We start from the raw sequence: 57,671 nt of genomic DNA, 5'->3' as shown, positions 1-57,671 counted from the left end.
AGTAAAACAGCTAAAAGTATAAGGATAATGAAGTTTGCCGATTCTGCCCCTTGCTTGAGCGAAGCGGTAACGAGGGGAAGCAATAAGGCGGGCTTTTTCGTCCCTGCTTCCATCACTCCTTTCTACAGATCAATTAATTTCTCCTTTAATCCTTAGGTCTAATTCCCTGGAGCAGCCTAATGCTGCGCCAGGGAATATACCCCCGGCAGTAGTGCAGAGGCTTGCTGCTCGATCGAATCATAGATATTCTCGAAATCACAAGGTGTATTCCATCGGGAATATCAATGGTGCGACGTGGAATCATCCTTCTGACACGTCGAATCGGAGCTATGCCATAGAGCAGCAAGCCTATTCGCTAAGGAATAGTCGTAATTCCACATCGAATAATGACAAATACTGACTATCAGTGACAAATTTTTAACCACAGAGCGATACAGAGCAAAAACAACCGATAACTGACAGCTGAAAACAGTCTTCTCAACCGCAAAGGCTTGTTAAAGAATTAAGGAGAAAGGTCTAATAAAACGCTCCTTACGCTGGTGGTTGGATTTCCTTCTCTTCTCGAAGGGAAGGTGTCCCGGCACCCGGGACGGATGGGTTAAGAGAATCAAGGAGACAGGCAGAAGGCACGAGCACACGCACAATCAGACCATCCGAAAATCCGGCAAGCTCTGGTAAATCATCGAAATTCTCTTTCTTCGTTGTTCGTTCTCGAACCTTCCTGTCAGGCAGCTTGTTGGTATCATTGATTTAAACATAAACAAATATTAAAAGAATCACGTATGCCTTACCAACCATTAAAACCAGAAACACTTATGAAAATAATGCCAGTTCTTCTTTTGGGGGCAATGCTCGGTTTATTCTCCTGTACTTCGACCAAGCAACATCCGCCCATTTCAGAAAAAACCTATGCTGATCTAATGGCCAGGGGAGCCGCTATCTCCAATCAAACACAAGCTGTTTTACTCCAGCATGTTGGGCAGGCTATGCAGCAAGGAGGAAGCGAGTATGCGGTGTCCTTCTGCAACTTAAAGGCTTTTCCGCTGACTGACAGCCTAAGCCAGGTTAATCATTGCACGATCGAACGGATTACGGATCGACCACGCAACACAGGCAACAGTTTAAAGAACCAAACCGACAGCTTGATTTGGCAGTGGACCGCCGGGAATCATCAATCAGGACAGCCGAAAGACACCTTGGTTGCCCTGGGCAATCAGTTGCTGTATTACAAACCAATAAAAACGGGGCTGCCGGCTTGCTTGCAATGCCATGGAAGCACGAACGAAATTGCTCCTCAAACCGTTCAAAAGTTACAAGCTCTTTATCCTGATGATCAGGCGACCAACTACCAGTTAAATGAACTCAGAGGATTATGGAAAATCCAATTCCAGATGGCTAACGATTGATTTAAATCCGATCCAGCTTGGTTCTGAAAGACATGATCCGGTGAAAAGTTCGTACTGCTCAAATTGTGCAAGTATGGCTGCTGACAAGGTGCCCGAAACCGACCCGGTCAGGAGTTTTCTTTAGTCTTCAAAATTTTCAGAATACGATTATAGATGATCTCTGATAAAGTCCATTTGTCACCACCGCTTGTATTTACAAACTGGATGACTACCGTGTCAATATCTTTGTGGTATTTGGCAATGCTTTGATAGCCCGGCAGTAATCCGGTGTGGTGATAGCTGTAGATGGAGGAATAGATAGCCTGTTCATCCTCATTCAACAGCGAGCCATCATTTAATGCTCTTAAGAAAATACCAACATCTTCTGCCGTTGCAACCATTGAACCTCCAGGTTGAATAAAATCATTGCCCTTGATATCCGGTTCGTAACCGACGTAGTAGCCACTCATAACCTTGTCTGGTTCCACTTCGCGAAGCAAGCTGTAGGTGTTGTTCAGTTCAAGTGGTGCCAGAATTTCATTTTTAATGTATTGGTGATGGCTGTAGCCCAACGTTCGGTCAAGTATTTCCCCAATCAGCAGGTAATTGGTGTTGGAATAACTGTATTTTTCGTTTGGTTGAAAGTCAGCTGGCTGATCCAGTACCAGTTGGTAGGTTTCTTGGGTGCTCTTGTAGGGATTCGTCCAGGGGTAATCAGGATGATCGGTGTAGTTCGGGATGCCACTCCGGTGCTGTACCATCATTCTCAAGGTAATTTGATCCGCATGTTCAATTCTTTCGGCAAATTCCGGTAAATAGGCAGCAAGCGTTTGGTCCAGGTTCAGACGTTTGTCGTGAACCAATTGGGCCGTAGCAACGGCAATATACAATTTGCTGATGCTTGCAATCTTGAACAGGGCATGTGGGTCTGCCGGAATCTGGTTTGCTCTGTTTTTCCAGCCAGCGCTGTAAAAGGCTGGTTCTTTTTCCGCCTGATCCACATAGACAATTATGCCGTCCAATCCATACCCAATGGCGTCGTTTAGCTGTTCCTGAACGCTGTCGGGCAGCGGTGCCAGCCATGCTCTAAGCAGCATCCATGGAACGAATACCAAGGTGCAGATCAGGGCAGTACTGGGCATGACAATTCGAAGAATTCGTATGAGGTGCTTCTTTTTCATGATGTCCGGTTTTTCAGAGTTAATCTCATTTAGCTCCTGAGTTGATGGGCTTTTAAAACGGCCTGTTGAAAATAGCGATAAAAATTGGTTTGGCTGGCAGGAGGGGGCAATGTTTGATTTTGATAGCCCAAAGAGGCAGGGGAATTCACTGGCCCGCTGCTGTTTTCGGCTTTAGAATTCACCCTTGGGTGTTTGACAGCAAGCTTACACTGGCTGAAATTTTTTTAAGGGCGGTTGACAGTTACATGGCTGTTAAACCGCCGTCGACGATAAACTCCGAGCCGGTGGAATATTTCGATTCATCGGATGCCAGAAAAAGAACCAGGTTGGTTACTTCCTCGGGTTGGGCAACCCGGCCTAAGGGGATGTGCTTGGCAAATTTCTCGATGGCTTCTTTGGTATCATCCTGCGAAAGCATTGGAGTAGCAATTACCCCCGGATGAACAGAGTTAACCCGAATGTCATACCGGGCACATTCCAACGCAGCGGCTTTGGTTAAGCCTCGAACGGCAAATTTTGTATCCGTGTATCCGACAGCGCCACCCACCAAGCCATTGATTGATGAAATATTGATGATGGAACCATCCTGGGCTTTTTGCATGGACGGAAGTACGGCTTTTAGGCCTAAGAATACAGCTACCTGGTTGATCTCGACAATCCTTCGGTAGTCTTCCTCGGTCGTTTCCAGAATCGACTTCCTCATGGTGATACCGGCATTGTTTACCAGGATATTGACGGATCCGAAAGTTTTCTCGGTAGCCTCAATGACATGCTGCCAGTCGGTAGCCTGGGTTACATTCTGCTTTATAAACAGGCAGTTTTCTCCTAATTCTTTGGCCAAGGCCGTCCCTTTTTCTTCATTCAAATCGGTGATGACAACTTTGGCTCCTTCCTGAATGAAGCGTTTGGCATGAGTTGCTCCCATGCCCTGAGCGCCACCGGTAATAATTGCTACTTTGTTTTCTAATTGATTCATCGCTGTAATTCGTTAATGGTTAACTCTTTTTGTTCGATACTTTATATCTCTTACGAAACAGTTTCTGTCGTGTTTTAGTTGAGATTAACCGGCGAGTGTGGATTGTGAACCATTTACGCAGCTCATATCAAAAAACGGAAAGAAGTCTCTCGTTCATGGTCTCGTTGTAAATGCAAACGATGTGCGGGCAGCATGAAACGTTCGCTGAAAGGAGGAGCCGTTTGTTTTTGGGGTTGATTGATATAGAGGTGTTTTGCATTTCTAAGGCTGAATGGAGGAATTTTTTAGTTGGGGATTCATGAATAGAATGACTTTGATAAATCCATTTATTCTGATCTTTTTTTAAGTTTGTGGGATCAAATTTCCCGAATGCATATAGAATTTAATCAGGATAAGGTGTTGAAGAAGCTTGCAGATAATAACCAGCAGGCTTTGGAAGAATTATTCAATCATTATTATCCGCGACTCTATAAGTTTTCAAAGTCTTGGTTCAGTTACCAAAAGGTAAGTGGGAAACTCCCTCCGGCAAGATTGTAAAAGGAGGGAAAAGCCTGGAGTTTGATGTAGCACTGGATGAACTGTTGTATTTTAAGTTGAAATAAATAGACAATTCATCACAGAGTTTTTTTTGTGATTTTCTTTAGCAAGCTTGTCACTAATATCTGTTTGATAAGATGATGGATTTAATATTAAAAAGTACAGATGAATAATTTACATATAAGTTTGATTCTACTGGGAGGAGCTTTGATACTTTCATGTGAGAACCAGCAGAAAGTTCCAGACAAAAAGCCCAATATCCTTTTTCTTTTAGCTGATGATATGGGCTATGGAGAACTGGGAAGTTATGGGCAGCAACAAATAAAAACCCCCGTACTGGATAGTCTGGCTCAACAAGGAGTCCGATTTACCAGTTTTTATGCGGGGTCTTCTGTATGCTCTCCTTCCCGTGCTGTATTAATGACTGGGAAACATGCGGGGCATGCTAGTATCCGTGGAAACAGCGGGATTTATGATAATGATATTTGGAAAAGAGTGCCCTTAAAGAAAGATGAGCTAACCCTGGGGGAAATGATGAAAGGAGCAGGTTATCAAACTGCGTTTATTGGCAAGTGGCATTTGGATGATCCGAATGATGAATCAACCTGGGCGATGAACCGGGGATTTGATTATGCGATACAGGAGCAATGGTCTTCCCGGTTTGGTGGGAAAAGCTATGATGAACTGGTACATTGGATCAACATAGACCATGATTCCATTCTTTATGATCAGGAAGAATACGACTGTATCGATGAGTTTCGTACCAATTTTGTCTTGGATTACCTGGATCAAAAAGAAGAGAATAAACCTTTTTTTATAACCATGTCATATCGGATTCCTCATGGGCATGAGCGTTATACCCGAAATAAGGAATTGTATGCAGATCAGGAGTGGCCGGAAACCGAGCGACGACATGCAGCTCGTATTACTTTACTCGATAAACAAATAGGACGACTATTAAAAAGATTGGAGGAGACAGGCGAATTGGATAATACCGTGGTTTTCTTCACCAGCGATAATGGAGGACATCGGGAAGGTGGGCATGACCACCGTTTTTTTAATAGCTGTGGAGGATTGAAAGGGTATAAGCGAGACATGTATGAAGGGGGAATTCGTATACCTCTGATTGCTTATTGGAAAGATAAAATCGAACAAGGTACGGTGTCTGAACATGTGGGATCGTTCCAAGACTTTATGCCAACCTTGGCTGCAATTGCCGGAATTGATGCTCCCCAACAAACAGATGGAATTTCGTTTTTACCTGAATTGACCGGAAAGGAGCAGCCCAAGCACGAATATTTGTATTGGGAGCTACAAATTGATGGCTGGGGAACTAAGCTTCCGGATGGTGGTTTTAGGCAAGCTGTACGTATTGGTAAATGGAAAGGAGTGAGGTATGGCGTTGAATCTCCCATTGAACTCTATAACCTGGAAGAGGACTTGTTTGAGACAACAAATGTGGCAAGTGATCATCCCGAACTTATTGAACAGATAAAAAAGCTGTTTAAAGAGAGTAGAATAGATACTGAAGGATTTCCTTTTGGTGGTAAAATTCAGAATTATGTGGCAGCAAAAAAGTATAAGGAGCGAACTGCTAAAAAATAGTATCAATGAAAAAAGTAAGTTATTGGACCATTATTTGTATTCTGAAATGCCTGTTTGCCTGCTAAGGATTTATCAGTTAATACGAAAGCATCAGAATCATTAACAGGAGTCTGTGCTAAAGCCGCCATCGATTTTATTCAACGAAATAAAAGTGTATGGAAAGATGGAGTGAATGCCGACAAGCATGCAGCCGACTTTGCACAGGAAAGCCAGGACGTTAATTCTGCTTCAAAAGTCAATGTTAAAATGGCTCCCGGAGGTGGATGGACAGCTATTATTAAAAAGAAATAGCTCAAAATAATTGCAGCTTACAACTAAGTCAAATTCGAAAAGCGTTTGACAAAAGTTTAAAAGCCAATCTTTATAGCACAACGGAGGTCATTCCTGTAAAAACGGAATCTTTCCTTTGAAAGCTATAGGGATTGGCTTTTGTTTTAGTACTTTGCAGTTAGCTTTAACCCAAATCGCTTACCATGCATATACGAAGGTCTACTGTTTTTTTTACCTTGCTTGTTGCTTTGTTTGGCTGTCGTCAGAATGATGAAAAGCCGAACGTAATTGTCTTTTTTACAGATGATCAAGGCTACTCGGATCTGGGATGTTTCGGAGCAACCGGGTTTGAAACGCCTCATTTGGATGCTTTAGCCGAGAGCGGCATTCGATTTACCAGCTTGTATGCACCGGCTACGGTGTGCACACCATCGCGAGCAGGCCTGTTAACAGGCTTGTATCCTAAAAGGTCCAATTTGCATGAAGCCGTGATCTTTCCTTATTCAACGCATGGATTGTCGCCAGAAAGTTATACGCTGGCCGAATTGTTTAAAGACAATGGTTATTCAACAGCTTGCATTGGGAAATGGCATCTTGGACATCAGCCTGAGTTTATGCCTAATCGTCAAGGATTCGATTATTTTTATGGTGTCCCTTATTCCAACGATATGGACGGGCATTTTTATCGACACAATAATTTTCAATCTCCACCTTTGCCGGTATACCGCAATGAAGATATCATAGAAGAAGGGCCGGATCAGCGTTACCTGACCAAGAGGTACACCGAAGAAAGTATTCAGCTGATCAAGAATCGGGGGGAAGAGCCATTTTTTATTTATTTGGCCCATAACATGCCACACACGCCACTCCATGTTAGTGAGCAATTTGACGGAAAAAGCAAGCTGGGCTTGTATGGTGATGTCATCATGGAACTGGACTGGAGCATGGGCGAAATCATCCGCACATTGAAAGAGGAGCATATTTACGAAAATACAATTGTTGTGTTTTCTTCGGATAATGGCCCGATATCCAATCGTTCAGCAAGGCCGTTGCGAGGCACAAAAGCAACGACTTGGGAAGGAGGGCAACGTGTTCCCGGATTGATTGCATGGCCACAGGAAATTCCAGCGAATAAAGTGTCTGATGAGATGGTTACGTTGATGGACTTGTTTCCAACCTTTGTTGATATTCTTGAAGATGCTGGCTCGCAAAAAAGACGTTTTGATGGGATTAGCCTTCTCGAACTTTTGAAAAATCCGGAAGAAACAAAACTGGCACCAAGGCCTTTTCTTTATTATGCGCGCAACGGACAGCCAGAAGCTATACGCGAAGGAGAGTGGAAGTTGCATGTTCAGAAGAGCCGGGGATGGAGTAAGGATAGCGTAGCTTTTTCACCTCAATTGTATCAGCTTGGAATAGACCTCGGAGAACACAAAAATGTGATTGATGAGCATCCTGATATTTTCAAGCAGATGCAGGAAGACCTGGAAAAGGAAGATCAATTGATTCAATAGTTGCGTAGCGGTCTTTTTTAAGTATGAATGGAAAGGTGATTGGTAAAACACACTTAATGAGCATCTAGAGATTTGTTTGTGATTTTAGAAACTTATTTTCTGAGATTTACTTTTTACGGCTGATTCATTTTTTATTTCTTTATAGCTTTAAAACTACTAACTATTGAAAACTTTCATTCGGGATATTGACTCGGAACTACTGCTTTCACTGCAAAAAGGAGATCATTCCGCTTTTGAAAAACTTTTTTTGAAGTATGGACAGAAACTGTTTGTGTTTGCTGTGTCCTATTTGAAACAGGAAAGTGAGGCGGAAGAGATCGTGCAGGAAGTTTTTATGAAAGTTTGGAAAAACCGCGAAAGGCTAAAAACAGATACTTCTTTTCAATCATATTTATTTACCATTGCCTATAATTCCATCAAAAAATCATTTAATCGGAAAGCTCAGGTTGACCAGTTCAAAGAGGAGCTGATTGATCAGTTGGATAGTGGGCGCGATCCGATCGATTTTGAAAACAACTATCAGCTGGTTATTCAGCGGCTGGATCAATTTATAGCAGAGATGCCTGAACGAAGAAAAAACGTGTTCGTTCAGCGCAAAAAGCATGGGAAATCGTTGGTTGAAATTGCGAATGAATTAGGCATTTCAGTAAAAACCGTTGAAAATCAGATCACCGAAGCCATGAAGTATTTAAAGCGTCGGTTTGCCGAAGACTTTCCCGGAGACCTTTTGTTTTTCTCTTTATTCTTGAGGAGTCGAATTCATAAGTTGTAGGCTTTGTTCTTCTCTTTACCCCTTGTGCTTAGCCTTATGCATTAGTGATTTAGCATCCACCCATCTTCTATTTCCTGTCTCCCTTCGCCGTTTTTCTTTATACTTGAAATAAAAAAATATCCAATCAGAATAGGGGTTTTCAAAAAGTGAGGATATAACGAGTGAATAGTTTGAATTAATTTCACTAAAATTCATGTCAGAGAAGCCAATAGATAAAGAAAGATTAGGACGGTTTGTTCGCGGGAGCTATTCCCGAACGGATTACAAACACGTGAAGAAGCAATTTCAATCGGAGGAGGATGCTGATCTTCTTGGAGAAATGCAGGCGCATTGGGAAAGTCTGCCTGCCAACCAGCCACTCGGTGCGGGCTTACAGGTTATGTTGGAACGCTTCCAAAGCACTCCTCTTAAAAAGAAAGAATCCACAGGAAGGTCGATTTTTAAATACTATCAGCGTGTTGCAGCAGTCTTGTTTATTCCTTTTTTGCTGGCTGCAGCCCTTTGGATGTTGCATGCCCCAAAAATCGCAACGGATGTAATGGCAACCATCCATTCTCCGGCAGGATCAAGAACCGAATTTGTGTTGCCTGACGGGTCAACAGGTTGGTTGAATGGCGGGTCGAAGTTAAGCTATCCGGTGGTGTTTTCAGAAAATCGTGATGTTGAACTTGAAGGGGAAGCTTATTTTGAAGTTGTCCATCAAGCGAACCAACCTTTTCGGGTCAAAACAGATGCACTGACGGTGCAGGTGCTCGGGACTTCTTTCAACGTAGCAGCTTATGCTGATGAAACGGCAGTCAATGTAGTACTACAGCAAGGGAAGGTGCAGATTCTTGACAGGAATGATCAGCTGACCTATACGATGAAACCCGATGAGAAATTTGAACTTGACTTGTTAGGAAATAAAGCAACAGTAAGTCAGGTTGATGCGAGCGTGCATACAAGCTGGACCAAGGGACTTTTGCGATTTGATGGAGAACCCTTGTCAGAGGTTGTAAAGAAACTGGCTCGTTGGTACAATGTCGATTTTGAGATTCGGGATGAACAACTACAGGCTTACAACTTTAGAGCCACGTTTAAGGATGAACAATTGGATGAAATCCTTCGGATGATTTCGTTAACAACCCCCATGAAATATCGAATGGAAGAACGTAAACTAAATAAAGATGGAACATATATGAAAAAGAAAATCATTATCGAAAGGCGATAATTAAAAGCAAATCAGGAAAGTGCTACCAACACTTCCCTGACAAATTGCAGAGTCACTACAGCAAATTTATTAACAACTCTACAACCGTAAATTTATGAAAAAATTACAAAGAAGTGGGGCACTCTATTGGTGTGCCCTAAAAAAAACATTTAGGATTATGCGTTTAATCGTTTTATTTCTATTGACTGGCATATTACAGGTTTCGGCACTAAACAGTTTCTCGCAGCAGGCCCGTATGTCAATGAATCTAAAAAATGTGCGTTTGGTTGATGTGTTAAATGAAATTGAAAACCAGTCGGACTATTATTTTCTCTACAACCAGGATCTGATCAATGTTGATCGGAAGGTCAACCTGGAGGTCAAACAGCAAAAAGTAGAAGCAATTTTGGATGAGCTGTTTGACCAAACAAATACCCGGTTTCTGATTAGAGAGAGACAGATTATTTTAACCAATCTGAACTCGGAGTCAGTTGTTCAGCAAGCACAAGCAGTATCCGGGAAAATAACCGATTCTTCAGGCCAACCACTTCCCGGCGTAACTGTGATTGTTAAAGGAACTACTCAGGGAACCATTTCTGATTTTGACGGAAACTATACGATTAAAGATGTTCCGGCAGATGCCATTTTGGTTTTTTCTTTTGTGGGAATGAGAACAGAAGAAATGGCTGTTTCGGGCAAAAGCGTGCTTAATATTACCATGGTGGAGGATGCGATTGGCATTGAAGAAGTGGTTGCCGTAGGGTATGGAACCCAGAAAAAAGTAAACCTGACGGGAGCTGTTTCTGCTGTGAAAATGGAGGAAGTTTTGGGTGACCGTCCGGTTACTGGACTGGGAACCATTTTACAAGGTGCTGTTCCGGGCTTCACTTCTTCATCCTCAGCGATTCCAGGAGGTGGAAATAATTTTAATATCAGAGGCTTGGAGTCAATTAATGGCGGTGCTCCGCTGGTGTTGGTCGATAATGTTGTTTATAATGACTTATACCTAATTAATCCGGATGATATCGAGAGTATTTCTATCTTAAAGGATGCTTCTTCGGCTGCCATTTATGGGGCTCGTGCATCTTTTGGAGTCATTTTGATTACAACAAAAAAAGGGAAGCGAGATGAGAATCTTTCAATTAGCTACAACAATAATTTTGCGATATCAACCGTGAATGGTCTTCCGGAACTGGCTGCACCTTCCGATATGATTCAAACATTAAAGGATGGAGAGTATTCATCTATCTGGTCGGGGCAAAATATTGATACTTATGTTGATTTACTTCAGGACTACCGAAATAATCCGGCAGCCTATCCGCTGGGCTGGACCGAAGCCAATGGAACCAAGTACTTTCTGAAACAAACCGATGTGATGGGCGATATGTTTGAACCATCGTGGAAACAAACACATAACATCTCGGTGCATGGAGGAAGTGAAAAAATCAATTATCGAATTTCTTTTGGTTATACCGATGAAGACGGTATTTTGGTCACGAACAAAGATGCGTTTAAAAGAACCAATGTTTCTTCTTACGTGAGTGGAGACATTACATCATGGTTAACAACATCTCTGGATATTAAATACAATACTGGTGATAAGCAATATCCTCATCTGGACGGAAGTAGTGAGTTAGGGCTGTGGCCAACTAATCTTCCCTCTTATCATCCGGATAGTTCGCTGCCATACGGAACAGATGGAGATGAGTATCTGGTGATGACTCCGGCTAACATCATCAAAGAAGTTGATGTGTCAGAAAGGGTGAGTGATAATACTCGGATTTTTTCACGTACTGAGATTAAGCCGTTAAAAGGCTTAAAAGCTATTTTCGAATATTCCTACCAAATTGGTTTGACGGATAATCAGGATTATGCCAACTATTTTCAGGTTCACCAAGGATTAGCTGAGAGTATAAAACCATCAACCACGACCAGTCCGTTTTCAACATCAAGGGCTACAACAAAATACACAACGATCAATGCTTTTGCTAATTACGAACGAACAATAGGAGAGTCGCATAACCTGTCAGGAGTCATTGGCTACAACCAGGAATACAATGATTACAGATACTTGTATTCAAAGGCATTCAATATGATTAATAATGAGCTTCCTTCTTTGAGTGGAACCAATGGGTTAACGCCACCAGAGACTAGCGATGGCTACAATGAGTATGCCCTTAGAGGTGGCTTTTTCAGATTTAATTATAACTATGCGCAGAAATATTTTGTCGAGTTTAATGGCCGTTATGACCTGTCTTCCAAGTTCCCTACTGATTTTCGTGCTGGTTTTTTCCCATCGGTGTCAGCCGCTTGGAATCTCGCAAAAGAATCATTCATGGAGTCAACGAAAAGAACCATTTCTTTATTAAAGTTAAGAGGCTCATACGGAACGCTGGGTAACCAGAATATTGGGAACTATGGCTTCCTGCCTACCTTCCCCGTTGTTGATGGTAACTGGATCTATAATGGTCTTATTCCTCAAACCATGGGCGGTTTGCCAATGGTTCGTGCTAATTATACCTGGGAAGAGGTAAATACGGTTAACGGAGGGCTTGACTTTGGCTTCCTAAATAACAAACTCAGTGGTTCGTTTGATATTTTTCAGCGCAACACCCTCGGAATGTTGGGGCCAGCCGAAGAACTTCCTGCTGTTGCCGGAGCAACTGCACCTAAGCAAAATGCTGCTGATATGAAGACCAATGGTTGGGAGTTTGCACTTAAGTGGAAAGGTAATGTCGGCAATGTGAAATATGGGCTTGGATTTAACATTTATGATTCCCGTTCAACGATTACGAAGTATAAAAATGAGACCAAATTATTATCTGCACCCTATTATGAAGGGCAGGAGATTGGTGAGATTTGGGGCTATGTGACTGATGGTTTTTATACCGCAGATGACTTTGATGCAAACGGGGCTTTAAATAGTGATGTTGTTAGTATCAGGGGGATTACCTCTCATGAAGGAGACATTAAGTTTAAAAACTTAATGGATGATGAAACCAGTGAAAATAGAATTGATACGGGGGATAATACTGTAAGTAATCCGGGCGACCGAAAGGTTATTGGTAACAATCGTGCTCGCTACCAGTATGGCGTAAATGGTTCAGCAGACTGGAAAAATTTTGGATTGTCTTTTATCCTGCAAGGGGTTGGAAAACGGGATGCCTGGATAGGTGGAAATATTATTTTCCCTATGGCAAGTCAATATGGTACCGTTTACGCCGACCAGGTTGGCAAAATCTGGACACCTGAAAATACGCAAAATGCGTACTATGGGCGTATCTACGAGAATGCCGGAAGTTCACAGGGATCCAATCAACGGGTGTCGGATAAATTCCTGAGTAATGCCGCTTATTTACGTGTCAAGAATATCACACTTAGCTACAGCTTACCCAAAAGCATTCTGAATAGAATTCGTTTAAATAATGTCAAGGTGTTTTTTAGTGGAGAAAACCTGTTTACGTTCGATCATCTTCCAGAAGGAATTGATCCTGAGAATTTGGGATGGACTTATCCACAATACAGAACGATCTCTTTTGGTCTAAACTTAAATCTATAAAATCATGAAATTCATTAAATACTTATTCTTCTCGTTAATTATAAGCTCGGTTGGGTGTAATGATGATTTCTTGGAGTACTCGCCAAAGACATCATTGACTGAAAAAACAGCTTTTGCTTCGTATGACAACTTTAAAACCTATTCCTGGGGCTTATACGGTATCTTTGCAAATTCTCAGATGAGACAATACCTTGGAACCGGAGCTCAGGTTTATACGCATGCATTGGGTGATGTTTATGCAAATTACCTGTATATGAGTAATGGTACGAATGTTCAACGCAATGACTGGCAGTGGAATAATATTTCTTCTACTACGAATATGGATAATGCCTGGGATTTCAGTTATATGCGTAAAGTAAATGTAATGCTTCGCAATATTGACGGTTCACAGATGAGTGAAGAAGAGAAAAATCACTGGCGAGCTGTCGGATTGTTTTTTCGTTCCTACCGTTACTATGATTTATTGGCTCGCTATGGAGACGTGCCTTGGTTGGAAGAGGTTGTTGAGGATGATGATTTGGAGGTTCTGTATGGAAAAAGGACGCCTCGTAATGAGGTGGCAAGTAATATTTTGCGCGACCTGAAATATGCAGAAGAAAATATAAAAGAAAAAGGTGAAGGAGAGAATACGATAAACAAAGATGTCGTACGAGCACTCCTGTCCCGTTTCTGTTTGTTTGAAGGCACTTGGCGGAAATACCATTCACTTTCGGATGCTGATGTTTACCTGAAAGAGTGTGAGCGTGTTTCGAAGCTCTTAATTGATGCTTATCCAACAATCGCAACCAATTTTGTTGATTTGTGGTCCTCGGATGATTTATCGAAAGTTCCGGGTATTATCTTATACAAGGAATTGGCGCAGGATCTTGAAATGTCATCTTTGCCGCGCATGGAACGAGGAGGCTCTCAAAAAATTGGGTTGCATGCCCGTTCAGTTGGTCGTTATCTCTGTCAGGATGGGAAACCAGTGGCAACAAGCGATCTTTACGAGGGGGCTGGTGCCAATGCTACTGTCAATGATGAGTTTAAAAATCGCGATCATCGGTTGTACTGGCGCTGTATTCCTCCTTATAAAACCAATAAGGGAAATGGTGTTGCTGTAACCGATGCAAACCGGGACTCGTGGTGGACTGAAGGAATGGATCCGAAAGATCGTTATTACATTGATTATATGAACAGTATTAACGATGCCAACCACCAATTTCCGTTGCATACCTGGCAGCCTCAGTTTCTTTCCAGAGTTCCAATGATTCAAACCTCTTCCAATTCGTGGGGGCCCATGCGAAATTACGGGGGCTATTACTTCTACATGTACTATAATACGTATAATGAGGCTGCCATTCAGGCCGGAGGAAGATTTGCAGTAACGGATTGTCCAATTTTCCATATCGAGGAAATTATGCTCAATTATGCCGAGGTTACTTACGAGTTGGGTAAATTTGATCAGTCAGTTGCTGATTTGACCATTAACAAGTTGCGAGCCCGAGCCAATGTAGCAGCCATGAATGTGAGTGAAATAAACGCCTCATTTGATCCGGAAAGAGATCCGGAGGTTGATCCAGTGGCTTGGGAAATACGCCGGGAACGAATGGTTGAGCTATTGGGCGAAGGATTCGGGTTTTATGATATCAGACGATGGAACAGAGGCGAATACTATATAAATCAAAGGCCTTTAGGGGTACGTGTTGCAGCATCGGAAAAAGATGAGTATTTTGGAAATGCTTCCATTTTTGTAACAACAGATGACGTAAATCCGGATGCATCAGTTACAACGGATGATGTAGGGCGTGTCGTTTGTGTTGGCGATTTTGTCCAGCAAGGGAAAGGTTGGCAAGATTATTACAATCTGAATCCGATACCTAAAACGCAGTTGATACTGAATGAGAACCTGGAGCAAAATCCAGGATGGCAATAAATTATTTTTGAGACCAGGTGGCTTTTATTTTTGAATAAAGGCCACTTGGTTTAAATAGAGTTTACATATGAATAAATTTTTTTTAGCGCTTGCAGGTGTTACCGGCTTGGCTGGATGCCAGGCAATAGAAAAGCCTGAAGATAAGTTGCCCAATGTCGTTTTCATCTATGCCGATGATCTGGGACGTGGCCTATTATCGCATGAAGGACAACAAATCGTAAAAACACCGAATATTGATCGGATTGCTGAAGAAGGAATCCGGTTTAGCAATGTTCGTGGCTGTATGTTTTGTGCACCGGCACGGGCAAGTCTTTTAACCGGCTATCATGATTGCCATACCGATAAGTGGCAGATTACGAGCGGAGGGGCTTACAAAAAGGTTTTTGATGGCGACGTTACGGCTGATGAAGTTTCGCAGGCATTGGACAGGCAGGTCGGGAGTTCAAACACATCAACAACAACACTGGCCGAAGTGTTTAAAAAAGCAGGCTATACAACCGGTCAGGTAGGCAAGTTGGAATGGGGCTTTTCGGTTTCGTTTGAAGAAATGAAACAGCATGGCTGGGATTATTACTATGGCTATCTCGATCATGTGATGGCCCATGGTTTTTACCCCCCTTATATGTTCGAAAATGGACAGAAAATTGATATCCCGGGTAATACCCGAAAAGATTGCGGAAAAACAATCGAGCGGGAAACGCCAAAAGCGTATAAGGAACGGTGGAATATGGAAGGTAAGAGTTTGTATTCTCAAAACTTATTCCTGGATAAGATGCTTTCTTTCATTCGCGAAAACAAAGACCGACCGTTTTTTCTGTACCATCCAACGCAATTACCACACGGTCCGGTTGCCATTCCTAAGGTACATGACGACTTTAAGAATGACGATCGCTTGACTCAAATCGAAAAGGAATATGCTTCGATGGTCAAAATGCTGGACGACCACGTTGGCGTAATCATGCAGGAGCTGGAAAAGCTCGGTCTGGAAGAAAACACCATGATCATTTTTAGCTCAGATAACGGGCATGAAATCTACTACTCTCAGGAAGGACGAATTCTCAAGCCGGTTCGAAATATGCAAACCGGAGAACGATTTGATAATGTTACAACTAAGTTTTATTCCGAGCTGGGAGGCGATGTATTTAATGGTAACGATGGCATGGCCGGGTTAAAGTATGACAACTGGGAGGGAGGATTGCGCATTCCCTTGCTTGTAAAATGGCCCGGGAAAATTGAAGGCGGACAGGAAGCGAATAACCTGGTGGCTAACTATGACTTGGTACCAACATTTGCCGATTTATTGAGCGTCGAATTGGAGGAAGCAAAAGATGGAATCTCCATCATGCCAATACTAACAGGAGCGGATAAAACGACAGAACATGATTACACGATTAATTCGTCCATGTACGGAGGAACGATCGTGACCAAGGAGGGGTGGAAGCTTCGGAACTACTACTCTAAAGATATCTTTCAATTGTATTATTTACCCGATGATTATCGGGAAGAAAACAATTTGGCGGATCAGTTTCCGGAAAAAGTAGAAGAACTAAAAGCAATCTTAACGAAAGAGTGCAATGGTGATTTGGCCAATGGGCTATTCACTTACCAGAAATTTGTACTTCCAATGGTGAAACTTAATCCGAACTAATCAGACTTCAATATTTCTAAACCACTAATCATTTGAATTGCAGTAGAATCAAGGCAGATTGAATTATTTCTTATTTTGCTCTTGTACCGCTCAGTAGCAAGTATAAATACTAAGATTTGAGGCACAAGTCAAACAAGAAAAGTCTATTGTTTGAACAAAGAGAGCATTCAAGGAGAAGTTAGGTTGAAATCTATTCTGGAGTAAGCATATAATAGCTTAACTAATGTAAATATGTATAAAAATGACTAAAATAAATATTATTTACCTTCTACTACTGCTGATGTTAGCTTCTTGTTCAAAGGATAGTGTGACTAGTCTGGAAGAAGAAGCAGGTCCGGATGAGGTTGACAAGCTTGTAGACAATGAATGGAAAGATAATCCATACAAGCTTAATGTCGTTTATTTTGTTCCGAATGATATGGTTCCTGTTGTTGATTATGAAACTCGTATTGAGGAAATAGTGTTTGATGCTCAGGAGTTTTTTGCTGTTAACTTGGAACGGGAGGGGTTTGGACGAACTTCTTTTGGATTAGACATCAAAAGTGATGGAAAATTGAATCTTATAACTGTCATCGGAAAGCAAGGGAAAAGTGCTTATCCATACAGTGGCGGAGGTGGAGTTATTGTTAATGAACTGAACGCCTATTTCAATGAGCATCCTGATGAAAAGAAAAGCGAACATACGCTTGTTCTTTTACCATCTACGTCTGGAGATCCGTTAAACCCGGGCGGTGTTCCGTTTTATGGATATGGAAAGTATTGTTTTGCTCTCGATTATGAGTATCAGGATGTGCAATACTTGGGGCAAGATAATAACTTGGGAAATCTGGCGACTAAATGGATCGGTGGGTTGGTTCATGAGTTAGGGCATGGGCTTAATGCACCACACAATAAGGAGTGGAATAGTGTGCAATCGACGCTGGGAACCGCTTTGATGGGGACTGGGAATGGTACCTATGGGAAAAGACCGACCTTCATTACAGCGGCTCATGCTGCAATTTTTGCCAATTCACAAACATTCAGCACGGATGAAAGATCCGATTGGTACTCCAAAGTAACGACCAATATTACGAACCTGAGAGGAAAAGTTGAAAACAATAAAATCATAATCTCAGGCAATTTTACATCCGACGGAATGGTCGCTGCCATTAATGTGTGGCACGATCCATATCCAGCTGGAGCAGCTAACCAGGATTACGATGCGCCTTCTTTCACATCACTGCCTATTGGGCAGGATAGTTTATATATCGAATGCCCATTGTCGGATTTTTACAAGCTGGATGGTCAATACCAATTGAGAATTGGCTTTATTCATGAAAACGGATCGAGGGTTACCAGAGCTTATGAATATGAATTTGTAAATAATGTCCCAACAATTGAAGTCATCAATACAAAAGACCTATTAGATAGATCCGCTTGGTCGATTATTTATGCTGATAGTGAAGAAGACAATGGACCTGCTTCAGGCATGTTAGATGGCGATTTATCTACTTTTTGGCATACCGAATGGAAAAGCAAATTACCTGGTCATCCGCACGAGTTTGTACTAGATATGGGAACGCTAACAACCGTGAAAGGCTTTGCTTTTGAAAACAGATCGAACCTGAATGGTGCCATTAAGGACTTTGAAATGTTTAAAAGTGACGATGGGGAAAATTGGACGAGTTTGGGAAGGTATTCATTAGCGCAAATGCAAAACATCCAGTATGTAAATCTCATATCAGTAGAGTCGTTTAGATATATGAAATTGGTCACCAATAATTCTCATGGTGATTTTAATTATGCACATTTGGCCGAGCTAAATGGATATCATAATTAGTTGGGATCGACTTTTTACTTATATTGCCGAAATCTACTAACTACTTAATTGAATGAATATGAGATCTACCCTGATTGTCTTGTTCTTTGCTCTCTTGGTCTCGTGTGTGGCCAAAGAGGAGCCGGAACAAAATCCGAAGAATAATTTAGTGTTTAATGATCTGGCGGCTACCTGGGATGAAGCGATGCCTTTGGGGAATGCCATGGTCGGTGCACTCGTCTGGCAGAAAGAGGGCAAGCTGCGTTTTTCACTTGATCGTGCTGACCTTTGGGATTTACGCCCTATGGCAAACATCGATTTTGATAAATGGACGTTTGATGATGTCTATGAACACTGGAAAACCGGAGAATACAAAAAAGTACAAGAGGTATTTGATACACCTTATAATCAGTCGCCAGCTCCTTCTAAAATCCCAGCTGGCGCCTTGGAGTTTGATATTGAAAAGTTGGGTACTGTAAAAGAAGTGAAGTTGGATCTAGAAACGGCGTCCTGTGTGGTTTCTTGGGAAAATGGTGCTAAGCTAACGACTTTTGTGCATGCAGAGAAGCCAATTGGTTGGTACCGCTTTGAGAATTTGCCTGAAGACTTGGGAATTGAGCTTATTTCGCCAGCGTACAACCGGGAGAATAATGAAGGTCATACCAGCCAGTCACGAAATGACTTGAATCAATTGGGATATGAGCAGGGCGAAATTACTAAAGACAACAACTCCCTGACATACAATCAGCACGGATGGGGCGATTTTTCGTACCAGATCCATACCTCGTGGCAGCAGACTGAAAACAGCTTAGAAGGTTGTTGGTCGGTTTCTTCTGAAAATGATAAAAAAGATAGTCAACCATTAGCAAGTGAGTGGGTAAAGAAGGAATTGACCCAGGGTCTTGAGCCTTCCTTAGCAGAACATCTGGCATGGTGGAAAAGCTATTGGGCAAAGTCGGCAATTAGCATTCCTGATTCGGTGTTACAACGCCAATATGATTTGGAAATGTATAAGTTTGGATCCGCTGCAAGGCCCGATGCGCCCCCTATTTGCTTACAATCTGTTTGGACGGCAGACCATGGGAAGTTACCACCTTGGAAAGGCGATTTTCACCACGACTTAAATACCCAGCTAAGCTACTGGCCATCTTACACTGGAAATTACCTGGACTTGGAAGAAGGTTTTCTGAATTGGTTGTGGAAGTATCGGCCAACATTTAAGAAATACACCAAGGAGTATTTCGGTGTTGAAGGAATGAATGTTCCGGGGGTGAGTACCTTAGAAGGAGAGCCAATGGGTGGCTGGATCCAGTACTCCATGGGACAAACAGTGGCTGCCTGGTTGGGGCATCATTTTTACCTGCATTGGAAATATTCCATGGATCGCGACTTCCTGGAAGAACGTGCTTATCCTTGGTTGAAAGATGTGGCGGTGTTTTTTGATAATATGGCCATCAAAGCGGAGGATGGGACGCGAAAACTGAAAATGAGCTCGAGCCCCGAGATCTATAATAACTCGGCTAAAGCTTGGTTTTCAGAAACTACGAATTTTGACTTGGCTTTGATTCGCTGGACGTATGAGAAAGCAGCAGAGCTAGCAGGTGAATTGGGATTGCAAGAAGAACGCAACGCTTGGTTGCAAATACTTTCAGAGTGGCCAGAGTTGGCTGTTGATTCGGAAACAGGATTGATGTTCGCCCCGGAGTTCCCTTATAACGAGTCGCACCGCCATTTCTCGCACCTGATGGCATACCATCCCTTAGGAACAATTGATTTTTCAAAGGGGGAAAAAGATCAGGAGATTATCCGAAATACACTGGAGAACCTCGAAAAACAGGGACCAGATTATTGGACCGGCTATTCGTATAGTTGGCAAGGAAACCTTTACGCACGGGCTTTCGAAGGAGAGAAAGCAGCAGAAGCGCTTCGTGTTTTTGCTGAATGCTTTTGTTTGCGAAATTCATTTCATGTGAATGGCGACCAATGTAAAGCCGGGCACTCAAAAATGACTTATCGTCCATTTACCTTGGAGGGGAACTTTGCTTTTGCAGCCGGTGTGCAGGATATGTTAATCCAAAGCCATACCGGAGTCGTAAGAATTTTTCCGGCGATTCCAGCGGATTGGAAAGACGTTCGTTTTCAACATTTGCGTACGCAAGGGGCTTTTTTAGTATCAGCTGAAAAGCAGGAAGGATTACCAGTTTCGGTAACCGTAAAATCAGAAAAAGGAGGAGTGTTTAAACTTCATAATCCTTTTGGTGATAAAGATTTTAAAGTTGAGAACGCCGACTTTTCGCTTGATTCAGGGATAATTAAGATTAACATGGAGGCGGGGCAAGCGGTTAAGTTGACCCTAAAATAGGTATGAAATAGCTTTAGAATTGCAAGCACAAAAGGGGAGAGCGTTTGGTCGCTATCCATATGGCTTGTTACTCCAACATAAAAGCCAATCTTTTCAGTCGAATGTGGATTTCCACGAATCAATGACTGTAGAGATTGGCTTTTTTTATTCTGATCGAACGGATTTATAAGCCAACAAAAGCACCAAAATTCTTGAAGGTATTTTGTGTGTGTTTCAGATGATTTTTAGTTAGTTTTAGATTCACTAAAAAACCTATGAAAGAAACAACAAGCTCAACGAAACCGCAGCGCGTGCTTTCGATAGATATCATGCGTGGTTTAACTCTTTTTTTAATGCTTTTTGTGAATGACCTTTTTGTGCCCGGAGCACCAAAATGGATGGTTCACACCCCCGCCGATTTTGATGGAATGGGATTAGCCGACTGGGTTTTCCCCGGTTTCCTTTTTATGGTAGGACTCTCGGTCCCTTTTGCTTTTGCCTCTCGTTTAAAGAAAGGAGACCGTAAACCACAACTCCTTGGACATATTTTGGTACGCACCATCAGCTTACTAATTATTGGAGTACTGATGTTAAATGCCGGACGAATTAATCCTGAGTTGACAGGAATGAACCGTTTTGTCTGGGCGATCTTGATGTACCTGTGCGTGTTTCTCATTTGGAACAAATATCCTTTAAATCCAAATTATAAAAAGCTTTTCATGGGATTGAAAGCCCTCGGTGTTTTAGGCTTGGTGGCCTTGGTTGCGATATACCGAGCCGGAGAACCTGGGCAGGTGGAGTGGCTGCGAACAGGCTGGTGGGGAATCCTCGGATTGATTGGCTGGGGATACTTTGCAGCGTCCGTTACATTCTTAATTGTTGGCGAACGGATGCTGGGAATTGTGGTTGGCTGGTTATTGTTTTTTGCACTGAATGTTTTGTCGCAGCTACAGTTACTTGGAGGGTTGGATGTAATCAAACCTGTTTTTGGCGTACTCCTGTCAGGGAGCACTCCTTCAATAGTTATGGCTGGCTTGGTAGTTGGCTTGTTGCTCAAGCAGCAAGGAAAGAATAAACAACGGTTCTTAATGATTCTCGTGGCGATGGGGATTGCTTCGTTAGTTGCCGGATTGATGTTGCGGCAGTGGTTTATTATTTCCAAAATTCAGGCAACACCCAGTTGGGGGATGCTTTGTAATGGCATTAGCATGTTGCTTTTTGCCTTGTTGTATCTGGTGCTCGATGTTTGGAAAAAACAGCGATGGTCGCGAGTGTTTCTACCAGCCGGACAAAACTCCCTAACAACTTATTTGGCACCTGATATTTTTTATTACCTGATTTGGGGGTTGAGCTTGCCTATTTTGTTTTACAAGCAAGAAGATAGTCAGTTGTTGGTTGTTGCAGGATCATTGGTGTGGGCTTTTGCCATGGTGGGCTTTGCTGCGTTGTTAGCACGAATCAATATTCGATTAAAATTATAGAATGAAGGCTAACTTATTCTCTTTTTCTGATTGATAAAGCTTGAACTTCTAAATGCTTTTGAAATCTTGCTGCGAAATGGCTTAATCGCTAAAAACGAATGAAACGAAACAGATGAAACACTTAAGGTTATTTTTTGCACTAATGCTTCTTGTAGGCATTAATTTGAATGTTCAGGCAGGTGAAACGCTTCCAATTCGCGGTTTTTGTATTGGAGCTCCGCAAGTTGGAGAAGTCACAGACTTTGTTCGCTTTATTGACGAAGAACTGGCGCCTCGGCAGGTCAATGTGTTGGTGCTGCGCGTTGACTACAACTATCAATATGAAAGTCATCCGGAGCTCAGAAATGAGGTAGCACTTTCTAAAGAGGATGTGAAGCAAATGGTTGAAGTATGTCAGAAACACAACATCCGTTTGATTCCTCAAATAAATCTATTGGGGCATCAATCCTGGCATTCACGCTTGGAAAAGCTGCTTGAAGTTTATCCGGAGTTTGACGAAACGCCACATGTTCAGTTACCCGAAAAGTATGAGTGGCCCAATGAGGATGGCTTGTATTGCAAGAGCTACTGTCCACTGCATCCCGAAGTGCATGCTGTTGTATTCGACTTGGTTGATGAAATTTGTGAGGTTTTCGAAGCGGACGCTTTTCATGCAGGGATGGATGAGGTGTTCTATATTGGCGATGAAGAATGTCCCCGATGTGCTGGCCGTGATAAGGCTGAACTATTTGCTGGCGAAGTCAATAAAATTCAAAATTACCTGGATTTAAACGATCGTCAGCTGTGGATCTGGGGCGATCGGCTGTTGGACGGGAAGACTACAGGTATGGGCATGTGGGAGGCAAGTATGAATAATACGCACCGGGCGATTGACTTGATTGATAAAAACGTCATGATTTGTGACTGGCACTATGAGCGTCCCGATAAAACTGCCGTTTATTTCGCCATGAAAGGCTTGAATGTAGTGACTTGCCCGTGGAGACACCCCGAAAATGCGATTGCTCAAACGCGCGATATGTTTGATTTTAGAGCATCTGCAACTCCTGAAATGAAACCGCGTTATCAAGGAATGATGCAAACGGTATGGTCAGGAGCAGGAGCCTTTATGAAAGAATTTTACAATGAAGAAAGCAGTGCAAGAAACACGGCTTCGAAGTGTTTTCGAGCTATGTTTGAAGAAATAGAAAACCTTTCGTCGAATTAGGAAAGCTCAGAATGAAACGAAATATTATTGTTACTGGAGGAGGACAGGGGATTGGAAAAATAACCGTTCAGGAACTGCTTAATGCCGGCTATGGGGTAACTGTTTTTGAAGTGGATGATGAAGCCTTGGCAGAACTGGAGGCTGAAATGGAAAACGAGAACCTTTTGCTCTTAAAGGTGGATGTGGCTGATGAGTCTATGGTCAAGTCCGGAATTAAGTTTTCGGAGGAATTCTTTGGGGGTATTTATGGCTTGATGAATAATGCGGTTATTCATCGCAATGGGCCAATTGCTGATCTGAGTTTGGAGGAGTGGAACAGGGCCTTAGCGGTAAACCTGACCGGCCCCTTTTTATGTGCAAAGTATGCGGCACCAGCCCTTCAAAAAGCCAAGGGGACAATTATAAATATCTGTTCTACCCGTGCCTTGCAGTCTGAGGCAAATACCGAAGCCTATTCGGCCAGTAAAGGCGGATTGCTCTCGCTGACTCATGCTTTGGCAATGAGCTTATCGCCGGATGTTCGGGTAAATGCCATTAGTTCCGGCTGGGTTGACGTGTCCGGAATCAAGAAAAAATCAGAACTCAAGCCCGAGACGCTAAGTCCGGGAGATCATCTGCAACACCCTGCAGGTCGGGTGGGACGACCGGAAGACATTGCCCGGATGGTGCTGTTTCTGTTAAATCCGGAGAATGATTTTATCACGGGCCAGAACTTTGTAGTCGACGGTGGGATGACCCGGAAAATGATCTATCAGTAAGGTAATTGGAAGCCTACACTTTTTCCCGAAGCGGACAGCGGCTGGGAGCATGTTTTTCCACAATGCTGATCAGGTCGTTTCCTTTAATCGGTTTCGAGATGTAATCGTCACAGCCTTCGGCCAGTGCCCGTTGCCGGTCTGATTCCATGGCATAAGCAGTTTGCGCAATGATTGTCAGGTTGGGCCGGAACTTTTTAATTTCTTTGGTGGCAGTGTAGCCATCCATTACTGGCATGCGAATGTCCATCAGAACCTGGTCAATCTCAGGGGTTGACTTGCAGATATCTACTGCAGACAAACCATCCTTGGCCCGATAAAGCTTGACATTGAACTCGCTGAGAACTTCAGCCAGGTAAAGAAAATTAAATTCTTCATCTTCGGCAATCAGGATATGAATAAGGTTTGAATTCATCAGACTAGGTTTCAAGTTAAAATAAGAGGAAATTATGTATTCAAGTTAATGGTTTCCTTTTGATTTCGCAATTCAAAATAGTAGTTTTATTACAGGGAATTTCTCCGAACAAACTCAAAAGGACTTTTTATTCGCTTAAAGTCATTGGTCAGGATCATTTCTGCAGCCATCTGCCCAATTTGATCATGATTGGTTGAAATCGTGGAAATTCCTTCACAAAGCAGCTCCTTTACCGGACTGTCGTTATACGACAAAATACCAATGTCTTTTCCGGCTGTCCAGCCCCGTTGCTTCACCAGCTTGATCAGCTCATACAAGTCATTATCCGAGATAAGAATATAAGCTTCGTGCTGGTTGAGGCTTTCTTCTTTAAGCGAATTCAGAATTTGGTATTCGAACCCATGAATTTGATTGAAAATCTGAAATCCGCGGCTGATGTAAATGGAATAATATTCGTTGGTCGGAAAGACCAGGTTCAAGCGTTTGTATTTCTTTAAGAGGTCCAGAGCTTGGCCCAAAGCCTGCTGAATGTCTTTGTCGTATTCCTGATAAACAACCGGGTAGTCACGCAATGCCTCCAGGTTTTTATCAATAATCAGTACTTTTTCCTTGGGAATTTTTTTCACCACCGAACTAATATCCGCATGTTCATTTCTGAAATGGGGAAGAATGACAAAATAGTCGTAGTTCGTCAGGTTGTTGTTGATAATATCTTCAAACTCCGTCAAATCATAATTGTAGATAAACACATCTACACTTGCCTTGGAGCCAATGGTAGAGACAAAGGAGGCGTATAAACTTCGTTTGTAATTACTTAGTTTGTTAAATATCAGGGCTATTTTCAATTTTTTCCCCACAGCCGTTCGGTTGACGTAGTAGCCCTTTCCGCGGACAGCCAGTAAAACACCTTTTTCTTTCAGACGAACATAGGCTTTTTCAACCGTGTCGCGCGAAAGCAGCAGCTCTTCGCTGGTTTCGTTGATGGATGGAATGCGTTGTCCGTGCTTAAAGATGCCTGTTTCGATGTCGGAAAGGATAAGCTCTTCCACTTGCTTGTACTTGGGGACTTCAGAATCAGAATCTATTCTTGAAAATTGAGTCATGGTATTCTCTTGCAAATTTAACTAATGCGTATGCTCTGTAAAAATAAGAAATCCCACCATCTCGCCATGAATGATCCGGTTTATATTTGTGATTATTTCACTATCGGGCAACAAGAGGATTTGTTCTTGCTTACAGGTATTTTTTTCAGACCGGATTTTCTCCTGTCAAAAAACCATTATCTTCGTTTCAGACTAAATTTATTCAGAATGAAGAAAGGACTTTTTCTGTTGCTTTTTCCCTGGCTTTCCCTGGCTGCATTTTCACAGACTGAAACCAAAGAAGAACTCGTAAAAGAGGGGTGGAATTTTGGTGCCCTGCCGGCTGTAACTTTTGACACCGACTTGGGGTTTCAATACGGTGCGCTGGTCAATTTGTACCATTATGGTGATGGAAGCAGGTATCCGAAGTATAACCATTCGCTTTATTTTGAAGTTTCCCGCTTCACCAAAGGAAGCGGAATTTACCGTTTTTACTACGATTCGGATCAGCTGATTAAAGGGATTCAAAGCTCGGTCGATTTAACTTATCTGACGGATCAGGCTTACGACTTTTATGGTTTTAACGGCTATGATGCAGTGTTTAATGATTCCTGGGTGGATGACGAATCGGAGGATTACGTGTCGCGCGTGTTTTATGACTATGACCGGAAAATGTTTCGGTTCAAAGTTGACTTGCAGGGAAAGCTTGCCGGTTCAAAATTTCGTTGGATTGGCGGGATGAATTTGCTGAACTTTGAGGTGGCCCCGGTAAATCTGGAGAAGCTGAACAAAGGGAAAAAAGAAGATGACCTATTGCCTGATGTTGACGGCTTGTATGATAAATACCTGGATTGGGGCCTGATTTCAGCGGAGGAGGCCAATGGAGGTTTTGTTCCTGTTTTTAAAGGAGGTTTGGTGTTTGACACACGGGATAACAAGCCTCATCCGATGCGCGGGCAGTGGTCGGAAGCGGTGCTGGTGGTTTCGCCCAAGGTGTTGGGAGCCGAAAGCTCGTTTAGCAAACTGAGTTTGACGCACCGGCAGTATTTTACACTGGTTCCAAAGGATTTGTCGTTTGCTTATCGGTTGGTATATCAAACAATGTTGGGGGGAGAGGTGCCGTTTTACTACCAGTCGCAGGTGATTACCTCCATCATGACGGGCTCTACTTCAGAAGGGCTGGGAGGTTCAAGAACGCTTCGCGGCATTCGGCGTAACCGGGTGATTGGCGATGGTATTTTCTTTGGAAATGCTGAATTGCGTTGGAAAGTTGCCCGTCTTCAACTGCTGAATAATAACTTTTACATCGGACTTAATGGTTTTACAGACTTTGGAAGAGTTACCAAAAAGACGGCACTCAATCTGGATACCGATGTTTTTAATGCCTTCAGCTTGGCTAATGATCCAAAGGATTACTTTAATCCAGACAGTGAAGCGATGCACATTTCCTATGGAGTCGGTGTTCGGGTGGCGATGAATGAAAACTTTATAATAGCTATCGATTACGGGATGGCGGCCGATAAACGAGATGGGGATTCGGGCTTGTACATGGGCCTGAATTACTTGTTCTAAAAGGCTGAGTCGATCAATGGTTTTTAAGAGGGAAGGAGAGTTGGTTTTAAGGCCGGCTCTCCTTCCTTTTTCTGTTTTAGGCTAAGCCTTCTTCATGACAAATTTGAAGGATGGTTTCAGCCGTTGCTTCGATGTCGTTGTCCAAGCCCACCGAAAAGCGAACCAGCCCTTCCGAGAGTCCCATTTGGCGCTGCACGTCTTCAGGCACTTCCGAGGAAGTACTGGTTCCGGAGCAGCTGAACAGGGTTTTGAAATAGCCCAAGCTGACAGCCAGGTAACCCACATCCTGCTCCTGCATTTTTTGCATCAGGCTGTTGGCTTTTTTTACCGTGTGTGCATCAATCGCCAGCATGCCGCCATAGCCAAACTCCGGATTCATCAGCTGGCTGTGTAGCTCATGCTGTGGATGACTTTTAAGCCCCGGATAGTTAATGGGAATCCCGTTTTGATGGAGTTTCTCAGCCAATACCTGGGCGTTTTGGCTGTGCTGCTTCATGCGTAAATGCAGGGTGTGTATGTTTTTCAAAATGGATGATGAACGTAGCGGATCCAGCACCGGGCCAAGCAGCATGGCGGTTCCGTCGTTTACATTCGACAAATCGTGAATGAATTGGTTGGTTCCGCAAATGGCACCAGCTACGCAGTCGTTCTTTCCATTGATGAATTTGGTCATGCTGTAAACCACAATGTCGGCACCGAGTCGGGCTGGCGAGATAATCATGGGCGTAAACGTATTATCAACCATAAGTTTGATGTTGTGGCGCCGGGCAATGGCAGCCAGTCTGGGGATGTCAGAAACCTGTAGCAAGGGGTTGGTGACACTTTCCGTATAAATCACCTTGGTGTTTTCCTGAATAGCGGCTTCCACGCTTTCCAGGTCCGAAATGTTGACAAAAGTGACCTCAATCTGAAACTTTTTGAGGTAATTTTTCAGAAAGGCAAACGTGCCACCATAGGTGGTTACGCTGGTTACAATATGGTCGCCTGTGTTGCATAATTGAAGGAGCGAACACGTAATGGCCGCCATCCCTGAAGAAGTAACCCAGGCCGATTCGGTATCTTCCATGGCTGCCAGCGCATCGGCCAGGTATTTGTTGCTTGGGTTCCAGTGGCGCGAGTACAGGAAGCAGCCTTCCATGTGCCCCAGAAACGTTTCAAACATATCATCGCCATGCAAAAAGGTGTAGGTGGAGGAATCGGTGATGGAGGGATTTACGCCGCCAAATTCGCCAAAGTGCCGAAGTTTCTGAATGCGGCTTGCCGGATCATAGGTTGCCATAGTTTTATCGTTTAAATTTGCTTCAATTTAAACGAAGCGAACCTGAAAAAGCATGATATTTGAACAGGCCCGGGGCTATTGTTCAACATCTTGCAGAGGAGTTGAAATTGTCATACTTTCTACTTTTTCTTGAGAAAATGTTAGTATGCCGAGAAGGGTGTAAGCTTTCGGTAGCGGTTAAAAGCCTTTCAGAAAGAACGCAATGGCCACGCCCACATAGTTTCCGAAAGCATAGCCCAAAATACCTACCGTGAGTCCGGAAATGATGACTTCCTTGTTTTTCAGGGCTCCGGCAACAACCGGTACAAAAGGTGGCGAAAAGGTCAAGGCGGTCATGGTAATGATGGTCGTATCGGTATCCACTTTGAAAATACGCGAGAGAATGACATGGATGATCATTGAGCCATAAACGGCAAGTGCCACGTAAAGAAAAAGGTTCAGAAATTCAATCTGAAACATGCTTCTCAGGTCACTCATACTGGCGATGACCAGCGAAAAGACAATGATGAAATACATGCCTAGCTGAAAGGTTTTTTCAATACGGTTAATCTTTTTAATGGAGCTGAAGAGTAGGCCCAGCGTGGTGATAGTTAAAATGGCAACCACCATTTGAGCAGAAGGAGCAACTAGTAGGCTAAGTCCTCCTGCCACTGCAAAAATAAGCACGGATATGCCTAAGGCTTTTAGTAGCTGAGGCACTCCCTTGCGGGTCAGCATTCCTTGGTAATTATCCATTTGTTGGCTGCTTAAACTAAGCTCATTGGCCGGGATGTGAGCGTTTTCCCGGAAGGAAGGCAAAAAGGAATTCAACAGTCGCTGAGCTGCCGTCATAAAGAAAATCAGGCAAACGGCTCCAAGCATCATGTCATAGGTATGGGTCAGAATAAAAATATTGGGGTTCACTTCAAGGGCTGTGCTGATGGCTGCCAGGTTGGGGGTTCCTCCCGTGTAAATTCCAACGAGAAGGCCCGCTACTTTCCAGGCTTCGGCCAGCCCGTGATGCAGCAGAAAGTATCCGGAAAAAATGACAATTATTAAGGAGAGCATGGCTAAAACCAGCGAGAGCAAAGCTTTTTTGACCAACTTCAACCAGCGTTTGATATCGAGTGAAAATAAAAGCAAGGGAATGGCAAGTGGGATCACCAGAGTCATGATTAAATCCTGAAGGCTGGCAATGTTGTTGGCAATTACATCCGTTTCTGTAATGATTCCCTGTTGAAACAATTCGTTGACCTGATCGCGCGGCAGACTGGTGCTACTGGCAAGCAGCTCCCGAAAAGTCTGTGACTGTTTCGGAAAAATGCCGATATTCCCCAGTAACATGCCAATGGCGTAGGCCATTACAACAGCGCCAATCTTACTGCAAAACTTCGAAATATGGGTAAGGTAAATTAGTAAAACTGGGAAAGCAAAATAAAAGGTGATCAACACTATGCCTGGAATCATGATAAGCTGGAGTAGATAATTTGCGGTAAATATAGAAAAATGTTTTGTTAGATGGCTTCATTTTGCGTTTCAGCCTTTGCGGGACGACTGACCAACCGCCGTATTTTAATGTTGAAATAGGCAAATAGGATACTCATGAGCGGACTGATTAAGTTGAAGAAACAGTAAGGGAGGTAGTCGAAAGTAGTCACGCCCAATACGCGCGACTGCGTTGCCCCACAGGTGTTCCAAGGGATCAGAACGGAAGTCATTGTACCGGAATCTTCCAGCGTACGACTTAGCACTTCCGGCTTCAAGTTCCGGTCTTCATAGGCTTTGCGGTACATGCGCCCGGGTACGACAATGGCCAGGTATTGATCCGAAGCTGTGGCATTGAAAAAAATGCAGGTACCCACCGTGGAGCTTACCAATGCTCCGGTTGATTTGGCCATCTTCATAATGGGGCGGGTAATCCGCGACAGCAAACCTCCAGCTTCCATGATTCCTCCAAACACCATTGCTGAAAGAATCAACCAAATGGTGTCGAGCATGCCTCGCATGCCGCTGGTGCTTAGCAAGTGGTTGACGTTTTCATTGTGGGTAGATAAGGAAACATCGCCAAACATGGCTTGCATCGAACTGACATACGACGCTTTGGTATAGCTCATTCCACTGCCAGCAATTTCGCGTACCAGATTGGGTTGAAACACCACGGCAAAAACCGCCCCCAGTAAGGTACCAATCATTAGAGATGGAACAGGAGGAACTTTCATGATGATGATGCCGAACAAAATCACAGGAACCAAAAACAGCCAGGAGCTCGTATTGAAAACTTCCTCAATCGCTACTTTTACCAGCTCAATGTCGTGGATGGAGGAGTGGAACTCATAATTGAATCCAATGACTAAAAACAACACAAGCGTAATGATTAAGCTGGGTATAGTGGTAAATAGCAGGTACTGAATGTGGGTGAATAAATCGGTTCCGGCCATGGCTGGTGCCAAGTTGGTCGTATCGCTTAGGGGGGAAATTTTATCACCAAAATAGGCGCCCGAAATAATGGCACCGGCAACAAGGGGTTCGTTGAATCCGATGGCTTTGCCGATGCCCAGCAGGGCTACGCCAATGGTGGCAATGGTTGACCACGAACTGCCAGTAGCCACCGAAACCAGAGCGCTTACAATTACAGCAGTTACCAAAAACAGGTTCGGATTGATGATTTCCAAGCCATAATAAATCATGGCCGGAACAATGCCGCTGATCATCCAGGTACCGGCCAGCGAACCAATCAGCAACAAAATGAGCATGGAAGGCATGGCCGATCCAATGGTTTTGACGACATGCTGGTTGGTTTCCTCCCATTTTTGACCGTTGCGCCGGACGATAATACCTGCAATTGTTGCTGCCAATAATAAGGCAATTTGATTCGAGCCTGCCAAGGTGTCTTCAAACACAAAAACATTGATTGTGAGAAGAATTACCAGGCAAACAATGGGTAGCAAAGCCTCCGCTAAAGAGGGTGTTCTGTTTGTCGATACCATTTGGGCTAAAATTTAGGGAGTGCAAATAACGCAATAAATGCTAAAAATTAGAAATTTGCAGGCTCCAATCGACGTTTTGATGGGAAGAATTAATCATTAATTTTAGATAATTTCTTAAATTGTCAGGAAAAGTAAACCGTTATGTTATTTCGCATAGCGGAAAAAAAGAAGGAAAAAGCAAATTATGCGAATTCAGTTGGGGGTAATTTTCATTCGGACTTTTATGTTACTGTTAAGCTTGGGCGCTTTGGGGGAAGCTTATGCTCAGGAAGGTACTTTTTTGGAAGTGATTGGTCGGTTGAGTACCGATGATGGCAATAACAGCGATGTCAAGATTTTAATTTTAAAAAACGGCGAGGAGCAGGAAACCTTTACGCCGCCTCGTAACGGCCGTTTTCGGTTTGAATTCGATTACAACAATGAGTTTACCATGACCTTCTTTAAAGACGGTTACTACAAAAAAACGATCATTGTTTCGACCCACATTCCGCAGGAAGTGCTGGATGAAAACAGCGAGTTTCCTCCTTTTGAAATTGACGTGTCACTGGTGCGTGAAATTCCGGGAGTTGACAAAAGTTTTACCTACAAACCTGCCGGAAGGGTTTTTTACAACGGAAGTATTGATAATTTCGATTCTGAAGTTTACTTTTCCGATATTCAACTGGCCGAACAGGCTGCTAATGCCAGGGCACAGGAGCAGGCTTTAACAGAAGAGCAGCGAGCTGCCCAGGCTCAGCGTGAAGCCGATTATCAAAGGGCTATCACTGCAGCCAATAATTTAATTACCGATGAAAATTATGAAGCGGCCATTGAGCAGCTTCAGCAAGCCAGCAGTCTTTTCCCTGAACGCGATTATCCGCGTGATCGCATTGCGGAGTTAAATGATTTGATGAGTGCCTTGCGATTGGCAGAGGAAAGACGGCAACAGGCTGATCAGGCTTACCAGGAAAAAATCAGGCAGGCGGATGATCTGATGACTAGTCAAAATTATGAACAGGCTCAAAATACTTACCGTGAGGCATTGGAATTGAAACCGGAAGATGCTTATGCCACGGCTCAGATTACCCGGGCTGAAGAGTTGATGGCTCAGCAGCAATTGGATACTCAATACCAGAATTTAATCACACGGGCCGAAGAGTTTTATGCCGAAGGTAGCTTGCAAGATGCCAAAAGCTTATATCAGGAAGCTTTGCAGGTCAAGCCTTCTGAGGCTGCTTATGTGAATGAACAAATCGCTAAAATAGATACCGAGCTGGCTGCACAACAGGAGTTGGCTCAGCGGGAAGCGCAGTATAATGAGTTCATGGAGCAAGGGGAGCAGGCTTTTGGCAGGGAGAACTACCAGGAAGCTGTTGATGCATTCCGCCAGGCGTTAACCTTTATGCCCAACGATGAGACAGCACTGCAACGAATTTCTGATGCTGAAAACTCTTTGTTGGCCATTCAGAATCGTGAAAATTACAACCAGCAAGTGGCACAGGCAGAAGAAGCATTGAAAGAGGAAGATCTGGGCTTGGCAAAGTCGCTTTTCAATGAGGCACTAAGCTATTTGCCTGATGAAACTTATCCCAAGGAGCAAATTGCTAAGATTGATAAAACCATGGCTCAGCTGGCTCAATTCAATCAATTGGTTGAGCAGGCTGCGATGTTTGCTAGTCAGGAAGATTTCCAACAGGCCAAGCAGCTTCTGATGCAGGCATTGCTTATTCAGGAAGATGAAACGGTGAGAAATCGGGTGCAGGAAATGGATGAGCAACTGGCTCGTATTGCGATGGAAAATGAGTATGCCGACTTGATTAGTCGGGCCGACGAGGCCATGGCTGGTGAAACTTATGCGCAGGCGAAATCACTCTACACCCAGGCACTGGCATTGAAGGAAGAGGATTATCCGGCGGCACAGATTCGGGAGATTGATGCCATCCTGGCTCGACTTGCCGAGCAGCAGCAACTGGATGAACAATTCAATACATTGATGACCACAGCAGAAGCTGCCTTTGGTCGTGCCGAATACCCGGCGGCACTGGAAAGCTTCAAGGCTGCCCTGGCGATTAAGTTTGAAAATCAGTTGGTCAAAGACCGGATTGCGGCTACCGAAGATCAGATCCTTCAGCTGGAGCAAAAGCAACAGTTTGATGCCCTGGTTGCACAGGCAGATCAGGCTTTTGAAAGTGAATTGTATGAGCAGGCAAAAACAGCTTACCAGGAGGCTTTGCTTCTGCTTCCTCAGGAAAGTTATCCGCAAAATCAGCTTGATCGAATTGAGCAGCTTGCGGCACAACTGAAAGCAGAGGAGCAGTTAGCTGCCGACTACCAGGCAGCAATTGAGGCTGGTGATGACTTGTTGGCTGCTGAAAATTATGCCATGGCCCGAAACAGCTACCAAACGGCTTTGGGGCTGAAGCCGAATGAGGCCTATCCGCAGCAAAAAGTAACAGAAATTGATGCTATTTTGGCCCGACTAGAGCAGGAACGCCTGGCGGCAGAAGCGACACGTGCTGCCTACAACGAGCTTATTCAGGGGGCGGATGCAGCTCTGACTGCCAAACAGTATGCTGAAGCTCGTCAAGGATATGAAGAAGCACTGGGCTTACTTCCGGAGGAAAATTATCCGCAGGAACAACTGGCTGAAATTGATCGCCTGGTTGAACAGGAGCGTGAAGCTGCCTTTCAAAATGCGATTGCATCGGGCGACCAGTTTTTTCAGTCCGAAAATTACAGTGAATCGAAAAGTGCCTACAGCAGTGCGTTGGAAATAAAGCCGAATGATGCTTATGCGCTGGCTCAGATTGCGCGGATTGGGACGATCTTGGATCAGTTGGCTCAGGACCAGTTGCAACGCGAAAAGATGCAGCAGGATTACAATGAGAAAATTAAAAATGCAGATTTGGCATTCAATAACTCGCGTTTTGGCGAAGCCCGAACCTTATACCAGCAAGCCAATACCTTGATGCCGGATGAAACCTATCCGACAGAACAACTGGCTAAGATTGATGCTTTGTTGGCTGAGATTCAGAAACAGGAAGAACTTAACCAAACCTACGCACAAACGATGCGTCAGGCCGAAACGGCTTTTAAAGCAGAACAGCTGGAGGAAGCCTTGCGTCTTTTTCAGGAAGCTTCTGCTTACAAACCCGAAGAGCAGTTGCCGATTCAGCGCATTGCTGAAATTGAGCAACTATTGGCTGAGCGGGAAGAACTGGCTCGACTGGCTGCTGAAGAAGAGCAACAGCGTTTGGCTGTTTTGCAAGCTAAGCAAGAGCGTTACGATGCAGCCCTGGCTGAAGCACAGCAGGCTTTTGAGCAAAAAGAATATGCTGATGCCAAGAGACACCTGGTGGGTGCCCTTACCATTTTCCCGGATGAGCAGTACCCGAAAGACCGCATCGCCCAGATTGACTTGCTGATTGAGCAGGAAGCTCAGGAACGCATGGCACAGCTTCAAAAGGCGCAGCAGGATTCGCTTTTGCGTGTTATTCAGTTGGCCTACGATCAGAAAGTCGCTGCAGCCGGGCAGGCCGCTGCCATGGAAGAGTTTCAGAATGCCATTGCTCTTTATGGTGAAGCCAAAGAGATTATTCCGGCCAATTCGCCGGAGCTTGATCGCCGGATTGAGCAGTTGAAGGAACAGTTGCGTCAACAGCAAGGCCTGGAAGCTAGCTATGCCTTGGCTATTCAGGAAGGAGATCGGTATTTTGAGAGTCAGGCTTGGATGGAGGCGCAAGCTCAGTATGAAGAAGCATTGATTTATAAGCCTGATGAAACTTATCCGAAAGAGCAACTGTTGCTGGTGAATCAGAAAATTCAGGAGCGGGAGCTTGCTTACACGGAGGCCATTCGTTCGGGGGATCAGTTGTTTGATGCTGAAAATTGGCAAGCGGCCAAAGAAAAGTATCAGGAAGCCTTGCTGGTAAAACCGCTGGAGCAATATCCGGCCAATCAGTTGGTGTTAATTGATCAGAAAGAAAAGGAGCGGGTAGTGCTTGTGTCCGAACAAGCTGTAGTTGAAGAACAGGAGCCTGCTCCGGTGCTGGTTGTTCAAACCAACGACCGGGAGGCTTATAACTCCTACATTGCCTCAGCGGATGAGAATTATGGCAAGCAGGATTACAAGGTGGCTCAATATTATTACCAGAAAGCGTTGAGTGAGCGTCCGGCTGAAAGTTATCCGAAACAGCGTTTGGATGAAATTCGGGAAATAATCAATAAGAGCATGAGTCAGCAAGAGCTGGCCGATTATGAGAGCGCTATTCTGCAGGCTGATCAGGCTTTTGCCGATAAACAATACCGCATCTCAAAATTCTACTATAACAAAGCGCTGGAAATTAAATCGTGGGAACAGCATCCTAAAGATCAGCTTCAGGAGATTCAGCGATTGACCAATTCCTTGCTTTCGAAATTGAAGGAAGAGGAATACCAGGAATTGATTGCGAAGGCTGATGAGGCGTTTGTTCAGCGAAATTATTCGGTGGCCAGAGCTTATTACAACCGGTCGCTTGCGGTGAAGCAAGATGAATCCTATCCTAAAATCAGGCTGGATGAGGTTGCTGAACAGATTGAGAAGGAGTTGAAAGGTGCCGATGAGCAGGCGTATGAAAAACTGATTGCGGATGGAGATCAGGCTATGTTGACCAAAGATTACAGCATGGCGCGTTTTTATTATCAAAAGGCCTTGGGATTAAAGCCACAGGAAAACTATCCGCAACAGCAGTTGGAAATTATCAAGGAAAGCCTGAAAGCCACCGAATAAGTGGTTTCATCACATTCTTTTAAAATGAGGATGATTGCTGAGGACAAGCTTTGAGCGGAAGTTAATTCTTATTGATGTAGCGTGTAATGACCGAGCTTAATTCGTTCGGGTCAACAACGCCTTCCGCGATCCACTGAACGTTTCCTTCTTTGAATAGGATGAGTGTCGGGATACTTTTCACTTGGTAATGGGAAGCAATAAACGGGTTGTTGTCAACATTGACTTTGACGATTCGGATGCTTTCCTTGAAGGTGCTTTTAACTTCCTTCAGAATAGGTGGGATGGCTTTGCAAGGCTGGCACCAATCAGCATAAAAATCAACTAATACCGGACGTTCTGACTTGATAATACTCTTAAATCTTCTACTCATTTTTTTTCTTCTTCATTTGGGTTATGATCATATAAGCCAGGTCCCCAACAAGGTACCCTGCAACAGCTCCCCATAAGGTGGAATAGTACCACACGGATTTTATGGGGCAACTGCCGGATGTGCATCCGATGAGCTTCCAGTAAATCAATCCACCGAAAGCTCCGGCAAGTAAGAAGATTAATTGTATTCGGTATTTTTTTAACGGACCAATCATTGATTTTTAAGTTTAAACATCGTTGAGCTTGATTGGTTTTTAAATCTTAATCGATAATAATGATGAGTGATAGATTCGATAAAAAAAGAAAAAGGTTGTCAAAAATGAATTGACAACCTTTTAAGTTGAGCGGGAGACGAGATTCAAACTCGCGACCCTTAGCTTGGAAGGCTAATGCTCTATCAGCTGAGCTACTCCCGCAAATAGTGAAATTCCAAACTTTGGACTTTGAAATTTCTGATGTTGTGGGGAGAGCAGGATTCGAACCTACGAAGTCATAAGACAGCAGATTTACAGTCTGCCCCAGTTGGCCGCTTTGGTATCTCCCCATTTGAATATCTGAAGGATAGAATTTTGGAGGATTTGAATTTTCGCTATAAAAAATGCAAATCGTTATTCAACTTCATCAATTCGTCAATACTTTTTGAACTTTGGTCGTAAAAATAGACAATTGCTTGTTTGATTTTACGCTTTTTATGAGCCGAATCTCAGATTCGAACTGAGGACCCCGAGATTACAAATCACGTGCTCTGGCCAACTGAGCTAATTCGGCAGGTGGGTAAGCTACCTGTGTCGCACCGCTACAACCACCTACCCTTGCTGCCTTCCGACCCTGGGGGGATTCAGCGGGAGCTGGTCGCACAGGACTTACCCGGCGACAAAAGTAGAAAAAATTGTATTCTTCGCAAACGAAATTTGCGTTCTCGTTAATTCTTGCTAAAATGGCATAAAAAAAAGAGTCAAAATCGGGTGTGATTTTGACTCTTTTTTCGAGTGAACCTGAAGGGACTCGAACCCCTAACCTCCTGATCCGTAGTCAGGTGCTCTATCCAATTAAGCTACAGGTCCTTTGCAAATGCGATGCAAATATAGCACATTTTTGAAGAAACGGTCAAATTATTTTGACCTTTTTTCTCATTTATATTTTCTCATTTTATCGTCAATAGTTACATCTTCCTGAAAAACAGTTTGTATCTTGATGTAGGTCATTAACTTTTCGGTGCCATTATTTTTCAACTCCTGGTGGATTTGTTTCACCAAGTCCATTAATTCGTCAAATTTTCCTTCAATAACGGTCTCAAAAGGGCATACTTGGTAGGTTAAACCGGATTGTTCGATGAGCTTTATGGCAACATCCACCAAATCGTAGCTATTTTTTCCTTCAGCTTGTGGAAGCACTTGCAGGGCCAGGTTAATTTTATTCTCTGTCATCATTATTCTTATTTATAAATTCTTGAATTTCTTCAATCGATAGTTTCTTCACGTTGGTGATAATTACATTTTCGCTCAAGAAATTGCCATATTGGTTGCATTCGTCAATGAACGATTTGAAAGTGGTGTGTAAGTTCTGTTTGAGCGGAAACAGAAAAATGGCAGTGGCTATAGGGCCTTGAAAATTGATTCCTTCCAGCTCTCCTTCACTTTCCTTCAGAAAAAATTGAAATTCACTCTCCACCAGTTTTTGCTGTGTTTCGTTGAAGGCCGCGACCGGCGTTTCGTGCAGTAAGGCCGCAAAATAGCGGATGTTTTGTCCTTTGCCACCCAATCCGGTTGAGATGAACACTTGTTGTTCGCCCAGCAACGAGCTTTGAATGACCATTCGGCTTTCCTGCAGGGCAAGCACCGACCAGCTTTTGATTTCATCGGATGCTTGTTTCTGGAACGCTTCAATGGTTCGAAAGGCTTCCACATTGTCGAGACCTGCCAGTTGAACCAGTAGTTTCTTTTTGTCTTCCAGGCTTATTGTCGGGTCGTACAGGTCTTTGCTGGCTTGGGGGAGTAGCGACTCATCCGGTTTTTCATTTCGTTGTTTTCGAGCCATATCAAAATAAGCCATCTGCAGTTCAATATCAATTTGCTCTTCCAGGATATTGAAATCTTCCGGCAGCTTATTGATGGCATCTTGTATGTGTTTCAAGTTGTTCTCGTCTTTCATGGCTATTTCCTTCTATTTACAAAGTTAACGTAATCCCAAAATCCGGCACGGCTTTTCCTTTATTTTTCAATTCTTTTTATAAAACTTGAATATCTTTGCACCGTTATTTTAATTTAATTCAAATTAGCATAGAGGAAACAGTGGGTGAGGCTTTCTGAGGTAAAAAATAATGAAACGGTAATAATAACCAAGGTTTTGGGCCATGGCTCCTTCCGGAAACGGATTATGGAAATGGGCTTTGTACGGGGGAAAGAAGTTAAAGTCATAAAAAATGCTCCGTTCAAAGGGCCTATTGAATTCAAAATTCTGGATTACAATATTACTTTACGTCGATCTGAAGCCAGTTTGATTGAGGTTATGTTGCTTGATGAGGTCACGGAAGAGCTTTCTACTGGCTTTGACGGGGTAATTGATCAGGAAACGCTAAAAGAATCGGCCTCGGAAAAGGGGCGAATCATCAATATTGCCTTGGTGGGTAATCCGAATTGTGGGAAAACAACGCTGTTTAATTTTCTTTCAGGTTCCAAAGAACATGTGGGGAATTACAGTGGGGTGACCATTAGTGCTAAAAAAGCCTCATTTTCAAAATTTGGGTTTCAATTTAATCTTGTTGACCTGCCCGGAACCTATTCGTTGACAGCTTATTCTCCGGAAGAGATTTATGTTCGTAAATACATTTGGAAAGAAACTCCCGACATTGTAATTAATGTTGTCGACTCTTCCAATCTGGAGCGCAACCTGTTTTTGACCACGCAGCTGATAGATATGGATATCAAGGTAATTTGTGCCTTGAATATGTACGATGAGTTGTTGAAAAATCAAGGAAGCCTCAATTACGAAAAGATGGGCAAGATGATGGGGATTCCCATTATTCCGACCGTCAGCTCGAAGGGGAAAGGCATTGATGATTTGCTCCAAAAAGCCATTGAGGTTTATGAAGATCGCGATCCGATTGTTCGGCATATTCATATTAACTACGGACAGGAGATTGAAAAGGCAATTCAGCGCATCCGAACTAAAATAAAAGAAAACAAGCCAATTACCGACAAAATTTCCTCTCGGTTTATGGCCTTGAAATTATTGGAAAAGGATAACGAAACCTTGTTCAATTTATCGCGCTACTCTAATTTTGATGAAATAAAAGCCATTACCAAGGAGGAATCTCATCGCATTGAATCGCTTTACAATGAAGATAGCGAGACGGTGATTACCGATGCTAAGTATGGGTTTATTGCTGGTGCGCTAAAAGAAAACTTCAAACAAAAAAGAAACTCAGGAAAATCACGGTCCGATAAAATTGATCATTTTTTGACACATCCGCTGTTGGGGATGCCCATTTTTATTGTGTTGATTTTTATCGCCTTCTACACTACGTTTAGCTTGGGGAGTTACCCGATGGGATGGATTGAAGAACTGGTGGGGGGACTGAGTAATTTAGTTTCATCATGGATGCCGTCAGGTATGTTGCGTGACCTACTGACCAATGGAATTATCGATGGAACCGGAAGTGTATTGGTTTTCTTGCCCAATATTTTGATCCTGTTCTTTTTCATATCCATCATGGAAGATTCGGGCTATATGGCCCGTGCAGCGTTTATTATGGATAAAATTATGCACTATTTTGGGCTGCATGGCCGTTCCTTTATTCCGATGGTGATGGGCTTTGGATGCAACGTGCCGGCCATTATGGCCACCCGAACGCTACGTAGTCCAAGCGATCGCCTGCTGACCATGCTCATCATTCCCTTCATGTCGTGTAGTGCACGATTGCCTGTGTATGTCTTATTTATTTCGGCTTTCTTTCCCAGTAATCCGGGGCTTGTTTTAGTTGGAATCTATTTTACTGGGATTTTTGTCGCTTTTCTGATGGCGCAGCTTTTCAATCGAACGATTTTTAAAAGCAAGGAAACTCCTTTTGTGTTGGAGCTTCCACCATATCGGATTCCGACTTTGCGAAATGTGTTGATGCACATGTGGGATAAAACCTGGCAGTACCTAAAGAAAATTGGAGGAGTTATCCTGCTCGGAGTCATCATTATTTGGGCCTTGGGGTATTTCCCACGGTACGATGTGGAAGCGGAGAAACAAGTTGTTCAGACTGTTGAGCTTCAGCAGGAATCAACGCTGGACCGTCCGTCGGCGAACCTCCATCAGATGGAGTTGCAACAAGAGGCTGCTCGCCTGCAAAATTCTTATCTGGGGCGAATTGGTCAGTTTATTGAGCCTGCTATGCGTCCGCTCGGTTTCGACTGGAAAATGAGTGTAGCTTTGTTGGCGGGGCTGCCAGCCAAGGAGATTGTAGTAAGCACCATGGGGGTACTTTACCAGGTTGATGATGGTGGTGATGTCAGTTTGACCCGCAAACTGAGGCAGGAACGTTATTTGTCGGGTCCCAAGCAAGGTGAATTAATCATTTCAGTGCCTGTTGCCTTGGCGTTTTTGATCTTTATTTTAACCTATTTTCCATGTATTGGAGTTATTGCCACCATTAAAAATGAATCGGGAAAATTGTATTGGGCAATTTTTACGATGGTTTATACCACCGCGCTGGCTTGGGTTTTAGCTTTTGTAACATTGCACCTGGCTCGGTTGTTCTTTTAGTATAGAAGGGCAGCGTGCCTTATTGGATAGAGAAGTTTATGGTTCAGGAAATCTTGACATACCTTATTTTATTGATTGCCATTGCGGTTATTGTCCGTAAGGTGTATCGGGTGGTACGTTCCGTGAGTCAGGCGAAACGAGGAACTTCTGAGCCTGATAAATGCGGGATCTGCGCAACAGGCTGTGCGATTAAGGATATGAAGGAAAATCAAGCCTGTCCGCCAGGAACAGGCTTTTCAGAAAAGCAGGCTTAAAGATTTTTAAATTTTTGAATGGTGGCAATCGGATCGTCTGCCTTGAAGATGAAGCTTCCCGAAACCAACACGTCAGCACCTACATCATAAAGGTTTGCACCAGTTTCAAAATTGACACCCCCGTCTACTTCAATTAAGCATTTAGGGTTTTTTGAAGCCACCAACTCTTTCAGTTGTTTAATCTTTTTGTACGTATTCTTGATAAAGCTTTGTCCGCCAAAGCCCGGATTGACTGACATGATCAGTACCATATCCAGATCACCAATAATGTCGTCGAGTAAATGAACCGGCGAATGGGGATTCAGACAAACACTGGCTTTCATCCCTTCATTTTTAATTGAATGTACGGTTCGGTGCAAATGGGGGCAGGTTTCGTAGTGTACGGTTAAAATGGAAGCTCCGGCCTGACGAAAAGGGACAATGAAATCGTCGGGGTTTGAAATCATCAGATGAACATCCAACGGCTTGGTTGCAATTTCGGCCACTTTTTCAATGACAGGAATTCCAAAAGAAATGTTGGGAACAAAAACTCCATCCATTACATCGCAGTGAATGTAATCGGCTTCACTTTGGTTGAGCATTTCAATATCGGCTTGCAGGTTGCCGAAATCGGCAGATAAAATCGAAGGCGCTACGAATCTTGTGGTCATGAATTGATAATTTTGCCACAAAGGTAAGTTATCTCCGGCTTATTTGAAATCCGAAAGTGCGGGAGTACCGTATTTATTGTCCTAAGTAGGTTTTTAACAGTCGGTTGCGGTAGTTGTTTTTTAGTCGTTTTATGGATTTTTCTTTGATTTGTCTAACCCGCTCTCGGGTTAAATTAAAGATGTCTCCAATTTCTTCCAGCGTATGTTGGCGGTATCCGCTCAGCCCAAAATAATACTTCAGAATTTCGGCTTCCCGCTCGCCTAAAGTCATCAGAGTTCGTTCAATCTCTTTCTTCAGCGAGTTGTTCATCAGTCCGTTGTCCGGGCTTGGCGACTCGTCATTCAGCATCACATCGTACAGGTTGTTGTCGTCTTCATCGCGCATGGGGGCATCCATAGAAACATGGTGACTGGATACTTTCATGGAATCTTCAACAACTTCAGCTGTTGTTTCCAGAATTTTGGCCACTTCTTCGGCCGTGGGTTCACGTTGGTATTCCTGCTCAAGTTTGGAAAAGGTCCGGTTAATCTTATTAATTGACCCAATTTTGTTGAGTGGTAAGCGAACAATGCGGGCTTGTTCGGCCAGTGCTTGCAGGATGGATTGACGAATCCACCATACGGCATAGGAAATGAATTTAAATCCACGGGTTTCATCAAAACGTTCGGCTGCTTTAATCAGCCCCAGGTTGCCTTCATTAATCAAATCCGGAAGGCTTAAGCCCTGGTTTTGGTATTGTTTTGATACAGAGACTACAAAGCGGAGGTTTGCTTTGATGAGTTCTTCCAGCGCAGCGCGGTCGCCTTTTTTAATACGTTTAGCCAGTTCAACCTCTTTTTCTGCGGTTAACAAGTCCACCTTACCAATCTCATGCAAATACTTATCAAGCGATAAGGTCTCCCTGTTGGTTACTTGTTTGGTAATCTTTAACTGTCTCATCCAGTTCGGTATCAGTGTTCAGTTTATAAAATGAAAATAAATCAATCTTTGCTTTTGTCGAAGTGAAAATAGTTATATAATGCGGAAAATTTATAATTCTATACATTTTTTTCATGAGTAGCACAAATTTTGCCGGAAACTGGGGGTTTCCCTTCATGAATGAACCAAAAAGACGTTTTTTTGTTTAAAAAATTCCCCGACCTTGGAGAAAAAAAGCAGAGAAAATAGAATCTTTTTTGGGGAATAACTACTTATTACTTATTATTGCAGAATATTTCTAGAGTTTACTATATCCAGATATTTTCCAAAAATACATTTTACTTTTCTCCTCCGAGCATTTTATAGATGTAATTAATTTTCAAAAAATATGTACGACATTATTGAATTAAGCAAAAAGTTGGTTCCCGAACTTAGGGATATCGCTAAGGAGCTTAACATTAAGAAAGTGGAATCTTTCAAAAAACAAGACCTGATTTACAAGATCTTAGACACTCAAGCGATCATCGCTTCTGAGAAGAAATCAGATTTCCCGAAGAAAGAAAGAGGTCCCAAAAATAAACCAACCCAAGGGAAAGAACCCAAGGATGAAACGAAAAACAAACCATCCGGCGATGAGGAAGAAAAACAGGATGGAGCCAAACCCAAAAAACGTAAACGCACTACTGTAATTAAAGCCGGTTCGTTTTTTGATAAGAACAGAAAATCAGCTGAACCTACTGAAAAGCCTGAGGAAAAGAAAGAGGTTGAGCTTCAGAATAAAAAAGAAGAAGAGCCGAAAGAACAACAGCAACAAGCTTCAAAACCCAGCGTTACTGTTAAGAAGGCAGAAAAAGGCCCACAAGAGCAATCCGCTCAAAAACACACCCCAAAAGATCAGAAAAAAGACCAGCCCGAGCGCAAGCCCAAGCACCCAAAATGGGAAAACAAAGGAAAACATGGCAATGGTGGTCCTGATAAATCGTATGAATTTGAGGGAATCATAACCAACTCGGGGGTTTTGGAAATTATGCCTGACGGATATGGTTTTATGCGTTCTTCGGACTATAACTACCTGAACTCTCCGGATGATATTTATGTGTCGCAATCTCAAATCAAGTTGTTTGGATTGAAAACCGGAGATACAATTACCGGAACGATTCGTCCGCCTAAAGAAGGCGAAAAATACTTCCCGTTGATTAAAGTGATGGAAATCAATGGAAGAACACCTGATTATATTCGTGATCGTGTGCCTTTTGATCACTTGACACCGCTTTTCCCGAACGAAAAATTCAACTTGACCGGAAACGGACATGACAATATTTCGACTCGCGTAGTGGATTTGTTTGCACCAATTGGTAAAGGCCAGCGTGGTTTGATTGTAGCCCAGCCTAAAACGGGTAAAACCATGTTGCTGAAGGAAATAGCCAATGCGATTGCAGCCAACCACCCGGAAGTTTACATGATTGTTTTGTTGATTGATGAGCGTCCGGAAGAGGTGACCGACATGGCTCGCAGCGTAAATGCTGAAGTGATTTCGTCAACCTTTGATGAACCTGCTGATCGTCACGTACGTGTTGCCGGCATGGTTTTGGAAAAAGCAAAACGCATGGTGGAATGTGGACACGATGTGGTTATTCTGTTGGATTCAATTACACGTTTGGCGCGTGCTTATAACACAGTAGCTCCCGCTTCTGGTAAAGTACTGTCGGGTGGTGTTGATGCCAATGCGCTGCACAAACCCAAGCGTTTCTTTGGTGCTGCACGTAACATTGAAGAAGGTGGTTCATTAACCATTCTTTCAACGGCACTGACAGAAACCGGTTCGAAAATGGATGATGTGATCTTCGAAGAATTTAAAGGAACAGGTAACATGGAACTGCAGTTGGATCGTCGTTTGTCGAACAAGCGTATTTTCCCTGCTGTGGATATTGTTTCTTCAAGTACGCGTCGTGAAGACTTATTACTGTCTAAAGGAATGATGGACAAAGTTTGGATTCTGCGGAACTATCTGGCCGATATGAATTCGCTTGAGGCGATGGACTTTATAAAGACCCGCTTGATGCGCAGCAATTCGATTGAAGAGTTCCTGATCTCGATGAATAGTGAATGATAATCCGAAAAGGAATGAAATAATAAAGCCGTTTGCATTAATTGCAAACGGCTTCTTTTTTTTAGTGAATTTCCTGCGTTTGTTGCTTCAGGAATTCAAGCTCATCCGCTTCCAATAGAGGAGCTAGCTTTTTATACACCTTTTGATGGTACTGATTCAGCCAGTCAATTTCTTCTTTGGTCATCAGCTGGGTGTCAATTAATTTCAGATCAATGGGGCAAAGGGTGAGTGTTTCGAAAGCCAGAAAGCGGCCGAATGGTGTTTCTTCTTTTTCTGTGCATACAATCACATTTTCAATTCGAATGCCATATTCGCCTTCGCGGTAAAGGCCGGGTTCGTTGGATAATACCATGCCGGGCTTAATGGTTTGCTCATTGTACTCCTGTCGGATGCTCATGGGGCCTTCATGCACATTCAGGAAGTAGCCGATTCCATGACCGGTGCCATGCCCGTAGTTTAAGCCGTTTTTCCATAAATGCATTCGCGCGTAAGCATCCAGGTTGCTTCCCAATGCTCCGGCAGGGAACTGAGCCATGCTCAATCCGATCATGCCTTTCAGCACCAAGGTGAAATCCCGTTTTTGTTGAGCGCTTGGGCTTGAAAGAGCGATGGTGCGTGTGATATCTGTTGTTCCGCCTAAATATTGTCCGCCGGAATCAAAAAGCAGCATGCCGTCCTGGTTAATTTCAGCAGCTGTTTCTTTGCTTACCGAGCGATGTACGATGGCTCCATTGGCATTTAACCCAACGATGGGGTAGAAGCTGTTTCCCTGAAAACCGTCTTGCTGAGCCCGGAAGTATTCCAGTTTTTCAACAACATCATACTCTGTCAGATTTGTTTGGCCAACGTTTTGGTTAAGCCAATGCAGGAGCTTAACCATGGCTGCTCCATCCTTTTTCATCGTTTCGCGAAGATGAATAATTTCAAAGGTTGACTTTTGGGCTTTCAGCAGAGTAGGCGCTGAGGTTTGTTCAACAAGCTGAATTGTTGGCGGAATAGCAGCTATGGAAGCCTGGTTGGTTCGCGCCGAATCAATCATGATGGTTGTATCTGGTGATAGCTGGGACAGAAAACTGTAGAATTCAGTATATGCTTTAAGCTGAATTTGATCCTCCTGCAACTTCGCTGCTAATTCTGAATCCATTTTTTTTGAATCGACAAACAGCACTTTTTCTTTTTCGGATAAAAATGCGAAGCCAACAAATACGGGGTTGAAATCAACATCTGTTCCTCTCAGGTTGAAGGTCCAGGCGAGGTCATCCAGCGCTGTGATTAAGGTGGCATTGGCGCCGTTAGTTTTCACAAAATTCAGGATGGCACTGATCTTATCGGTCCGTTTGGTACCGGCATATTGCAAGTCGTGTTCAAAAATCGGGTTATTGGGCAGGGGAGGACGTTCTTCCCAGTCTGCAGACAGCAAATCGCTGGTATCTTTCAATGTCAGACCTCCCGTAGCCAAGGCTTTGCTCAGCTGGTTGTATTGTAGAACAGACAAGCATGCAAAGTCGGTTCCAACGGTATCACCTTCCTTTAAGGAATTATTTAGCCACTCGGCAGGTTCAGGCGTACCGGCAACCCGCTGTTTCATAAGTTCAATTCCGGTGTTTTGCAATTGCTGGCCGGCCTGAAGAAAGTAACGCGAGTCGGTCCATAAAGCTGCTTTTTCGTGGGTTACAACCACCAAACCTGCCGAGCCGGTAAAGCCGCTGATGTAGCTTCTGGCTTGCCAGTGGGTGGGCATGTATTCACTTTGGTGCGGGTCTGTTCCGGAGAAATAACAGGCCTGTACGCCTGCTTTTTTCATTTGCAACCGCAGTTGCGCTATTCTTTGGGGTATAATTTCAGGTGTGTTCATTTAATTTTTTTAAGATGTTTTTCATTGATTGTGCGGGCAGCTCGTCCAGGTTGACTTCCGATGGATGGTAGAACTCGATGGATGCAATATCGTCCATCGGTTTTAATCCGGTGAGTGTTTCCAGTTCAACCAGAAAAGCCAGATCCAGCGTCATTACTTCCATGCCGGCAAAGGGGTAGGTGTTGGGAAACGACGCGAAATAGGTCATTTTTTTCACGCTTGTTCCCAGTTCCTCCTGAATTTCGCGGGTCAATGCTTCTTCGGCTGTTTCCATCGGATCAACAAATCCACCGGGGAAATCCAGTTGCCCTTTATGGGGGTCTACGGCTCTTCGGGCCAGCATGATTTTTCCTTCGGGATCAAAAATAATGGCGGCAACAGCCGCCGAAGTATTAAAGAAATAGTGAAAGCCGCAATGCGGGCATTTTTTGGAACGATCGCCCGACTGCCTCAATTGGGTTGAGCCACAGCTGGGGCAGAACTTAAAAATTTTGTTTGGATGTTGTGCTTGTGTCATTATTTAATTATTGCCATTGATTTTAGCCAGTCGATGAAAAGTGCTGGCCACTTTGCTGCCGGAATATCCCGGTCGGTCATTCCAAAGCCATGTCCTCCCTTGGCGAAAATATGAAGTTCGGCAGGGATGGCGTAATCTTTTAATGCCCTGTAAAAAGCAATTGAATTTTCGGGAATGACGGCCTTATCATCATCGGCTAGAACAAAAAATGTGGGTGGAGTGTTTTCCGTTACCCATAGTTCATTGGAAAATTGCTTGGCGATTGACCAATCATTGGTTTCACCAATCAAATTTTTTCTTGAGCCCATGTGTCCGATACCTTCTTTGAAGCTAATGACGGGATATAGTAGAAGCATGAAGTCGGGACGGGCACTTATTTCCTGAAAAGGAATTGCGGTATTGGGAGCTGCCCAGTCAAAATGAGTTCCAGCCGTCGAGGCCAGGTGTCCTCCAGCAGAAGAGCCGGCAATACCGATCTTTTGAGGGTCAATTCCCCATTCCTGGGATTTTGAGCGGGTGAGCCGGATGGCCTGCAAGGCATCGGTCAGGGGGATTTCTGAGTTGCCATAGGGCAGGCGGTATTTTAAAACAATTCCGGTAATACCTTGACTTTTCAGGTATTCGGCAATGCGAAATCCCTCGTGGTCGATGGCTTCAATCCAGTAGCCCCCTCCGGGACAAATGATTACAGCCGCGCCGGTGTTTGTTTCCTGACTGGGTTGGTATATAAAAAGCTCAGCTTTTGAAATGTTCTTGTAACGGTAGGTACCTCTTTCCTGGTAATAGTCTTCTTCTCCCGGTGGATTGTTTTTATTGGGAGCTCCGTTCGCCCATAAGTCAAGCTGAAAGTCTTGTGCCATAATTGATGTGGAAAGAATAGTTAGATATAAAAGAAGTGCTATTCGGTTCATAGGTATGTTTATTTGGTCTATTCGGGTAAAATTACAAATAAATGGCACAAAATAAATTTAAAAGGAAGTGATTGGGAGTTCATATTCTTCAAATAATTATTTTTGCAGCATGTTTTTCAATTTGTTTTTAACAGGCTTGTTTATTGGGGTTGCAGTGTCCATTCCTTTGGGACCAATTGGTGTATTGATTATTCAGAGAACTGTAAATAAAGACCGCACCGCAGGCTTTTTGTCGGGGATGGGAGCGGCGACTTCGGATGCCATTTATGCGATTGTTGCCGGATTCAGTTTAACCTGGCTAATTGATTTTATCCGACAATACCAATTGACGTTTCAAACACTGGGCGCCCTCATTATTTTTCTGTTGGGTGTACATATCTTCCTGAAGAATCCTGTAAAAGACATTCGGCGGTTACGTCGGAAAGGATCTTCTTACTTGCAGGACTATGTTTCTACCTTCCTGATTACCTTTCCTAACCCTTTGGTTATTTTTGTTTTTCTGGCGGTGTTTGCCAGTTCCGGTATCGTGCTGAATATCGACCGGCCTTACCAGTCGTTTTTCATTGTCTTCGGAGTCTTCTCCGGAGCATGTCTTTGGTGGTTGTTTCTTACCGGCTTGGTTAGTTTATTTAAGCATCGTTTTAACCTGCGGTTGCTTTGGTGGTTTAATAAAATTGCCGGTGTTATTATCTGGATTTTTGTAATCGTCAGCTATGCCTACTCCCTGATCAACCAACTTAAGATTTAAAATGAAGCTCCATGGCTTGGCGGAATTTCTCGGGAATCCGGCAGGGCTTGTTGGTGTTTGCATCAAAAAAAGCAAGCACAACTTCGCCAGAATTGATTAACTCATTCTGCTGGTTGTAAATCTCTGTTTTAATTGGAAACTTTACTTTCGGAATGGTTTCAATAATCGTCCTGATCGTGAGCAGATCATCGTAGTAGGCTGACTTGAGGTAATTTATTGTTAAGCTTCGCGCCGGAAGCAGAATATTGGTCTCCTCAATTTCTTTGTAAGAAATCCCCAGGCTACGAATCAACTCTGTTCGTCCGATTTCATAGTAGCGGGGGTAAACACCGTAATAGACGACTCCCATTTTATCGGTATCCTCATAGTAAACGCGAACCTTTGTTTCGTGAATTAGCATGTTATTTATTTAAATGGAGAATTGGCTTCTTTCCCCATGTGAATATACGTCAGTCGGTCGAGCATGGTAGGCCAGAATTTCCCGAGGAAAACCGTGAATTTCCCTTCAATGAAAGTCAGGATAATCTCGCGTTTGCGTTTTTTAACAGCATTGGCAATGTGTCGGGCACAGGCTTCTGCAGTCATCATTTTGCCTTCGTTGCGTGGCGTTTGCCCTTGCGAAGTGCCATTTTGGGTCAGGGCAGACTCCCGAACTTCGGAAGCTGTGAAGCCCGGTGCGGCAACCAGCACATGAAGGCCGGTTTTTCTATTTTCAATTCGAAGAGCATCTAAAAAGCCGCGGATGGCATATTTTGATGCTGAATAGCCAGTGCGGGCAGGAAGTCCGACATATCCCGCAATAGAAATAACACCCACTACGGTACCTTTAACAGCAAGCAGGTGTGGTATGGCGTATTTGGTACAATAAACCGTTCCCCAGAAGTTAACATCCATCAGCTTTCGGATCACGTCAAGGTCTAAGTCGCTAAACAAAGCCCGCATGGATATTCCTGCGTTGTTTATCAATACGTCAATTCGACCAAAGTGAGCAATGGTTTGCTCAATCAGGTTTTTGCAATCCTGTTCGAGACTGACATCTGCTTGCGTGGTCAGGATGTTGGTTTGAGGCAAATCGTTCTTTATTTCTTCCAGACGATCCAGTCTGCGAGCAGCCAACGAAAGCGAAGCTCCACGAGCGGCAAATTCATATGCCAGGGCTTTCCCAATTCCAGATGATGCACCAGTGATGACAACTATTTTGTCTTTCATAATTCAGAAAAATCAATTGGCTGCAAAATTAGTGTTTTTATTTTAAGCTCGTTTGTGGCCGCGGCTTTTTGAATGAAAAACTGGGAGTAATTTTTTTTAGACTCTAAGTTTCTTATAATCTTATGTTTGTTTTTGGGGGGTGCTTTTTTTTGAAAAAATAATGAGAAAATGTTTTGCATTTTAGGTTCAAAAGCATACTTTTGCAACGCCTTTAAAACAAAAAGGCACTACACATGATGACTCAGTAGCTCAGCTGGTAGAGCACATCCCTTTTAAGGATGGGGTCCTGGGTTCGAACCCCAGCTGAGTCACCAAGTAAGAAGTCAAAAAGACTCAAAAGCGCTTAAATCATTGGTTTAGGCGCTTTTTTATTTTGCGACAGATGCCAAAATATGTACCAATTCGTAAAATAAACGAGACCATATCGAGACCTATTTACAAAAACTGTCAAAAGGTCTCGGTAATCGACGTAGTTTTCTGATAATTAATTCATTTTGAGATGTTTTGTTTCGTTTTGATGCTTGTGAATGAGACCCATACAGGTTAATTTAGAGCATGGAAACGAGACCATTTTTAAACCAAAAAATGAGTTGAGTTATGAGAGTTACTGTAAATTTCTCTTTAAAGAGATCAAAGTCTCGCGCTGACGGGAAATGCCCGGTTTATGTCCGGTGCACCATGGATGGCCAACGCTTCGAATTATCTACAGGTCTTTTTATTATCCCTGACTTATGGGATGAAAGAATGCAGCAGGTAAAAGGCAAGAATGAAGAAAGCAAAACTTTAAACAAGCGATTGGATAAACTGATGACGAAGGTTCAGGATGCTTTTAATGTTCTGGATTCAACAGTAGACGAGTTTACCATAATAGATTTAAAAGAAAAAATACTCGGGCATCGAAAAACTACTGGGCTGATGGACGTTTTCAATTACACGGTCAGGGATGTCGAATCAAAGGTCGGAGTAGATTATTCAAAGGGTACATTCAGTCATTACAAAACTACCCGGGATCGACTTGGTGAATTTGTATTGAAGAAATTCAAAAGAAGTGATATGCCCATATCTATGGTTAACTTAGATTTTATTTATTCACTTGATACTTATTTGAAGATAAAATATGACCTAAAGCCTAATTCTGTCCTCACCTACCACAAACACTTGAATAAAGCGTTGAAAAATCCGTTGGCGTTAAAATCTAATATACAAAATCCTTATGAGATATTTACTCCTACTCGAAATAAAACAAATCGGGACTACTTGACGCTTAAGGAAGTCGAAACACTTAAAAAAAAGCCATTAGGAACGTTTCGATTGAGCCTTGTTCGGGATATTTTCGTCTTTGCCTGTTATACAGGACTGGCATATGCAGAATTGGAAGGACTAAGTTTAGACAATATATATCAAGGTGACGACGGCAACGACTGGATTATTGATGATCGATCTAAAACTGACAACCGGTTTAGGGTGCCATTGTTGCCGGAAGCAAAACAAATATTGCAGAAATATGAATATTACTCCGATAATCATGCCGAGAGAAAATTACTTCCAGTTCGCTCAAATCAAAAAATGAACGAGTATCTAAAGGAATTGGCTGACGTTTGTGGGATAACAAAAAATTTATCTATGCATGTGGCAAGGCATACATTTGCAACTTCTGTTACTTTGGCAAATGGAGTTCCGATTGAAACAGTTTCAAAAATGCTTGGACATACTTCTCTAAAAACGACACAGATTTACGCACGGATTGTGGACTCCAAGATATCAATTGATATGAAAGAATTAGAAAGGAGGCTGGAATAGTCAGAATAAGGGCATGTCTTATTGTTTCAATGCGCTTTCATTCAGCAGTATAGATGGTTGTCATTTCTTGTGGTCTCGATAAATCACCTTCAACAATATTAAAGAACAATTCTTATACATAAAAGTATAAATTAATAGAATTGAAACCAAATCTATCTATTGGAATAGATTAATTGATTTGGAATTGAGTAAAATCTTGCATAAGCAAACTCAACCTTTTTTATCCAATTTTTTCTATTGATACCTAATTGTAAGTAAATAGTTAATCCTTAAGAACTAATATTTACTAGCGATAATTGTTTTTTGTCTAATGAATATTACCAGTAAAATTTCAAGCCAAAGAACTTCTTCTTCTTCTTTGATTTTCCGAAGTAATCCTTTGAAATTGAAGCCTGCGGCGACCAGGTTGTAATTAATAGAGTCACCAGCAATTCCTTTCAGATAATTTTTAGTCATTCGGTATCCATTTTTTGTGTGTCAATAACGGGTTCTATAGAAGCTCTCGATTTACACTTCTTACGCATTGTATTGTTGGAGTAAGGACGCTTTGAAGAAGGTGGCCTGGGGGTGACAATAATTGTATCCCGAACCACCTTTTCTCATGTAACCTCGATCCACGATAGCATTCTTAAATTTTATCTTGCTGACCTTTTCAATGTTTTCCAGTGCTGGTTCCAGTGTTGACGTATCATTGGGGGTTCCATTAAAATTATTGATTCCAACGATGATGTTGATCTTTGGTACAACTGCAAAAGAAACTTTTGAGCCAAATTCAAATTTCTTGTGAGCTTTGCCGTTTGCAATGCATGCTGTTTCCGGTTCGTGTAAGCTGTAAATTTTGTTACTGTCATTTTTCCGTTGAATGACAATCTTGTTGCAGTTTTTGCAAGACCTCTTCATATTGTACAAAAACATCCTGATCCAGTTTCGTTTCAACTCCCGACCCAAACGTCCTGCAATATATCGTAGTTTCCGTAAAGCAGCAGCCGCTTCTTTTTTCCGTTTCGGATGGTGAGCAAAGCGTTGCTTTAACAAGAGTTTTTTCATCGTGTTTTTGTAACTCTGACGCTGTTCTACGCCTTCTGCTTTGGCAATCTTATTACGTCGTTTAATTACTTTTACCTGAAGTTTTGCATCTGTTGGGTAGGTGATATTTTTCTTTTGAACCGTTATATTAATCAGTGTGTCATTGGTGCTTTTAATCTCATCACTTCGGGTTTGAATGGTTGTAAATCCTTTTTAACAACAGTAAAACAACCATCGTTCGTATAGTACCCCAGGTTGCCCTGTATGAGAGTAGAGCGGACTGAGGTTTTCTTCAAGGCGCTGTCAGTCAGCATGATGTGGTAGTGCTGCCAGTTCGTGCTTAGGATTAATGATGTCTTTGAGTATGGGATGGAATAAACTTTGTTGGTTCTGATTAAGCAATTTCCCTTTCATAATTTCTGCAAGATTTTTGCCCAATTTACTAATAATCCTGCAATTAAATAACTTAAAAACACAAGTTTCATTCGCGCTACCAGTTGATAGCCAGTGATTTGTTTTAAAGGATTGACTAAATAATTAACGAGAGATGAAATTACAGAAATTTTCCACTTCTCTTCAAATAAAAGAACGTGTCAATTTTTTCTTGCGTACTTCCCCTGACGATAGCTTATTGGAGAGTTTTTATGCGTTCATTTATTCTAGTTGTTCGATTCTGCGATGTCTTTCAAGCGCTTCCGAGGGCTAACTTTTAATTTGGTTATTTTGCCATGGCTGGCCTTACAATCGATAATTGTCTTATCTGGCGCATGCAGTCTGAAAGCTACGTCCCATTCTTCAGGCCATGCAGGGAGCAGGTAGACATTGTTGTCAACTGTTTGTAGAAGCATTTCCTGAAGGCCAATCATGCCAGATCCTCCCCAGTTATGATCGGGAACATAATCATGTCCCGGTCCCCAGAAGCTAGGGAATCGTCTTTCGCAATCCTGCATCTTCAAAATGCTTACTTTTTTTGCTTCTTCTGTCAGTCCCATTCGAGCACAAAAAATGGCATCCTGATGCCAGGATATGAAATTTTTCCGATCATTCAGCAATCCACTATTCCAGGTGTCAACAGCAACAGCCAGACCTGGAAGACCTACGCCATAGATCCCATAAGGAAAGACTGGGTACATTTCAGGTATATCTGAATTTATTCGCTCGGGGAGCTTTTGAGCAGCAACGATGATCTTCTTCCCTTTGTGATTGGCATATGTCATGTCCGGAATATGCCTAAGCTGACTATGCCAGTAGTCCTTCTCTTTGCTGCCAAGTAGTTCATCAGGTAAGGTTTGCATAGCCTGAATGACTGCGATTAAGGCCGCACTGATATCGGTCGGGTTTTTAACGTCCTTAAATGTTTCGCAAGCTGTTGAGGGATAGATTACGAGTTTGTCATTTTCGTCAAATGGTTTGCCAGTTTGTTGCATTTGCCGGTATTTATAGTGCTCAAAAAAGAAATTTAAGGAACTTGTAATAAATGGGATGTATTCCTGAATCGTTTTTCCAGAGTATTGATAATACTTCAGAATCATGAAGGAAAACTCCAGCTGATTGGTGTAGTGAAGTCTTACCCATTTGTTGGTCAGTGTTCCGTGTTCCAGATCATCCGATCGCTTGCGGGGGCCACTTTCAAATCCCCATGTTCCTGCAGCTGGCAGTCCGAAAGTTTCGGGATGTTCTGTAAAGCTGCATCCCTCATGTCCCCAATATACCTTGGTTCGTAATTCCGTATTTTTTAAACTTCGAGAGTAAAATCTGAATTGGGAGTGCATCATGTCAAAGTCTCCAGACTTGAGCATAGGCCAGTAAACCAGTCGTTGGTTCTGAGCTGTGTGGCTTCCACCTCCCCAAGTACGATAGTCAGGTGTTCCATGATTAGGCTGATTATATTGCTTTACAAAAAGCGGGTCAACAGTGAATAGACCCCCGTTAAATTTGGTAGGGTAAGCGCCATAGGCATTGCAGCCCAATTGGTATCGGAACAACTGGTAGTTACGTCCTACCTGCCAAGCCGGATCGGTCGGATCGTTTTTATCAGCATTAATGAAAATGTAACTTCTTTCCCAGTAGTTGTGCCACCATGTTTTTGTTCTTGCCCATTTTTCGCTACTATTGAATGATAAGTTGGATGAAAGAAGATCTTCTTCCCATTGCTCTATCGTGTTTGTTTGATCGGTATGAAGTGCAAATTTCACCTGATGGTTTTTAGCTGGCTTTTCTGATGTGAGAGACCAATACGTGAAAGGCGTATCAACGTATTTTCCCGATCCGGTTCCGGCAGGAATCATACCTTTTCCAAGCATTAATCCTCCAAAAGTTAGATTCTTTTGGGGGTTAGTCAGTTGGTCTTTGACCGCTGTAAGTCCTTGTTGTTTGATGCAAAAATCAATCAGTAATTTGTCTGAGCGATTCCGGTGATACCAAAGAACGGCATCCTTATGGTAGCGAATACTATCCCGATAAGTAACCACATCTCCCTCATAAGCTGAATAGCTAAAGCAGGCACTTCGCTCTTGCATGGGAAGTTGACGGTCTGCGGTACGCCAGTTTTCGTAAAAAGCTGTTAGCTTCACTTCCGATGTACTTGTGAGCGAAACGTTGATGTGCGGTTTAAAAACATCCACCCACAGATTGATGGTGACTTTTTCTTTTCCATTTTGACCAATGATCTGGATGTATCCGTCATGCAGTTTTAGTTCTTGAGAAAAAACGGACTCGGAATCAGTAAAAATATTGGGTTCTAAACGTAAGCGTCCCCGTCCTAATTTTAGCAGTTGGTTGTTTTCATCAAATGCACCAGATCGGGAAATGTAGAAGAGAATGTCCCCATTTTCAACCCATACATTACATCCAATATCGCCACCACCTAAAGGCATGGACTCGCTGCTGTTTTTACTCTGTGAAGTCCAGTTGATATTGTACCTTTTCAGCTGTTTTCCCAGCTCTGTACCCTTTGTTTGTACTAGGAGCATACAGAAAAAAAGGCAGGCCGTTAGTTTATACATATGAAAGATGTTAAGAAAAAAATGATATTGGTTATTTTATTGGATGCCAATTTTATTGAAAGGAATGTTTTTGAATTCCTTTATTTTGAGGAAAAGTAGCGCATCTTCTTTTAACCCAAAATTCTTTTGCCCCATGTCAATAAATCCCGGGTCCTCATCTGTTTCCCAGTTGTTTTCCTTATAATCCAGCCATTCTTTTTTGCCATCCAGTAATTGTTCTACATCAACAAACACATTGTTTTCAACCAGGTTGCGTTGCGGCAAAGAAGGATTATCAAAATAGTTTACCAAATGAGGATATTGGGTGCTGTAAGGCGGATTTTTGTAATTCACAGCCTTCAGCCGTTTTTCAAATAAACCGTTTTCATCCAGCAATCCTTTTGACCAGTTTTGCAATCGGTTATCGATATGAATTCCGATTTTATTTCCTATGAAGATATTGTTCTGGTAAATGTTATCAGAACCACCCCCTAGAAGAACATTCCATTTTCCGGCATTGTAAAATACATTGCCAAACACGGTCATGCCACAGGCTCCATCGTCGTGATAAACGGCACAGGTGTTAAAATGATCAGGGATATTCTCAAAATAATTGTATCGAACGATGTTGCCTTGCTCTGCAGGATTACGACCATAATAAATTGCTCCCTGGTCTTCAACCTCAAGACATACATCGTGCAGGTAGTTGTACTCAATGAGGTTGTTATTGCCAAACATGAGGTAGATGGCCATGCTGGGAGTATTGTATATCTCACAATGACGGACTGCATTGCCCACTCCTGTTAAATACACCGCCGGGCGATAGGATTTTTCAATGCGGTTTAAATCATGGAACAAACAATTTTCGACGAGGTTATTTCCTGTTTCTAATGTAAGTAGGTTGCCACCTCCAAGAATTACGCCTCCTGCTCCAAGGTTATAAAAATGGCATCCAATAATTTTGTTGTTCTTACCTCCTTCTCGATTAAACGTTGAATTAGCATATAAGTGTTGCTGTAAGCTTCCTACAATACCAGCTTGTGCCTCTCCTGTCCCTTCATGCCGATAGTCAGCAAATGGTTTAATGCCTTTTCCTAAGGTAATACCCAGGCTGCCTAAGTTACGGAAGGTACAATTTTCGATGGTAATATTTTGAGTATTGCTTAGGGCTATTCCCAATCCTCGGGAACATTCAAAAGTGATACCTGAAATACTTACATTTTGGGTCGATTCGAGTATTAAAAAAGGTTGTTCCAAAATGGAGAACTCCAATGATTCGATTGCTTGTTCATCTGAAATAAAATGTAAAACACCTTCTTCCCGGTCAATATAGTATTCTCCCGGAGTGTCCAACTCGCATAGTAAATTTACGCCGT

The 57,671-nt window shown here is 43.0% G+C and carries 44 protein-coding genes, 5 tRNA genes and 1 other RNA gene (1 of these 50 only partly in view); 23 read left to right on the top strand and 27 right to left on the bottom strand.

Annotated features, from left to right (window positions below; all coding sequences use genetic code 11):
- Positions 1–815 precede the first annotated feature (815 nt).
- Positions 816–1,406, top strand: a complete 591-nt coding sequence (locus tag ACRD6K_RS14680; protein WP_430973848.1) for a c-type heme family protein — start codon at positions 816–818, stop codon at positions 1,404–1,406.
- 107 nt (positions 1,407–1,513) lie between these two features.
- Here the strand turns inward: ACRD6K_RS14680 and ACRD6K_RS14675 are convergent, their stop codons facing one another.
- Both ACRD6K_RS14675 and ACRD6K_RS14670 read right to left on the bottom strand, forming a co-directional pair.
- On the bottom strand, positions 1,514–2,566 hold the full coding sequence (locus ACRD6K_RS14675; protein ID WP_430973847.1) for a serine hydrolase domain-containing protein: 1,053 nt from the start codon (positions 2,564–2,566) through the stop codon (positions 1,514–1,516).
- Positions 2,567–2,807: 241 nt separating this feature from the next.
- Positions 2,808–3,542 (bottom strand): glucose 1-dehydrogenase, encoded by a 735-nt coding sequence (locus ACRD6K_RS14670; protein ID WP_430973846.1) that lies wholly within the window; start codon positions 3,540–3,542, stop codon positions 2,808–2,810.
- A gap of 369 nt (positions 3,543–3,911) precedes the next feature.
- Here ACRD6K_RS14670 and ACRD6K_RS14665 point away from each other — a divergent pair, with 369 nt between their 5' ends.
- From ACRD6K_RS14665 to ACRD6K_RS14600, 14 genes are all read left to right on the top strand, one after another.
- Positions 3,912–4,079 (top strand): hypothetical protein, encoded by a 168-nt coding sequence (locus tag ACRD6K_RS14665; protein ID WP_430973845.1) that lies wholly within the window; start codon positions 3,912–3,914, stop codon positions 4,077–4,079.
- 165 nt (positions 4,080–4,244) lie between these two features.
- Positions 4,245–5,684 carry an arylsulfatase gene (locus ACRD6K_RS14660; RefSeq protein WP_430973844.1) on the top strand — a complete coding sequence of 480 codons (1,440 nt, stop codon included), beginning with the start codon at positions 4,245–4,247 and terminating at the stop codon, positions 5,682–5,684.
- A gap of 54 nt (positions 5,685–5,738) precedes the next feature.
- Complete coding sequence (locus tag ACRD6K_RS14655; RefSeq protein WP_430973843.1) at positions 5,739–5,975, top strand: glycoside hydrolase family 97 C-terminal domain-containing protein; 237 nt, start codon at positions 5,739–5,741, stop codon at positions 5,973–5,975.
- 182 nt (positions 5,976–6,157) lie between these two features.
- Positions 6,158–7,468, top strand: coding sequence for a sulfatase family protein (locus tag ACRD6K_RS14650; RefSeq protein WP_430973842.1), 1,311 nt, complete (start codon positions 6,158–6,160; stop codon positions 7,466–7,468).
- Positions 7,469–7,631: 163 nt separating this feature from the next.
- The gene (locus ACRD6K_RS14645) at positions 7,632–8,240 is read left to right on the top strand and encodes an RNA polymerase sigma factor (protein WP_430973841.1); all 609 of its coding nucleotides are present in this window, start codon (positions 7,632–7,634) and stop codon (positions 8,238–8,240) included.
- 193 nt (positions 8,241–8,433) lie between these two features.
- Complete coding sequence (locus ACRD6K_RS14640; RefSeq protein WP_430973840.1) at positions 8,434–9,450, top strand: FecR family protein; 1,017 nt, start codon at positions 8,434–8,436, stop codon at positions 9,448–9,450.
- 157 nt (positions 9,451–9,607) lie between these two features.
- Positions 9,608–12,988: a TonB-dependent receptor gene (locus ACRD6K_RS14635; RefSeq protein ID WP_430973839.1), complete on the top strand. Its 3,381-nt coding sequence runs from the start codon at positions 9,608–9,610 to the stop codon at positions 12,986–12,988.
- A 4-nt stretch (positions 12,989–12,992) separates the two neighbouring features.
- Positions 12,993–14,903 (top strand): RagB/SusD family nutrient uptake outer membrane protein, encoded by a 1,911-nt coding sequence (locus ACRD6K_RS14630; protein ID WP_430973838.1) that lies wholly within the window; start codon positions 12,993–12,995, stop codon positions 14,901–14,903.
- A 67-nt stretch (positions 14,904–14,970) separates the two neighbouring features.
- Positions 14,971–16,551: an arylsulfatase gene (locus ACRD6K_RS14625; protein ID WP_430973837.1), complete on the top strand. Its 1,581-nt coding sequence runs from the start codon at positions 14,971–14,973 to the stop codon at positions 16,549–16,551.
- A 241-nt stretch (positions 16,552–16,792) separates the two neighbouring features.
- Positions 16,793–18,370, top strand: a complete 1,578-nt coding sequence (locus ACRD6K_RS14620) for a discoidin domain-containing protein (protein ID WP_430973836.1) — start codon at positions 16,793–16,795, stop codon at positions 18,368–18,370.
- Between the two features lie 52 nt (positions 18,371–18,422).
- Positions 18,423–20,711 (top strand): glycosyl hydrolase family 95 catalytic domain-containing protein, encoded by a 2,289-nt coding sequence (locus ACRD6K_RS14615; protein WP_430973835.1) that lies wholly within the window; start codon positions 18,423–18,425, stop codon positions 20,709–20,711.
- A gap of 254 nt (positions 20,712–20,965) precedes the next feature.
- Positions 20,966–22,171, top strand: coding sequence for a heparan-alpha-glucosaminide N-acetyltransferase domain-containing protein (locus ACRD6K_RS14610; protein ID WP_430973834.1), 1,206 nt, complete (start codon positions 20,966–20,968; stop codon positions 22,169–22,171).
- 112 nt (positions 22,172–22,283) lie between these two features.
- On the top strand, positions 22,284–23,375 hold the full coding sequence (locus ACRD6K_RS14605) for a family 20 glycosylhydrolase (protein ID WP_430973833.1): 1,092 nt from the start codon (positions 22,284–22,286) through the stop codon (positions 23,373–23,375).
- Positions 23,376–23,386: 11 nt separating this feature from the next.
- Positions 23,387–24,133, top strand: a complete 747-nt coding sequence (locus ACRD6K_RS14600) for an SDR family oxidoreductase (RefSeq protein ID WP_430973832.1) — start codon at positions 23,387–23,389, stop codon at positions 24,131–24,133.
- A 13-nt stretch (positions 24,134–24,146) separates the two neighbouring features.
- On the opposite strand, the gene ACRD6K_RS14595 is transcribed toward ACRD6K_RS14600, so the two are convergent.
- Both ACRD6K_RS14595 and ACRD6K_RS14590 read right to left on the bottom strand, forming a co-directional pair.
- A complete protein-coding gene (locus ACRD6K_RS14595; RefSeq protein ID WP_430973831.1) occupies positions 24,147–24,545 on the bottom strand; it encodes a response regulator in 399 nt (132 codons plus the stop codon).
- Between the two features lie 89 nt (positions 24,546–24,634).
- On the bottom strand, positions 24,635–25,648 hold the full coding sequence (locus ACRD6K_RS14590) for a GntR family transcriptional regulator (protein ID WP_299576424.1): 1,014 nt from the start codon (positions 25,646–25,648) through the stop codon (positions 24,635–24,637).
- Positions 25,649–25,855: 207 nt separating this feature from the next.
- Here ACRD6K_RS14590 and omp85 point away from each other — a divergent pair, with 207 nt between their 5' ends.
- Entirely contained in the window at positions 25,856–27,199 is a 1,344-nt protein-coding gene (omp85, locus tag ACRD6K_RS14585; protein ID WP_430973830.1) for an Omp85 family outer membrane protein, read from the top strand.
- Positions 27,200–27,275: 76 nt separating this feature from the next.
- Here omp85 and ACRD6K_RS14580 read toward each other — a convergent pair whose 3' ends face one another.
- The 3 genes from ACRD6K_RS14580 to nhaC all read right to left on the bottom strand — a co-directional run bounded on the left by ACRD6K_RS14580 (position 27,276) and on the right by nhaC (position 31,444).
- On the bottom strand, positions 27,276–28,478 hold the full coding sequence (locus ACRD6K_RS14580) for an aminotransferase class I/II-fold pyridoxal phosphate-dependent enzyme (protein WP_430973829.1): 1,203 nt from the start codon (positions 28,476–28,478) through the stop codon (positions 27,276–27,278).
- A gap of 177 nt (positions 28,479–28,655) precedes the next feature.
- The gene (locus tag ACRD6K_RS14575; RefSeq protein ID WP_430973828.1) at positions 28,656–29,924 is read right to left on the bottom strand and encodes a DUF819 family protein; all 1,269 of its coding nucleotides are present in this window, start codon (positions 29,922–29,924) and stop codon (positions 28,656–28,658) included.
- A 47-nt stretch (positions 29,925–29,971) separates the two neighbouring features.
- Positions 29,972–31,444, bottom strand: a complete 1,473-nt coding sequence (gene nhaC, locus ACRD6K_RS14570; RefSeq protein WP_430973827.1) for a Na+/H+ antiporter NhaC — start codon at positions 31,442–31,444, stop codon at positions 29,972–29,974.
- Positions 31,445–31,667: 223 nt separating this feature from the next.
- On the opposite strand from nhaC, the gene ACRD6K_RS14565 reads away from it, so the two are divergent.
- Positions 31,668–36,191, top strand: coding sequence for a hypothetical protein (locus ACRD6K_RS14565; RefSeq protein WP_430973826.1), 4,524 nt, complete (start codon positions 31,668–31,670; stop codon positions 36,189–36,191).
- A gap of 61 nt (positions 36,192–36,252) precedes the next feature.
- Here the strand turns inward: ACRD6K_RS14565 and trxA are convergent, their stop codons facing one another.
- The 9 genes from trxA to ACRD6K_RS14520 all read right to left on the bottom strand — a co-directional run bounded on the left by trxA (position 36,253) and on the right by ACRD6K_RS14520 (position 38,711).
- The gene (gene trxA, locus ACRD6K_RS14560; RefSeq protein WP_299576436.1) at positions 36,253–36,561 is read right to left on the bottom strand and encodes a thioredoxin; all 309 of its coding nucleotides are present in this window, start codon (positions 36,559–36,561) and stop codon (positions 36,253–36,255) included.
- Complete coding sequence (locus ACRD6K_RS14555; protein WP_430973825.1) at positions 36,554–36,775, bottom strand: DUF6132 family protein; 222 nt, start codon at positions 36,773–36,775, stop codon at positions 36,554–36,556. Before ACRD6K_RS14555 ends, trxA begins: the two co-directional genes overlap by 8 nt.
- Before the next feature lie 128 nt (positions 36,776–36,903).
- Positions 36,904–36,976 (bottom strand) — tRNA-Gly (locus tag ACRD6K_RS14550).
- A 45-nt stretch (positions 36,977–37,021) separates the two neighbouring features.
- Positions 37,022–37,104: transfer RNA gene (locus tag ACRD6K_RS14545), tRNA-Tyr, on the bottom strand.
- Between the two features lie 150 nt (positions 37,105–37,254).
- Positions 37,255–37,328: transfer RNA gene (locus ACRD6K_RS14540), tRNA-Thr, on the bottom strand.
- A gap of 1 nt (position 37,329) precedes the next feature.
- An RNA gene (gene ffs / locus ACRD6K_RS14535) (signal recognition particle sRNA small type) lies at positions 37,330–37,429 on the bottom strand.
- A gap of 121 nt (positions 37,430–37,550) precedes the next feature.
- Positions 37,551–37,624 (bottom strand) — tRNA-Arg (locus ACRD6K_RS14530).
- A 66-nt stretch (positions 37,625–37,690) separates the two neighbouring features.
- The gene (locus tag ACRD6K_RS14525; protein WP_430973824.1) at positions 37,691–37,990 is read right to left on the bottom strand and encodes a thiamine-binding protein; all 300 of its coding nucleotides are present in this window, start codon (positions 37,988–37,990) and stop codon (positions 37,691–37,693) included.
- On the bottom strand, positions 37,974–38,711 hold the full coding sequence (locus tag ACRD6K_RS14520; RefSeq protein ID WP_430973823.1) for a hypothetical protein: 738 nt from the start codon (positions 38,709–38,711) through the stop codon (positions 37,974–37,976). The genes ACRD6K_RS14525 and ACRD6K_RS14520 overlap by 17 nt, the downstream gene beginning before the upstream one ends.
- 144 nt (positions 38,712–38,855) lie before the next feature.
- Between ACRD6K_RS14520 and feoB the strand changes: the two genes are divergently transcribed.
- Both feoB and ACRD6K_RS14510 read left to right on the top strand, forming a co-directional pair.
- Complete coding sequence (gene feoB / locus ACRD6K_RS14515; protein WP_430973822.1) at positions 38,856–41,312, top strand: ferrous iron transport protein B; 2,457 nt, start codon at positions 38,856–38,858, stop codon at positions 41,310–41,312.
- Positions 41,313–41,350: 38 nt separating this feature from the next.
- Positions 41,351–41,566 (top strand): hypothetical protein, encoded by a 216-nt coding sequence (locus tag ACRD6K_RS14510; protein WP_430973821.1) that lies wholly within the window; start codon positions 41,351–41,353, stop codon positions 41,564–41,566.
- Here the strand turns inward: ACRD6K_RS14510 and rpe are convergent.
- Together rpe and ACRD6K_RS14500 are read right to left on the bottom strand one after the other, a co-directional pair.
- Complete coding sequence (gene rpe / locus ACRD6K_RS14505) at positions 41,563–42,216, bottom strand: ribulose-phosphate 3-epimerase (RefSeq protein WP_299576447.1); 654 nt, start codon at positions 42,214–42,216, stop codon at positions 41,563–41,565. The two genes, ACRD6K_RS14510 and rpe, sit on opposite strands and share 4 nt — an antisense overlap.
- 73 nt (positions 42,217–42,289) lie before the next feature.
- Positions 42,290–43,156, bottom strand: a complete 867-nt coding sequence (locus ACRD6K_RS14500; protein WP_299576449.1) for a sigma-70 family RNA polymerase sigma factor — start codon at positions 43,154–43,156, stop codon at positions 42,290–42,292.
- 367 nt (positions 43,157–43,523) lie between these two features.
- On the opposite strand from ACRD6K_RS14500, the gene rho reads away from it, so the two are divergent.
- Positions 43,524–45,245 (top strand): transcription termination factor Rho, encoded by a 1,722-nt coding sequence (gene rho / locus ACRD6K_RS14495; RefSeq protein WP_430973820.1) that lies wholly within the window; start codon positions 43,524–43,526, stop codon positions 45,243–45,245.
- Positions 45,246–45,306: 61 nt separating this feature from the next.
- Here rho and ACRD6K_RS14490 read toward each other — a convergent pair whose 3' ends face one another.
- From ACRD6K_RS14490 to ACRD6K_RS14480, 3 genes are read right to left on the bottom strand one after another with little or no spacing between them, the layout of a single operon-like run.
- Positions 45,307–47,100 (bottom strand): aminopeptidase P family protein, encoded by a 1,794-nt coding sequence (locus ACRD6K_RS14490; protein ID WP_430973819.1) that lies wholly within the window; start codon positions 47,098–47,100, stop codon positions 45,307–45,309.
- The gene (locus ACRD6K_RS14485) at positions 47,087–47,617 is read right to left on the bottom strand and encodes an NUDIX domain-containing protein (protein ID WP_430973818.1); all 531 of its coding nucleotides are present in this window, start codon (positions 47,615–47,617) and stop codon (positions 47,087–47,089) included. The genes ACRD6K_RS14490 and ACRD6K_RS14485 overlap by 14 nt, the downstream gene beginning before the upstream one ends.
- Positions 47,617–48,528, bottom strand: a complete 912-nt coding sequence (locus ACRD6K_RS14480; RefSeq protein ID WP_430973817.1) for an alpha/beta hydrolase — start codon at positions 48,526–48,528, stop codon at positions 47,617–47,619. Before ACRD6K_RS14480 ends, ACRD6K_RS14485 begins: the two co-directional genes overlap by 1 nt.
- Before the next feature lie 109 nt (positions 48,529–48,637).
- Here ACRD6K_RS14480 and ACRD6K_RS14475 point away from each other — a divergent pair, with 109 nt between their 5' ends.
- Positions 48,638–49,276 (top strand): LysE family translocator, encoded by a 639-nt coding sequence (locus ACRD6K_RS14475; RefSeq protein ID WP_299576459.1) that lies wholly within the window; start codon positions 48,638–48,640, stop codon positions 49,274–49,276.
- Here the strand turns inward: ACRD6K_RS14475 and ACRD6K_RS14470 are convergent.
- Positions 49,266–49,676, bottom strand: coding sequence for an acyl-CoA thioesterase (locus ACRD6K_RS14470; protein WP_430973816.1), 411 nt, complete (start codon positions 49,674–49,676; stop codon positions 49,266–49,268). The two genes, ACRD6K_RS14475 and ACRD6K_RS14470, sit on opposite strands and share 11 nt — an antisense overlap.
- A gap of 5 nt (positions 49,677–49,681) precedes the next feature.
- Entirely contained in the window at positions 49,682–50,485 is an 804-nt protein-coding gene (locus tag ACRD6K_RS14465; protein ID WP_299576463.1) for an SDR family oxidoreductase, read from the bottom strand.
- A gap of 238 nt (positions 50,486–50,723) precedes the next feature.
- Between ACRD6K_RS14465 and ACRD6K_RS14460 the strand changes: the two genes are divergently transcribed.
- Together ACRD6K_RS14460 and ACRD6K_RS14455 are read left to right on the top strand one after the other, a co-directional pair.
- Positions 50,724–50,799: transfer RNA gene (locus tag ACRD6K_RS14460), tRNA-Lys, on the top strand.
- Positions 50,800–51,082: 283 nt separating this feature from the next.
- A complete protein-coding gene (locus ACRD6K_RS14455; protein ID WP_430973815.1) occupies positions 51,083–52,285 on the top strand; it encodes a site-specific integrase in 1,203 nt (400 codons plus the stop codon).
- Between the two features lie 276 nt (positions 52,286–52,561).
- Here ACRD6K_RS14455 and ACRD6K_RS14450 read toward each other — a convergent pair whose 3' ends face one another.
- The 4 genes from ACRD6K_RS14450 to ACRD6K_RS14435 all read right to left on the bottom strand — a co-directional run.
- Positions 52,562–52,741: a hypothetical protein gene (locus ACRD6K_RS14450; RefSeq protein ID WP_430973814.1), complete on the bottom strand. Its 180-nt coding sequence runs from the start codon at positions 52,739–52,741 to the stop codon at positions 52,562–52,564.
- 60 nt (positions 52,742–52,801) lie between these two features.
- Positions 52,802–53,332 (bottom strand): hypothetical protein, encoded by a 531-nt coding sequence (locus ACRD6K_RS14445; protein WP_430973813.1) that lies wholly within the window; start codon positions 53,330–53,332, stop codon positions 52,802–52,804.
- Between the two features lie 638 nt (positions 53,333–53,970).
- Positions 53,971–56,316 carry a DUF5703 domain-containing protein gene (locus tag ACRD6K_RS14440; RefSeq protein WP_430973812.1) on the bottom strand — a complete coding sequence of 782 codons (2,346 nt, stop codon included), beginning with the start codon at positions 56,314–56,316 and terminating at the stop codon, positions 53,971–53,973.
- A 36-nt stretch (positions 56,317–56,352) separates the two neighbouring features.
- Positions 56,353–57,671, bottom strand: the 3' portion of a protein-coding gene (locus ACRD6K_RS14435) for a right-handed parallel beta-helix repeat-containing protein (RefSeq protein ID WP_430973811.1). It continues 787 nt past the right edge of the window; only the last 1,319 of its 2,106 coding nucleotides appear in the window; its start codon lies beyond the right edge, outside the window — the gene reads right to left on this strand; the stop codon is at positions 56,353–56,355.

It is taken from the genome of Sunxiuqinia rutila (genome assembly GCF_050589705.1).
GTDB lineage: Bacteria > Bacteroidota > Bacteroidia > Bacteroidales > Prolixibacteraceae > Sunxiuqinia > Sunxiuqinia rutila.
This window is presented reverse-complemented; position numbering and strand designations above follow the sequence as displayed.

Excerpts from the sequence above, each read along its gene's own strand:
- ACRD6K_RS14680 (WP_430973848.1), top strand. The coding sequence starts at position 816 with ATGAAAATAATGCCAGTTCTTCTTTTGGGGGCAATGCTCGGTTTATTC.
- ACRD6K_RS14675 (WP_430973847.1), bottom strand. The coding sequence starts at position 2,566 with ATGAAAAAGAAGCACCTCATACGAATTCTTCGAATTGTCATGCCCAGT.
- ACRD6K_RS14670 (WP_430973846.1), bottom strand. The coding sequence starts at position 3,542 with ATGAATCAATTAGAAAACAAAGTAGCAATTATTACCGGTGGCGCTCAG.
- ACRD6K_RS14665 (WP_430973845.1), top strand. The coding sequence starts at position 3,912 with ATGCATATAGAATTTAATCAGGATAAGGTGTTGAAGAAGCTTGCAGAT.
- ACRD6K_RS14660 (WP_430973844.1), top strand. The coding sequence starts at position 4,245 with ATGAATAATTTACATATAAGTTTGATTCTACTGGGAGGAGCTTTGATA.
- ACRD6K_RS14650 (WP_430973842.1), top strand. The coding sequence starts at position 6,158 with ATGCATATACGAAGGTCTACTGTTTTTTTTACCTTGCTTGTTGCTTTG.
- ACRD6K_RS14640 (WP_430973840.1), top strand. The coding sequence starts at position 8,434 with ATGTCAGAGAAGCCAATAGATAAAGAAAGATTAGGACGGTTTGTTCGC.
- ACRD6K_RS14635 (WP_430973839.1), top strand. The coding sequence starts at position 9,608 with ATGCGTTTAATCGTTTTATTTCTATTGACTGGCATATTACAGGTTTCG.
- ACRD6K_RS14630 (WP_430973838.1), top strand. The coding sequence starts at position 12,993 with ATGAAATTCATTAAATACTTATTCTTCTCGTTAATTATAAGCTCGGTT.
- ACRD6K_RS14625 (WP_430973837.1), top strand. The coding sequence starts at position 14,971 with ATGAATAAATTTTTTTTAGCGCTTGCAGGTGTTACCGGCTTGGCTGGA.
- ACRD6K_RS14620 (WP_430973836.1), top strand. The coding sequence starts at position 16,793 with ATGACTAAAATAAATATTATTTACCTTCTACTACTGCTGATGTTAGCT.
- ACRD6K_RS14615 (WP_430973835.1), top strand. The coding sequence starts at position 18,423 with ATGAATATGAGATCTACCCTGATTGTCTTGTTCTTTGCTCTCTTGGTC.
- ACRD6K_RS14610 (WP_430973834.1), top strand. The coding sequence starts at position 20,966 with ATGAAAGAAACAACAAGCTCAACGAAACCGCAGCGCGTGCTTTCGATA.
- ACRD6K_RS14605 (WP_430973833.1), top strand. The coding sequence starts at position 22,284 with ATGAAACACTTAAGGTTATTTTTTGCACTAATGCTTCTTGTAGGCATT.
- ACRD6K_RS14600 (WP_430973832.1), top strand. The coding sequence starts at position 23,387 with ATGAAACGAAATATTATTGTTACTGGAGGAGGACAGGGGATTGGAAAA.
- ACRD6K_RS14595 (WP_430973831.1), bottom strand. The coding sequence starts at position 24,545 with ATGAATTCAAACCTTATTCATATCCTGATTGCCGAAGATGAAGAATTT.
- ACRD6K_RS14590 (WP_299576424.1), bottom strand. The coding sequence starts at position 25,648 with ATGACTCAATTTTCAAGAATAGATTCTGATTCTGAAGTCCCCAAGTAC.
- omp85 (WP_430973830.1), top strand. The coding sequence starts at position 25,856 with ATGAAGAAAGGACTTTTTCTGTTGCTTTTTCCCTGGCTTTCCCTGGCT.
- ACRD6K_RS14580 (WP_430973829.1), bottom strand. The coding sequence starts at position 28,478 with ATGGCAACCTATGATCCGGCAAGCCGCATTCAGAAACTTCGGCACTTT.
- ACRD6K_RS14575 (WP_430973828.1), bottom strand. The coding sequence starts at position 29,924 with ATGATTCCAGGCATAGTGTTGATCACCTTTTATTTTGCTTTCCCAGTT.
- nhaC (WP_430973827.1), bottom strand. The coding sequence starts at position 31,444 with ATGGTATCGACAAACAGAACACCCTCTTTAGCGGAGGCTTTGCTACCC.
- ACRD6K_RS14565 (WP_430973826.1), top strand. The coding sequence starts at position 31,668 with ATGTTACTGTTAAGCTTGGGCGCTTTGGGGGAAGCTTATGCTCAGGAA.
- trxA (WP_299576436.1), bottom strand. The coding sequence starts at position 36,561 with ATGAGTAGAAGATTTAAGAGTATTATCAAGTCAGAACGTCCGGTATTA.
- ACRD6K_RS14555 (WP_430973825.1), bottom strand. The coding sequence starts at position 36,775 with ATGATTGGTCCGTTAAAAAAATACCGAATACAATTAATCTTCTTACTT.
- ACRD6K_RS14525 (WP_430973824.1), bottom strand. The coding sequence starts at position 37,990 with ATGATGACAGAGAATAAAATTAACCTGGCCCTGCAAGTGCTTCCACAA.
- ACRD6K_RS14520 (WP_430973823.1), bottom strand. The coding sequence starts at position 38,711 with ATGAAAGACGAGAACAACTTGAAACACATACAAGATGCCATCAATAAG.
- ACRD6K_RS14510 (WP_430973821.1), top strand. The coding sequence starts at position 41,351 with ATGGTTCAGGAAATCTTGACATACCTTATTTTATTGATTGCCATTGCG.
- rpe (WP_299576447.1), bottom strand. The coding sequence starts at position 42,216 with ATGACCACAAGATTCGTAGCGCCTTCGATTTTATCTGCCGATTTCGGC.
- ACRD6K_RS14500 (WP_299576449.1), bottom strand. The coding sequence starts at position 43,156 with ATGAGACAGTTAAAGATTACCAAACAAGTAACCAACAGGGAGACCTTA.
- rho (WP_430973820.1), top strand. The coding sequence starts at position 43,524 with ATGTACGACATTATTGAATTAAGCAAAAAGTTGGTTCCCGAACTTAGG.
- ACRD6K_RS14490 (WP_430973819.1), bottom strand. The coding sequence starts at position 47,100 with ATGAACACACCTGAAATTATACCCCAAAGAATAGCGCAACTGCGGTTG.
- ACRD6K_RS14485 (WP_430973818.1), bottom strand. The coding sequence starts at position 47,617 with ATGACACAAGCACAACATCCAAACAAAATTTTTAAGTTCTGCCCCAGC.
- ACRD6K_RS14480 (WP_430973817.1), bottom strand. The coding sequence starts at position 48,528 with ATGAACCGAATAGCACTTCTTTTATATCTAACTATTCTTTCCACATCA.
- ACRD6K_RS14475 (WP_299576459.1), top strand. The coding sequence starts at position 48,638 with ATGTTTTTCAATTTGTTTTTAACAGGCTTGTTTATTGGGGTTGCAGTG.
- ACRD6K_RS14470 (WP_430973816.1), bottom strand. The coding sequence starts at position 49,676 with ATGCTAATTCACGAAACAAAGGTTCGCGTTTACTATGAGGATACCGAT.
- ACRD6K_RS14465 (WP_299576463.1), bottom strand. The coding sequence starts at position 50,485 with ATGAAAGACAAAATAGTTGTCATCACTGGTGCATCATCTGGAATTGGG.
- ACRD6K_RS14455 (WP_430973815.1), top strand. The coding sequence starts at position 51,083 with ATGAGAGTTACTGTAAATTTCTCTTTAAAGAGATCAAAGTCTCGCGCT.
- ACRD6K_RS14450 (WP_430973814.1), bottom strand. The coding sequence starts at position 52,741 with ATGACTAAAAATTATCTGAAAGGAATTGCTGGTGACTCTATTAATTAC.
- ACRD6K_RS14445 (WP_430973813.1), bottom strand. The coding sequence starts at position 53,332 with ATGAAAAAACTCTTGTTAAAGCAACGCTTTGCTCACCATCCGAAACGG.
- ACRD6K_RS14440 (WP_430973812.1), bottom strand. The coding sequence starts at position 56,316 with ATGTATAAACTAACGGCCTGCCTTTTTTTCTGTATGCTCCTAGTACAA.